We start from the raw sequence: 55,517 nt of genomic DNA, 5'->3' as shown, positions 1-55,517 counted from the left end.
GCGCCACTCGCACCTTCGGCCGCGCTCTGCAACATGACCACCTGTCTGCAGCAGCAAGTCGACTGGATCACCGACTGCATCGGCTACGCGCGGACGCAAGGCAAGCGAACGATCGAGGCCACGCGGGAGTTCGAGGATACCTGGGTGAAGCACCATGACGACACCGCTGCGGCGACGCTCGTGGTCAAAACCGACTCTTGGTACATGGGCTCCAACGTCGACGGCAAGCCGCGCCGGCTGTTGTCCTATATCGGCGGCGTCGGCAACTACAACAGACAATGCGACGAACTCGCCGCCAGCGGCTATCCCGGTCTCGCGATGAACTGACTCTGGTCCGAAGGAAAATTCAGATGAGCAACAATCCCTATTACGGGCCTGAAGGTCACGGCCCCTACGAGATGATCGACATCGGCGACCTGGCGCTCGAGGATGGCGGCACCATTCCCGGCTGCAAGCTGGCCGTCGCCACACACGGCGCGCTCAACGCGGCGAAGGACAACGCCATTCTCGTCCCCACCTGGTATTCGGGCACGAGCAAGATCATGGAGCAGGTCTATATCGGCACGGGCCGGGCGCTCGATCCCACGAAATACTTCATCATCGTGGTCAACCAAATCGGCAGTGGATTGTCGACATCGCCGCACAACGCTAGTAGCGCGATGGCCGGACCGAATTTCCCAAAGGTCCGCATCGGCGACGACGTTCGCGCCCAGCATCGGCTGTTGACCGAACATTTCGGGCTCAGGAGCCTGGCGCTCGTGGTCGGGGGCTCGATGGGCGCGCAACAGACCTACGAATGGGCCGTGCGCTATCCGGATTTCGTCAAACGCGCGGCGCCGATCGCCGGAACGGCGAGGAATACCGAGCACGACTTCCTCTTCGCGGAGACGCTGAATGAGGCAATCACGACCGATCCGGGCTTCCGCGAAGGACGCTACGGCTCGCCGGCCGATGTCGCCGCGGGCCTCAAGCGACAGGCCAAGCTCTGGACCGTGATGGGTTGGAGCACCGACTTCTTCCGCGCCAACAGGCACAAGGCGCTGGGTTTCGAAACCGTGCAGGCCTTTGTCGACACCTTCATGACCGGTTACTTCGCGCCGATGGACCCGAATAACCTTCTGTCCATGGCGTGGAAGTGGCAGCGCGGCGACGTCAGCCGCAACGCCGATGGCGACCTTGCTGCCGCTCTCGGGCGTATCAAGGCGAAGACATTCGTGATGCCGATCAGTCACGACATGTTCTTCCCGCCGGCCGATTGCGAGGTCGAGCAACGGCTCATTCCGGGGAGCGAGTTTCGCCCGCTGGCCAGCATCGACGGGCACCTGGGTCTGTTCGGCACCGATCCGCAGATGCTCGCACAGCTCGACGCTAATCTTTCCGAGTTGCTCGCCACACGGGTCAACTGAACCAGCTAAGGCGCGACGATGGCTCAATCGGAATTCGTCGCGCCTCAATCAGGTTTCTGACCGCCGATGCTCGATCGATGTCTATCCGGCGTTCTAGCCGTCGAGACGAAAGCGTCTACCGCCGCGGCTGCGGCGGCGGAGCTGGCAAGCGTTCTCCCGGCCAGCGGGCTTGCGGCGGTGCTCGTGTTTGTTTCACCTTGTTACGATCCGCAACCGTTTGCGGCCGAAATGACGGCGCGCTTCACGGGCACGCCCGTCTTCGGCTGCACGACCGCCGGCGAGATTGCGCTCAACGGATGGGATGAAAACAGCGTCGTCGCACTGGCCTTTAGCGCTGCCGACTTCGAGGTGACGGCTCACTCCATCTCCGGGCTCTCGAATTTTCGCATCGAAGACCATCGCACGATTGGCGCAGAGATTCGCCAAGGCTTCTTCCGACACGGCGGCAATGCCGATGGCGAGCGCTGTTTCGGGTTGTTGCTCATAGATGGCATGTGCCAGCGGGAAGAGGTCGTTTTGGCCGCGATTCATGCCGCGCTTGGTCCCATGCCGCTGGTCGGCGGCTCGGCCGCAGATGGTTTGCGATTTGAGCGCAGCTGGGTCTATTTCGGGGGCCGCGCCCATACCGATGCAGCGGTGCTCCTTGTGTTCAAGACGTCGTTGCCGTTCCTCATCTTTTCTTGCGACACTTGCGAACCCTGCACGGAAAAAATGGTCGTGACGGAGGCCGATCCGGATCGGCGTACTGTCAGCGAGTTGAATGCCGAGCCCGCAGCAGCCGAGTATTCACGCATGGCGGGCATCGCCGGCGGTGAACTCGACGTGACGGCGTTTGCATCCCATCCTGTGCTCGTGCGGATCGGCGATACGTATTACACACGCTCGATACGCCGCGTCGATGCGGACGGCACGTTGCATTTTGCCTCTGCCATTGACAAGGGCCTCGTGTTCACGGTGGCCACATTGCGTGACCCGGTCCATCCAACCAGCGATCTTTTCGCGCAGATCCAGGAAGAGATCGGGGAGGTCTCCCTCTATATCGGGTTCGAGTCCGTTCAGAGGCGTATGGGTGTCGAGCACCAATGCGACCGCGACATGTCGGAACTATACAGGGCCCATCGTGTGTTTGGGTGCAATACCTATGGTGAGCTGTATGGTCCGATGCACATCAACGGAACGCTCACCGGTGTGGCGATCGGCTCGACCCGTGCGACGTAGGTGCGCTACTGCACATCCATCTGCAAGCCTTCCTTCTCGATGATGCCGGCGAATTTCTTCGTCTCGGCCTCGACGAACTCGGCGAATTGCTGCGGCGTGCCGTAGTCGGCGCGGGCGCCCATGGCGGCAATCTGCTTCTTGATGACGTCGCGCTCCAGCATCGCCTTGACCTGGAGGTTGAGTGCCTCGAGCACGGGGGCGGGGACGCCCTTCGGCAGAAACACCGAGAACCAGGACGACACGTCGAAATTCGCAAGCTCCGACGCGCTCTCGCGCATCGTCGGCAGGTTCGGTGCGAGCTCGCTGCGCTCGGTGGTGGTGACGCAAAGGCCGTTGAGCGTGCCGTTCTGCACCTGCGGCAGGCTCGGATAGAGATTGTCGAACAGGATCTGGATGTCGCCGGCGAGCGCGGCCTGGAGCGCGGGGCCGGCGCCGCGGAACGGGATATGCGTCATCTTCAGCCCCGTGAGCTGGAGGAACCAGGCGCCGGTGAGGTGCGGGCTCTGGCCGACGCCTGATGAGGCGTAGCTCAACTTGTCCGGATTGGCTTTCAGATAGGCGATCAGCTCGGCGACCGACTTGATGCCGGTCTTCGGATGCGCGGACACAATGTTCGGGATCCGGATCATGTTGGTCACAGGCTGGAGCTGGTCCGGCTTGTAGGTGAGGTTCTTGAAGATGCTGTAGGCGATCGCGTTCGGCCCGGGATTGCCGATCAGGATGGTGTGGCCATCGGCCTTGGAGCGAACAACTTCGGCGGTGCCGATCGTGCCGCCGCCGCCCGAACGATTCTCCACGACCGCTGTCTGGCCCCAGGCGGACTGGAGATGGGCGGCGAGCAGCCGGCCCATCACGTCGGTTGAGCCGCCAGCCGCGGCCGGCACGATGATGCGAATGTTCTCGGTCGGCTTCCAGTCCGCAAGGCTCGATCGTGGCAGGATGGCTGCAGCCGACAGACCAGCGGCCCCGGCGAGCAGGCGACGGCGGGACAGCAGCTTGCTCTGAAGTCTCTTGGACACGAATCCACTCCCTGCTTTATTTTGCAGAGAGCGTAGGGAACCGAGCGTGCAACGGCAAGTCGCACACGCCCGCAAGTGTTGCGCGAAGAGCGGCACGACGCCGCAGGCTGAAGACTCAGTTAAAGCTGAGCAGCTTGAACAGCGGCGTGAGGTAGCTCATCTCCTGACCCGACGTCGGCGTGGTGCGGCTGATCGAGTCGAAGATCTTGCCGTCCTGGAGGCCGTAATTCGCAAGCCGGCGCACGCGCCGGTTCTTGTCGAAATAGACCGCGATCACGCGCTGGTCGACCACCTTCTGGTTCATGAAGGCGACGGGGCGCTCCGAGCGCTGCGAGATGTAGTAGAACACCTCGCCGTCCAGCGTCGCGACGGTGGAGGGCGTGCCCATCACGATCAGCACCTGATCCTGGCTTGCGCCGATCGGAATCTGCTCGAGCGCGCCGGGCGGCAGGATATAGCCCTTCTGGAATTGCTCGCCGGTGCAGCCGGCAAGCGCAGCCCCGACCAGGGTCACGGCTGCGAGCATGCGCAAGCCGCGCCAGCGTGCATGAAGGCCGCGCCGCCGAGTTGCGCGGGGGCTGGTCTGGTTCGTTATCGTCATAGCGGAACTGATTCCGTCCCCTTGCGTCGCGCGAGGCGCTGAAGTACCGGGCGGAAGCTCTGAATGCAACTCGCGCGCGCCCGCTTGCGGAAACCACAATGCTTTGGCCGTTCAATCACTTCAGGAAACCCCGGCTAGCCCCGGCCGGCACCATTGAAGCCATCTATGGCATGATCGTGACGCAGGCGCGAGAACCCATATTTTACCGGGACTTGGGCGTGCCGGATACGGTTAATGGCCGTTTCGACCTGTTGCTCCTTCACCTCTGGCTGTTGTTGCGGCGTCTGCGGACGGTCGCCCAAGACGGGGTGGGGCTGTCGCAAGCCCTGTTCGACCGCTTTTGCGAGGACATGGACGATAATCTCCGCGAGATGGGCGTGGGCGACCAGAGCGTCCCGAAGCGGATGCGGGCGTTCGGCGAGGCCTTTTACGGCCGCGTCCAGGCCTACGACCAGGCCATTGATAAGGGCGGCGAGGCGCTGGCACAGGCGATCTGCAAGAATATCTTGAGTGGCGCCGGGCCGGATCACGCACAACGGCTGGCTGCCTATGCAGAAGCCGCGAATGCGCATCTCGGCCAGACCGGAGATCCGGCGCTGCTGGCCGGATCTTTCAAATTTCCTGCACCGCTCCGGGAGGCTGAGACGCCATGAATCGACCGATGACCGGCTCCCAATCCGATCCCTGGCGCTCGCCCGTCACGGTGGCGCAGATTCCCGATACCGGCCTGCATCGCGCGCTCGAAGCATCAGCGGCCGAGCGTCAGGCCATGGCCGATGTCGCGGGCTTGCGCGACATCCTGTCGGCCCGTGCCGACTTCGACATCGTGCCGAAGAGCGGCGGCCGGATCCAGGTCACCGGCCGGGTTCGGGCCCGGATCGGCCAAACCTGTGTGGTCACGCTCGATCCGATCGAGAGCGAGATCGACGAGGAGGTTGACCTGACATTTGCGCCCGAGGCCGAAACGAGGCGGCTGGAGGACCTCATCGAGGAAGGGCGCGATGACCAGGAGCCGCCGGAGGTCGCCGATCCGCCGGAGGCCATCGTCAACGGGACCATCGACCTTGGACGGATCGCGACCGATGCGCTGTTCCTGGCGATCGATCCATATCCTCGCAAGCCGGGGGCCGTGTTCGAGGCCGAGGTCGTCGCGCCCGACCCCGAGGACCATCCATTTGCGGTGCTGAAGGCGCTTCAGGACAACAAGCAGGGTAAGAAGAAGGGCAAATAGCTGGGCATTCCCCGCAAGACCGCTTTGCCAAGGCAGGCGAAGTGTTTGCGGGACCGGTTTCAGAAATTGGTTGATCTAATTGATTTTTCTATATTATTATGAATTTCTACGCTCTGCTGGCGGGTCGCCCTTAGTCCAAAAGGCTGGGGGCAAGAGGTTGTTTCGGGATAACAAAACGCTATTGTCCGCCCCGGTCCGGGTGCGGCGTGGCGCTTGGCCGGTCGCCATGTCCATGGCGAACCCATTTTGCGGCCCCGCTCTTTGACGACCGCACCAGACCAGGTTTCCGGGACTTCTATGCCAAGCAAGGTTCGCATCGCGCTGGACGCCATGGGGGGCGATGACGGCGCTGCCGTGGTCATTCCAGGCGCGGCCATCTCGCTTCGAAAGCATCGCGACACCGAATTCCTGCTGGTCGGGGACCGCGCCAAGATCGAGCCCGAGCTCGACCGGCACCCCGAGCTCAAAGCCGCTTCGAAGATCGTTCATACCGAGGTCGCCGTCAGCGGCTCGGACAAGCCGAGCCAGGCGCTCCGGCGTGGCCGCAAGACTTCCTCGATGTGGCTTGCCATCGATGCGGTGAAGAAGGGCGAGGCCGATGTCGCAGTCTCCGCCGGCAATACCGGCGCGCTGATGGCGATGGCCCGGTTCCATCTGCGCACGCTGCCGGGCATTGACCGCCCAGCCATCAGCGCGATCTGGCCCACCCGGCGCGGCGAGTCTGTCGTGCTCGATCTCGGCGCCACGATCGGTGGCGATGCACGCCACCTGGTGGCGCTTGCGATCATGGGCGCAGCCATGGTGAGCGTGGTGTTCGACAAGAAGCGCCCCACGGTCGGCCTGCTCAATATCGGGACCGAGGAAATCAAGGGACATGAGGAGATCCGCGAGGCCGGCGAAATGCTGCGCGCGATGAACCTGCCGGAACTCGAATATATCGGCTTCGTCGAAGGCGACGGCATCGGCAAGGGGATGGCCGATGTGATCGTGACCGAAGGGTACAGCGGCAACATCGCGCTCAAGGCTGCCGAGGGAACCGCGCGCCAGATGGCGGACTTACTCCGCAACGAGATTCAGCGGAGCTGGTTCTCCAAAATCGGTTATGTTTTTGCCCGCAAGGCCTTCCAGGCCCTGCGCGACAAGATGGACCCCAACAAATCCAATGGCGGCGTGTTGCTGGGGCTCAACGGACTGGTGGTCAAGAGCCATGGCGGGATCAACGCCGAAGGCTTTGCCTATGCGATCGATGTTGGCTATGAGATGGCTCACTACGATCTCCTGAACAAGATCAATCAGATGCTCAACCGCGAGGGTGGTGCACTTAGTTCCGTGCAGACCGCGCCGGAGGATGTTTCGTGACTCAAATTCGTTCGGTCGTGCTCGGCTGCGGCTCTTACTTGCCGGAGCAGGTGGTGACCAACGCCCAATTGGCGGCGCGTATCGACACGTCCGACGAGTGGATCGTGCAGCGAACCGGAATTCGCGAACGGCACATTGCGGCCGAGGGCGAATTCACCTCGCATCTCGCGATCAAGGCGGCGCAGGCCGCGCTCTCGGACGCCGGCGTGGACGCGCAGTCCATCGAACTGATCGTGCTTGCGACCTCGACGCCCGACAACACGTTTCCGGCGACCGCGGTTGCCGTGCAGCACGCGCTCGGCATCAACCACGGCGCGGCATTCGATCTCCAGGCGGTGTGCTCGGGCTTCGTGTTCGCGCTCGCGACCGCTGACAATTTCCTGCGCACCGGCGCCTACAAGCGCGCGCTGGTGATCGGCGCCGAGACCTTCTCGCGCATCCTCGACTGGAACGACCGCGGCACCTGCGTGCTGTTCGGTGACGGCGCGGGCGCGGTGGTGCTGGAGGCGCAGGCGCAGCCGGGGAATGCCGCGACCGACCGCGGCGTCGTGACCACGCATCTGCGCTCCGACGGTCGCCACAAGGCGAAACTGTTCGTCGACGGCGGGCCGTCCTCGACGCAAACCGTCGGCCATCTGCGCATGGAGGGCCGCGAGGTCTTCAAGCATGCGGTCGGCATGATCACCGACGTCATTGTCGACGCCTTCCAGGCGACCGGGCTCAATGCCGACAGCATCGACTGGTTCGTGCCGCACCAGGCCAACAAGCGAATCATCGACGCATCCGCCCACAAGCTGCACATCGCGCCGGAGAAGGTTGTGCTGACGGTCGACCGTCACGGCAACACCTCGGCGGCCTCGATCCCGCTGGCGCTGGCAGTGGCGCGCAAGGACGGCCGGATCAAGCGCGGCGACATGGTTTTGCTGGAAGCCATGGGCGGCGGCTTCACCTGGGGCTCCGCGCTGGTGCGCTGGTAAAGCCACATCCGATAAAATTTTGCCGGATTCAGCCGCTGATATCGATGCGTCTGCATTGATGAGCGCTGTTGACCGCCGTATCGTAACCTCATAATTTCAGACAACAATTGTTCGCCGTGATGTGGGGCAGGGCGATGACCGAGACCAGCAAAACCGTAACGCGAGTTGATCTGTGCGAAGCCGTCTACCAAAAGGTGGGCCTGTCGCGCACGGAATCGTCCGCCTTCGTGGAACTCGTGCTCAAGGAGATCACCGACTGCCTGGAGAAGGGCGAGACGGTGAAGCTGTCCTCGTTCGGGTCCTTCATGGTCCGGAAGAAGGGCCAGCGCATCGGCCGCAATCCGAAGACCGGCACCGAAGTGCCGATTTCGCCGCGTCGGGTGATGGTTTTCAAGCCGTCGGCGATCCTGAAGCAGCGGATCAACGCCCAGCACCGCACCAACGGCGACGCCACCAAGGCTCCACAAGAGGCGTAAGTCGCGCCTACGCGAAGGATTTGGCATTTGGACAAGGCGCCGGATGCGTTCCGAACCATCAGCGAAGTAGCGCAGGAGCTCGACATCCCGCAGCACGTGCTGCGGTTCTGGGAGACCCGTTTCTCCCAGATCAAGCCGATGAAGCGCAGCGGCGGCCGCCGCTATTACCGGCCCGACGACGTTGACCTGCTCAAGGGCATCCGCAGGCTGCTCTACGGGGAGGGCTACACGATCCGCGGGGTGCAGCGGATCCTGAAGGAGCACGGCGTCAAATCGGTTCAGGGCCTGGCCGACAGCGCGGCCGCGGTCTCGTTCGGTGCGATCGAGGACGCCATCGGGGCGAGCCTGATGGAGCCCGACGACGAAGCCCCGATCAAGGGTATCGCCGATACCGACGATGACGACTACCAGGGCGATGAAGAAGAGGGCATCGACTTCCGCTTCACGGAGGTCGACGACGAGGAGATCCTCACCACGTTCCGCAAGGGCGGCGCTGCCGCCGCACCGGCCGGACCCAGCGCGCTGGACCGGGAACGGCTCGGGCGGGCGCTCGCCGACCTCGTCGCCTGCCGGGAGATGCTGGATCAGGCGCTGAAGGACGGCTAGGGCCGGATTCGGGCCCGGCCTTGCCGATAGTTCCGAAGGCGATCGGCTCCAAGTCCGTCGACGAGGGCCACCAAAATGGTGCGGCTCGCCTTGCGCATCGCGCCGATCCTAGCTAATGGAACGACGTTCGGAGCGTGGCGCAGCCCGGTTAGCGCACTAGTCTGGGAGACTAGGGGTCGGAGGTTCAAATCCTCTCGCTCCGACCATTTTTTAGAACAAAATCAATGGGATGGACTTGGAGGCTGGGGTGGCGCGCAGACAGTCTCGGGTCATGTAGGCACCATGTCGGCACCGCATGAACCAGCTCCAATTCTTCCACCGCCGAGCAGTCATCCAGTACCCACCCGCCGACCAGAGCGCGGACAGTCTCGGTAGCGTCGAAGCCGATGACGGGTTTCGGTACTATGTGAAGGGCGATGCGCACGGCCGGCCGGTGCGCGCGAGCGAGTGGATTTCGACGCACATCGCGGAGGCTGTCGGTGTCACTTCGCCGGGCGCGGTGACAATGGAAATGCTCTCCGGAGAAGTGGTGTTCGGATCGCGGCGCGTTCCTGGTGTCGCCAGCCGGATCGAAACGCAGGCGTTTCTGACCTCGCCCAGCATAGGAAATATCGGACAGACCCTGCCGGGGCTCGGCTCACTGCTTTCGAAGATCTATGCCCTTGACTTGGTGCTGTTCAACGACGACCGACACCTCGACAACTACCTTTCCGTCAACGACAACGGCGTTCGGCGGCTCTACACCTTCGATTTCAGCCGCGCGCTCTTCTGGCACTGGCCCTGGAACGGCTACCCTCCACCGGCTTGCAACACGCGATTGTGTGGTGGGCTGCTCAGACAACTTCATGGTTTCGACTTTGTAGCTGCGAATTCCGTGCTCGATGCTCTGGCAGCGCTCGGATCTGTGTCGGTGGAAGGGATAATCAACCAGATGCCGGCAGACTGGCTGTCGGCGACGCTTAGAGCGGAATTTATGGACGTTTGGACGACCGGTGTGCGACGTTCGCGGATAGATGGTGTTCGGAAGGGATTGAGTGATGGCTCCCTCCTATAAATTCTCGGTAGTTCAACTAGCGACCGAAGAGGATCGCGGTGAGCGGCTGAACGTAGGTCTGGTCGTTTTCAATGACGATCGTCTTGACGTTCGGGTGGGCAAGCGACTTGAGAAGGTGCGGGCCATCTCGGGGGCGGTGGAGCCGGATGACGTGCGCCGCGCGTTGGATGGTATGTCCACCCTGGACGGGAAGCTCAGAGACACCGGAGCGGAATTAAGCGAGCGGCTCAAATTTTTGTCGAAGCTTGGACCGCTGACCTTATCGAGGTTGGGCGTGTTCGAGGCTGAAGGCGCTTCGACCTATGAAGCTCGGGTCGCTTCAATATTGAAGACCCTGGTCGACGCGGAGCCGGCGCCGTTGCGGTCGAAGGAAAAGCGCTCGAAGCTGCTCACTCAAATGAAGCGCATCTTCCGCGACGAGAGAGTTCTGGCGAAGAGAGACGAGGATCTTTCTTCGCACCGGATCGTCCCTCGATATGAAGTCGCCGAGGGATTGACCGCGGATCTGGTCCTTAAAAATGGCGCGTATCACGTTGTAGAGACGGTGGACGCCTCAGGAGACGAGAGCACGTTCCGCAAGGCCGTCTCTGAGATCGGCGTTGCTGCGCTCGTTCTTGAGCGTGCTCGCATGAAATTTGGCGACGAGACCAGCGCTCGTTTGGTGTACGAAGCTTCGGCTGACCTTGAGCGACTAGCTATGCCCTCCTTAGAGGCGGCCGCCCATCAGGGTGCAACCCTCGTAAACTGGGCGAGCGCACAGGACCGAAGCAAATTTGTGCAGCATCTCTCCTCCCTTGCAACACCAGTCGAGCAAAAGAGTAAGCGAGCAGAGAGATCACGCCGGACCGGGCCGACCTTCATCTAGGTCACGGACATTTCAAAACACGCTCGCGAGCTGGTCGAGCAGCTCTTCCCACTCGCCGGGCTCATACGTCAAGAGCTGGAAGTCGCCGGCCTTTGACCAACGGATGTTGAGCACCTTGTGACCGAGGTGCCGAATTTGGATGCGCGAGAACTCATCGAGCCGCATCGGTCTAAATGGCGTCAGGAGCGAACCGGATAACCCTCGCTCCGCGAATTCGCGAAACTGCTTCTGCTCGCCTTCGACGGTCATGTTGCCGACGAGCTCCTCGAACCTCAGCACATCGAACGCCAGCCGTCCGAGCTCTTTGGCTCGCTTCAATCTTGCTTGGCGGTCGCTCGCTCTCATGGGCTGCTCTCTCGGCAGGGAGGCGGCGGCTCAGCGCCGCCGCCTCGGGCCTGATCTCCTTTTGGCCTCTCGCTCAGTTCGAGCCGTACTTGCGCTTGAGCTGTCCGTCGCCCGCTGGAATGACAAACTTCCAAGCGGACGGCAGATCCGCGCTGCATTCCTCGAGGAAGATGAGCGCATTGCGGAGCAGCCGCAACACCCGCCGTTCAGCGGCCAAACGGATGTGCGGAGCATCGCCCCCGCGAGCAATTACATCCAGCTCAGATACCGCGCACGCAATCTGGAAGGTCGCGCCGGTGATGCTCTGCGGGGTTAGATGATCGGCCGCGAGGACCATATGGCCGAGCTTCTGGTAATTGGCATCGCTCTCGCTTTCGAGCCACTGCTTCGCGACGAGATCGTATTTTTGAGCAAGGGTCAGAACGGGGCAGGTCTGCTGCTGCATGTCGTTTCTCCTCTCGCGCTGATGCGCTGTTTGATCACGAGAGAAGCGTGACGGCGTTGCCTGTAGTTGCCAAGCGTAGAGTTGTGGGCGGAGCAATCCTACAATCTGTAGTCAAATCGTAGCGAAAATCGAAAATCGCCTTTGATATCACTCGCGAGCGAGCAATCTACGAAACGTAGTCGAGTAACTACGCTTTGTGTTCAGCGGAGATTAACGGTTGAGAGCCGCTGACGCGGAGCGGCGATCACGCTGCTCGCTTGGTCTGCTCGTCAATGAGCGCGAGCAGCTCGGCCGGCGCGGTGCGCAGCGACAGCGCGCCCTTCCATCGAACGAACGGGAGCGGTCTCGGATTGGCGAGCACGAACGCGAAGTGATCCCGCGCGTACCAGCGGCTCGCGTGCGGCCGGACGCAATCAACAATGTCAACCATGCCTATGACGCCGCCGAGCTGCTGCTCGCCCTCCAGCCGCACGCCGAAGCGTCGCTCGATCTCGTCTGGCCGGATCGCATCCGGGCGCTGGCTCGCGTGGACCAGGAGCGGACCGCGGTAGGCGGTCGCCCAGGAGCGGTTCTCGACGTCTTTGAGCAGCGTGCCGCCGGTCTGGACGTCGGTCCCGCCGGTGATGATTAGGCATGCCCAAGGCTGGCGTATTGAGATTATCTTCATGCCCCGATCAGACTATCGGCTGACCTCGCAAAGCCAACGGAAAAGCCACCGTTCCAACAGCTAAACCAACAACTTTGGAGCGCACCAGCCATCCGGAACTCGCTCTGCTGAGGATATCATCGGGCGAGCTACTACTCCGGCCGTCAGCGTTAGACAGGTGTGGGGCACCTGGAAACGGAGCAGCTCGCGGGATCGCTCGATGCACTCCCGAGAGATTGCCAAGCGCTCTATTAGATCGGACGCTTTCTGCAGGGAGCAGCTTGGCGTATTCGCCCTTTCACAGAGCGCCAGGGCGAGTTCCAGATGCACGCTGTACGACATGGTGCTTCCCTCGGAGATTTTAACGTAAGTTGAGCTTTTTGGTTCCATCCTATCGCGAGATGGCGTTCGCTCGCGCCAGCGCTTCAAGCAGCGCGGCCTTCTTCGCCTCCAAGAACTCAGCATAACGAAGCGACGGATCGACCGCCCGCGCGGATTTGAAAGAATGGTTCAGCTCCCGCAGTTCACCCTTTGCCTTCATCGCCGCCAGCCGAGCATTCACCTCCGCGACCGCTGCACGGCCTCGGCCGATCGCAATGGAGTGCGGCGTAATGCCAACGCCGCCCTCGTCGGCGAGCTCCTCAAGGCGCGCAGCGATCGCAGCCTGCCTCGGCGCGCTGACGTGCTCATTATCCTCTTTCCAGAGTTGCAAACGGTAGGCGAGGACAAAATTCGCACCGCGCGGGCAGCAGTACGCCACGCGGCCTTCCTCGAGGTGGAGGCGCGCCGCATCCTGCGAGCCGATCAGGCCGTCGCGGTCGATCCAGACCGCGGCGACGCCGGCCGCCTTGAGGTAGTATTCCGCGAGGAGATCGTCCCGATTTGCGCCCATGCCCGTGAGCACAGGCAAGCCATGATTTGGAGGCGTATTGTCAAGCCACTCGCGGCGTTGCGCATCAGTTCAGCTTGCGCCGGAGCTTCCTGATGATCTCGCGAAGATCATCGGCGTACTCCTGGACGATGCGGCGCGCCTTATCCAAGCGGGAGGGCTCGGGCGAGGGCGGCTCATTTAACCGATCTGATTTGTCCGGCTGGTTCATGGTCCGACGATCCGCTCAGAGCGACAGGGGACTATTGACCTGGATCAAACGTCACTCATCGGAGGCGCCGATGGCTGTTCGCAAGCCGCTCGACGTTGTCGAGCAGCCCGGCGAAGATCTCCTCCGCCACGAGGTCGGGCAGCTCGCCGGGCGCGCTGCCCGTCAGGCCGTCGAGGATAGACGTGGTGCCCTCCCGCAGGAGCGCCAATATTCGCCGCTGGCTCTCCAACGGCACCGTGCCTAGGACCAGTCCACACAGTGCGACGAGCACGGCGTGGGCGACCGGGTTGAGCCGCTCTAGTGCGGCTACGCGGTGCTCCAGCTCGCTCGGGGGCAGGGCGGTCATGGTAGCGGCATCCCCGTGTTGAGACCCGTCGCCGGCGCATTCGCGTCGGGACTGCTTTTGCCCGTAGAGCCGGGACCGTTGGAGCTGAGCGAGCCCACGACGGAGATCGCCTTCTTCATCTGCTCATAGATCGAGATCAGTTGATCGCCGGCCTTGACGATGAACGTGCCATCCACCGTTCCCTCGACCCTGCCGTCCACCGACACGCGCTGCTCGGCGCCTTCGAGCGGCTGTACCGGCGGCATCGCTCCGGTCTCGTTGCGAGCGCGCGGAAGCGGGACTTCTGGCTCGCCTGGCTTGCCAATGCGGGAGTAGGCCTCGCCGCGCGAGCGCTCGCGGGCGATCTCCTGCCACCGATCCATCTCCTCCTGGGAGTAGAGCGGCGGCATCGTCCGGAGGTTCTCGGATTGGTCGAGCGCGATCTGCCTGTCGAACCGCTTGAGGCGCAGCACGCGAGCGGAGGCTTCGTCCAGCCCGTATCCGGGGCTGAGCTCCTGATCCAGCTCGGTGAGCTGCGCCTTGAGAAGATCGCGGCGGTTTTGCTCGCCGATCGCTTCGTGTGGCGCAAGGAAGCCGCTCTCGCGCTGGGCGGCCATCCAGCGCCCGTATGGGCTGTCTGTCGGTAGGACCCCAGTTTCCGCGAATTTGGTGAAGCGACCGAGAATAGACGACGCTTCGTTGAGGCCATCCACCACCGGACCGAGTTTCGCCATGGCGACCCCGGCATCCTTGAGCTGGTTCATCATGCCTTCCCACACCAGCGAAGGATCCTTCTTCTGGAGCCGGTCCATGTCCTCCAGGCCGCGGGTCTGCCGGTGGCGCATCTTCTCGACCAGAGGTTCGTCGAGGAGGTTCGTCGCGATCAGGTCCGCGGCGTTGCGGGCCGAGAACGCCTTGGCTAGGAACGAGACGACCTTGCCTTTGTCGTCCTCGCTCATGTCCTCGCCGAAGTGCACGCCACGCTTTTCGAGCAGCGGCTTGATGTGCTTCTGCGTCCACTCGAAGTTGTTGGCGATGTAGCCCTCTTCATCGAGCAGCTTGCCATCATCGCCGAGAAGGCCGGCTTCCTTGAGCCGCGCCTTCGATTGCTTCGTCATGCGACCGCCCACCAATGCCGAGAGGCCGGTGGAGAGCTTGTTGCCGAAGCCGGTGGTGTGCGACGCCAGCACCGGAAAGACGTTCTCCAGATAATCTTTGGAGAGGCCATATTTCGAGCTGCTCGCCGCAGCCATGTCGGCTCGGAACTGCTCGCCGGTGTAGTCGGGGTTCGCGGCTTTGGCGCGCGCGAAGGCGTTGAGACCCGAGACGAGCTGGCCGCTGGTGTTCGCCTTGCCCATGCCTTCGAGGGCACGGACAACGCCCTCCATCTCGTGCTCGTCGCCGCCGGAGAGCTTGTTGGCGATCAGCGCGCGAGCATAGGGCTCAGCAACCTCCTTCGAGCGCTCCCAACTGCCGAGACGCGCGGCGTTGCTGCGCAGGTAGTCGAGCACTTCGGTGCGCGAGATCGACGGAAACCTGGAGCTGATCGCGTCGGCGATCGCGCCGCCCTCCGAGACCTCCTGATCGCTCATGCCCATCAGGTCATAGCGGGTGAGCGCTCGACCGCGCTTGCCGTAGGCCTCCGCAGTCGAGTGGATGGCACGGCCTGCCGCATAGGTCGCGGTGCCGATGCCTGCGGCATGTAGCGCGAAGTGACCAGCACGCTTGAAGAACTTCGAGTGCGCCTTGTCGGCGTCCTCCGCCGCGGCCTTGACTTCGCGCCAATGGCCGACGGTCTTACCCTTCCACTCGTCGATGGCGCGGAAGTAGTGCGCCGCACGAACCGGGCTGGAGCGGAGCTGCTTGTCGAACGCCGCAAACTCCTTGCGGACGCCCTGCAACTCCTTCTCGCTGAGCTTGAGGCGCTCCAGCTCCTTGTAGAGATCGCCGGTGAATTTCGGGGCCTTGATGCTGTCGAGCGCCTTCGCGTTCTTCTCGATGCCCTTAAACTTCGCAGCGATCTTGTCAAAGACGTTGCCGGTGTTGTCCTTGGCCGAGATTACGGCCTTTGCCTCGATGATCTTCGACATTGAGCCATCTCCTCAGTGAGGCTTAGAGGTTTTGTTGATCTCGGAGACGACGCCGCTCCAACCATGATCGTCGGTCGCGTGATCGGTCCCCGGCGGCGCGAACAGTGGTCCGTCACGGACAGACAGTTTCGGATCCAGATACAGCCCGCAGTCGTGGCGCTGCTCGGCGTCGTCGTTCTTGGCGATAACCGCTTTGTTGATCCTGATGGCTTCAAGCGCCGACGACTGCGACATCTCTTCGTAGGGCTTTTCGGAGATGAGCTTCACGAACTTTGCCGATCGAGGGTCGCTGCCGGCAGCACGCTCAATCGCCGCTCGGTCCTCCGCCGAGCGCGGTCCTGACACTTTCTGTACCGAAGGTGCCGACGGCTGGACTGCAGCAGCCACCGGCACCCGCCCGTCGGACGCGAGCGACAGCTCACGGTGCGGACCTTGGATGGCGCTCGGTTGCTGCGACTGCAGCTCAAGAAGAGCGCTCTCAAATGTACCGATGGCATCGACTAGGCCGGCGTCGACGGCCGCCTGTCCGATGAAGGTTCGCGCCTCCGTGCCGCGGACAGCCTGTTCGGTCATGCGACCATTGCGACCCTTCACAACGCCAGAGACGAACAGGCCGTAGAAGTTGTCCACCTCTGCCTGGAGATCCGACTTAACGCTAGCCTTAAGCGGCTCGTAGGGATTGCCGTCCACCTTGTGAGCGCCCGCATGGATCAGCGTCGGCTTGATGCCCTTCTGGTCGAGCGCGGCGGAATAATCCACATGCATCAGAACCACGCCGATCGAGCCGGCGATGCCGCTCGGCGCGATCACGATCTTGGAGGCGGACGCCGCGATCGCATAGGCCGCGCTCGCCGCCATGCCGTTGACCACGGCAGTCACCGGCTTGGACTTGGCGATGCTGCGCACCTTGTCGGCCATCTCGAAAGCCCCGACGGCTTCGCCGCCCGGGCTATCGATGTCGAGGATGATCGACTTCACCTCGGGATCAGCTGCCGCTTGGGCGAGCTGGAAGGCGAGGCCTTCGTAGCTGGTCATGCCCGATCGGGCTCCGATCCACGCGCCCCGGTTCACCAGGCTGCCGAGCACCGGGATCATCCCCACCCCTTGCTGGACCTGATAGGCCTTCGACCGGCCATCACGGCCGAGCGTGGTTCCAACGAAGCGCGATGCGTCGGGCGCGGCTTGAGCGATCTCCTGCAACTCGGTGGCATCAACTCCGATCCGGCCTTCGAGAACGGACGCGATCAGCGCCAGCTTCTCTGGAAGGATCATCAGCGGCCGGTTTACGATACGGTCGGCGATGTGAAAAAGGCTGGACATGACCCGCTCCTCAATCCCGCATCGGCGCCGGCATCGTGTCGGCGAGCCCGAGTGCGGCTCGCGGATCGATGTCAGGTCGCGGAAGCACACCGGCTAGTTCGGCGAAAGCGGCTTCCTCGCGCTCGGAGGCGAGGATGTCGGCGTCGATCTGAGCGAGGCGTTTAACGCGCTCCTCGACGGACAGCGCATTTTCGTCCTCGGCCATCGCGTCGATCTCTCTGTCGATCGCGGCCGCCATGTCAACGAGGAAGAGCCAGCTTAACAAACCGATGGCGTCGACGGCATAGAGGTCTGCCGAGCCGCCGTGCTGTTCAATCGCGGTGCCGCTCATGGGAAACCGGATCGCTCCGCCATGATCGATCAGATTGGTGACGTCGGGCTTTGCCGCCGCGATGCGCGCCTCGAGTTGCTCGCGCGCAAGCTGCTTTGCGACGGACGCTGGGAGCGGCGCCGCTTTGACTTCTCGACGGTCTGCCAGGAGCTCTCGCACGCGGCGTGCTGCGCGCTGCATCCCATCTAGCGCCGTCTCGCCGTTTCGGAGCTGCGGCACGGCGCCCTGGTAAATCTGGAAGCCGCCGGCGGCGTTCGAGCGGACGTAGCTTCTCAGGTTGTCCCCGAGGGCTAATGCTGTTTTCCAAGGTGAGCCCAATGCCTCGACCCTCTCTACGAGCTTTGTGAGGATCTCGCGGGAGCGCTCAACCTTGGCCCGGACATGCTCGATCTGGGGATGGTTGCTCAGTTCCATCTCCCGCAAGCGAGCTTTGTCGTTCTCGAGCGCGCTGCGCGCTTCCCGCATCTCGCCCGATATGCTGAGCAGCGCCGCGTGCCGGGCCTTGTGGATCTCCATGACGCTGTCCAGCCGATTTCGGACGGCGTACGGAACGCTAGCGGGCCATTCGATCAGATTTTCGGTAATCACGGTGTCGCTTCCCTCTGTAGTGTTGAGGAGAGCGACGATGATCTGTTGAGTTGGTCACTTCAAATGGCCAACTATTCGTCTGATCTGCCTGACACTTAAGACGCGCGGCAAGATCCGCATGATTTCCCAGAGAGCGCCCCGCAACGTCCCGACGCTTCGCGGGGGACACGTTTCGGCAGCTCGCTCGCGCAGCCATCCGGTGGCCGCGTATCGCCGCCACGTCACAGCGATCTCCTGGGCGGCATCGTGGTCGGTGCGGCTCGGAAAGAACCGGCGCCGACATTCGACGATCAGCGCGTCCCGCTCGGCGAAGGTGGTCGGCGGCAGCGTCAGAGCCTGGCGCAGCGCCGCCGCGGTAACGCGGCGCTGCTCGGCTGACAACTCGTCCCCGGCTTCAAGGGCCTCGGCGATGCGCCGCATCAACTCGACGTCGTCCGCTTGATCAGCCATCGAGCGACCCGAGGTCGAGCGGCGGGAACGGATCACGGCCGGTCAGCGAAAAGAGCTGGCGTCGGCGGTGATGGCCGGCCACGACTACGCGCCCCTTGTCGATCAGGCGGCACAGCGCCTTGCGCGTCGAAGCGAGCTGCGAGCGCGAGCACGCCTGCGGGCGGCATAGGCACACACGACCGGAGTAAACGCTCGCGGCAAGCTCCCGAGCCGTGAGCTTGTCGGCCCGATCGAGGACGGCGAGCAGCTCGCGCCGAAGGGCGAGCGGCCGCCCCGCAAAGTTACCTGTTCGGCGGCGCGGCCCCTTAGGCATCGGCGCCTCGGAGGGAAACTAAACCGGATTTTCCGGCCTCCCAAATACGCTGATTTACCGGGCGCGTCGCACTCGCGACCACCTCCCGGGCTGAAAGATACTTGCCGAAAAGCGGCGGCATTCGCGGGCGCGGTCGCGCTGCCGAGTTCGCTGGCGGCTCCCCGCTGGTCGACGCACGAAAAGAGCGGCTGAGGAATTGGACGCACCAGCGCGCGGCGCAGGACGGGCGCTGCCGCTGAGCAGGCGGGCGCTGGTGGCGGTGCCGGCGGACTGCTGTCTCGCAGCGCCAAGCCCCAGCCAGCCCGCCAGCGCCGCTTGCACGCTCGCGCGCGCGTATACTCTCTCTCGTCTTGGCGTGCTGTTGATGATGGTGGGCGGTGTTGTGGCGCAGATGCCGGTTCAGCGACTGCGGACAGGTCCGCAGTTGAGACGCCCACCCGGTGTCCGGCGGGCGGAGCGCCAGCGACCGTCCCGCCGTTGTGGATAACGGTGCATAAGCTCCAGCAGTGCTGGAAAGCGGCCGGACGCGCTGGAGCGCGCCGGCCTCTGAGCCGAGAGGAGGCGTTTTTGGACTTCTATGGTCCAATTGGTCCAATGAGGTCCAAAAATGCTCCAAAATCGGTGTCATTGGTCCAAATCCATTGGTCCAAAATCTCCCTCCTTTAAGGAGGAGATTGGGACATTGGACCTGGGAGTGGTTTGAAGTGACCAGATGTCCTGATGAGAGTAGTCGAGGCGTCCCTGTCGTTTCAGCTCCTTCAAAGTAACGCGCAATTGTTCGGAACCCGACTTTCCCTCGGACACGATCTGCTGGTCGCGGGCGGCGCTTAAAAGCGCCGCCCGACCGAACCGACCAGATTTGTTCAGCCGATCGAAGAGCTGGAGCAGCTCGGCAGCTCGACTCAAAATGGCCTGCGAAGCCACGGGGTCACCGTTTCGAACACTACCGATTGCTTCCATCACCACCGTGCTTTCGGCGTCGGCAGCTGCGGTTCGAGGGGTGAGCTCGACCTGTCGCAATCGAAAGCGAAACGACTGCCCCTCCGGGATGTCGTTAGCCGCCGTGATTTTCGCTTCGCGAATGTCATCTGACCGCTTCTCCAGAGACATCAAGATGTCTGCACTTGCTGGCACGGCCGAGCTGCCGCGCATCTTCGTCTTCCCTTGGGTGTTGTGATGCAGAACGATGACGCCGGCTCCCACCTCCTCAGCGATGCGACTGAGCTGATTGAAGATGAGCCCCATCGGACCCGCGGCATTCTCGTCGACGCCTCCCGATGCCCGGTTCAGGGTGTCGACAACAATCAGTTTCACGGGGAGGGTCGAGGACATTTCCTTTGCGGTGTCGATGATCTTCTTCGCATCCTCAGCGCTCGCGAGGTTGACCGGGCCGCTGCATACCGCGATCGGCGGCTCAACGTTCTCGTGTATGCGCTGGAGGGCCCGGAAGCGTTTCTTGGTCACAGGAGCCTTCTCAAAGGCTCCATAGAGCACTGCAGCCTTGGTGACAGAGCGACCAAATATCTCGCCACCGGTGGCTACGGCGAAGCTGATGTGCGTGGCCAGTTGTGTCTTTCCCACCTTTGTGTCGGCATGAATTACCATCACTTCGCCGACGCCGAGGACCCCGCGAATAACCCATTCCTTTCGCTTAGCCGAGCTGGGATCACCCAGCCATTCGACCGACAGGGTGGGTGCAGGTCGGTCTGAATTGCGTGTCACGCTGCGCGCTGCTCCACGGATCTGCGTCTGCACTGACATCAAAGGCTCCCGTCGACTTGCAAGCGAAAGTCGGGACCGTGCAGCTCTTTGCCGATCGCGTCGGATAGCTCGATGACTGCGAGGCTCTCACAATCCTCACAGTCGATGCCTATGGACCGTAGCTCGTTACACAGCCTTTGGAGTTCGCGCTCGAGATAATCCTCCGCCTCCTGCTGCGTCATCGCGCGCATTGCGCGCGCGATGCGCTCGACAATGTGCCGCCGTCGACCAAACGGGAACGGAATGATTTCTCCCTCTGCTGATGGCGTCCGCTCCGATGACCGCAGAACGAGCCGAAACTTGATGACGTTGGCCATGTTCAGAACACCTCTTCGTCAACGGTGGTGGTCTGCTCGGCCGCGCGCGCGTTCGGCGCGCGGCTCGGCCCAAGCTGCTGGACCCAGCTAAGCGCTTCTGTGAGCTGGTGCTCGATCTGGAAGAGCTCGTCGTAAGTCATGCCGCCGGCCATCTCGCCGTGCTGGTGCTGTCTGCAAAAGCTGTGAAGGTCGTGCACGAGGCGGATCAGCGTGCCGGCGCGTGCATAAGGGGAGGGAGAGCGTTGGCTCATCTCGGGTCCTCGATCTGGTGAAGGGATGCGCCCGCAGGCACCGGGGCTTGGGCCTGCGGGCGCTGTGCCGCCGGCGTCCATCCCGCCGGCAGCGGCTGCGCCGGCGCCCGGAAACTGTGACGGGCGCGGCTGCAACTTGTGATCGTCTAGGACGACCCTCCAGGAATGACGCGGCAAGCGTCGCGGAAGGCGTCGAGATCAGCTTCTTTGTAGAGAATGCGACCACCGATCCGGATGTAAGCCGGTCCGGTACCGGCGCATCGCCATTTCGCCAAGGTGCCTGGGGTTAGACCGATGCGCGCCGCGGCCGCCTCGGGTTTGTGGTAGCCGGATGGAGCCGGCGTGCTCGCTTCCGGTGCGCTCTCGCGCCTCTTGCTCGTCGAGCCTTTTGGACGCCCGCGCGTTCGTCGCGCGTCGTTCTGGCCCGGACCTTGGTCAATCTGATGCATGATGGGCTTCCTTCCGCCAACTCAACGAACCGTTGTTGATGCGGAAGAAAGTGCAGCAAACTTGTAGGATTAAAACCCGGTCACGATTTCACTAAATCGATGCACCAATTAATCATCGCCTGCCCGGCTTGCTCCAAGCTGCTGCACCGCTTAGAGAAACCGCCGGTTTCCACAGATCAAAAAATTTTCGCTCGGACAAATCAGCGCAGAGATTTCGAGCTTCTATCAGCATGCTCGACTTTGAGCGTGGCTTGTCGGGATTGCTGCGCATCTGATCGATCAGCCAAGACAATATCGGGTCGACGCCGCTGTGTGGTGATGCCATCGCAACGGAAGTGGGCTCGCTCGGAATAACCATTGGCGAGAAGATCTGGACATCTCCATTCGCTGCTCGAGCAATTGGGGAGGAGGAAGGGTCGAACAAGAATTGCCGCCACTGATCCGGGTGGATGGGTCGAAACGGCTCTGTGAGATCGTGCCACCGTCCCACGAGCATGGCGTGGCCTTGTTCAAGCGCCTGCGCGAAGTTCTGCTTTTGAGACAAGCCGAACTTCACCGCGAACGATGCGAGTTCAACAACGGCGCTGCGGAGACCGGGCTCCACGGCTTCGAGCCCGGGCGCGTCCGGCTCGCATACGAATAAATATTCCACGTCGCTGTAGCCGTCGGCCATCAAGGATTGATGACGCTCAACGTGTTCGAGGTGCATTTTTCCGGTCGAACCGTCCACCACAAGCTGAACCTGGTCTCGCCGGACGGAAACGGCACGATCGGATAACTGAGCAACAGACCGGCTCTCGGCTTCGGCAGACATTTCGCGATATCGTCGCTCAACAAAGGCGTGAAACTCCGCTCCGGGCTTCACGTGCTCTGGAGAGAAGAAGAACATTGCTTGCGGTATCGTAAGCCAGTCCGGATTGGCGCGCGTCCATTCGTGGGGCGAGGGGAGCTGTTCGTGCACCATCATCGCCCCTCGCTAATTTTGTGGATCGACGCGCCACCACTTGGCTGCTCGCCCAGTGCGGTAGAGAGATGGCTTGCGATCCGCTCCGAAGCGCGACGCAGCGGATCGTTGTCCAGATGCGCGTACTTTGCCGTGGTGTCCGGGTGGCGATGGCCCAGCAACCGGCCGATGATCGGAAGCCCGAGATTGGCGCCAGCGCCAACGCTGGCGTGAGTGTGGCGGAGATCATGGATGCGCAGGCCGTCTAGCCCGGCGCGCTTCACAAGCGCGCCCCACGGCCGCTGGAGATCGGCACGAGGCTGCTCATCCTTTTCGCCCGCCGATTGTCCAGCGATCACGTATTTCCCGATGCGAGGAAGATCGGTCAGGATTTGCAGCGCCGGCGCGTTCAGAATGATCGGCTTCCGGCCGGTCTTGCTGTCATCGAGGAAGAGCAGTCCGCGCTCGAGGTCGACGTTTCGCCATTCGAGGTGCAGTATCTCTCGCAGTCGAGCGCCGGTGAAGATGAGAAGGCGAATTGCCGCCGCCGCGAACTGGTCGATCTTCGTGAACCTGTTCTCCGGCTTCCGTGCGTGCTTCGCCTTCTTGGTGTCGTCCACCAGGTGGGGCAGGCCGATCGTTTCGGCCTCGCGGAGCGCATCCCCTAACCGAGACAGCTCCTCCGAGGTGAGGTATCGCTCGCGGCCTTGCTCGCGGAACAGATCGATCCCCTTGGTGGGGTTTTCCATGCGAATTTTTTGGTCAGCGATCGCCCACGAGAAGAAGCCGGAGAGGACCTTGACGAGCCGGTTCGCAGTGACGGGCTTCTCCGTCCCGACATCGCGGTGAAGCTTGACCACGTCGGCGTCGGTGACGTCCTGAACGCGCTTTGAGCCAAGAGCGGGAAGGATGTGCACCCGGAAATAGAGATCGTACAGTGCGAGGGTCGATGCCTTGCGGTCCACCTTCGTCTCGGGCTTGAGAAAGACGGTCGACAGCTCCTCCATCGTCGGAGCTGCGCGCGCAGTCTGCCGGTCCCTCGCCGGGTCAGCGCCCAATCGTGCGGCAGCCAGAAGGTCTTTAGCAGCGCCGCGGGCCTTCTCCGCGCTCAGGGTGGCGGTTGATCCAAGCGTCATCCGGCGCGACGGAGCGCGCCGGCCGCCGCCTCCGGCGCGGTACTCGATGATCCAGGCTTTGGCCCCGTTGGGGGTGACCCGGAGCCCGAAGCCGGGGAGGTCAGCGTCCCATTCAATGAACGTTTTCTCTCGCGCCGCGAGCTCGGCCACGACCGTCTTGGTCAGTCTCGAAGTCCCCACGAAAGCTGCCTCCGTCAGAGCCCGTGTCGGCACCATGTAGGCACGGCGCGGGGAAAGTCCGGGAAAAGTCAGCTACCGCGATACATGTTTTTGCGATGAAAAACAACGAAATATCAGGGATTTGAGGTATATTCTGGAATTTCTGTGCAAAGTCCAGAAAAGCCGGAAAATGCGAAAATTCAATCTGGGAGACTAGGGGTCGGAGGTTCAAATCCTCTCGCTCCGACCATTTTACCAACTCATCTGCCGGACGTTGACCGTTGGCGCGGCGTCCATGCCGCCGGTGTCACATGCGCGATCCGTCAGGCTAGGGCGCGCTCTCCATAGGATTTGGCTATCCGCCTACCTCAAATACCCCACCACCATCCTCGTCGTCTCATCCACCAGCGTCCGGACCGTCTTCTCCGGTAACGCCTCCGCCTGGTTCAAGACCGTGTTGTGCGCCACTGCTTCGATCGTGCTGACGCAGAGGAAGGTTGCGATGTCGAGATCGATTTTGCGCATTTCCTTGCGGTGGTTCTCGAAATAGGCGCGCACCAAGGTGTGGACTTCGCGGATGAAGGCTTCGGTGTCGAGCTTTCCCGCGCGGGGGATCTGCTCGGCGAGGACGCGGTGCAGTTTCGGGTTGATGCGGTGGGCATCGATCGCGACCGTGACGAGGCGGCGCACGGCTTTCTCGATCGGCATGTCCGCGATTTCGCAGAGCGTGGTGCGGACGATCGCCATGGTCTCCTCCTGGTGACGGTGGATCACGGCGGCGACGAGCGCCTCCTTGCTCGGGAAATATTGATAGAGCGAACCGACGCTGACGCCGGCGACCTCGGCGATCCGGTTGGTGCTCGTCTTCTCAAAACCCTCCCGGACCAGAATGCGAGCGGTTGCCTCGATCAGCGCGTCGACCGTGGCGCGGGATCGCTCCTGCGAGGCATTTTTCCGAGGTGTTGTGGGCGGTTTGCGGGCCACGGTCTTGTGATCTGAATGCGAGTAGGAAAAGCGAGTGAATGCTCGCATTATATCGGCGAGTGGCGACGGGTCGGCAAGCCTCTTTGTCGCCGTGTCCAAAGAGCCAGATGGGGATGTGGCCATGAGCGTTGCCAGGATCGTGTCGGCCTTGCAGTTTTGCCCGGGCGGCTGCGTCTTCGGTCCGCCGGCCCGGCGCGATCCTGCGCCGAGCTTGCAGAGCCAAGTCTTCAACCTGCTGCTCCGGCTGCTTCCCTACAAGCAGCAGCTTGCCTCGGCCGAGGCCGTGCAGGCGCATGTGCAGAAGCTGGCCCTGCAGCCGGCCTCGTTCGAGCCGGCGGGGCTGGGCCGCAATGTCGAGGCGGTGCTGACGAAGATGGGCGGCTGGCCGGTCTATTACACCGCGCCATCGTCGGGCCATGAGGGCTGCAATCACGTCATGTTCATGCATGGCGGCGGCTATATCAACGAGATCGCGCCGGCGCATTGGCGCTTTGTCGGCCAGATGACGCGCGAGGCCGGCGTCGTCTGCGTGGTGCCGATCTATCCGCTGGCGCCGCGCGCGACCGCGAAGGACGTCGTGCCGGCGACAGGCGAGCTGTTGCGAATGCTGCTGGAGGACGCAGGGTCTGCCAAGGTCACCGTGGTGGGCAACTCGGCCGGCGCGGGTCTTGCGCTCGCCGCATGTCAATGGCTGCGCGATCGCGGCCATCGGCAGCCGGACCGGATGGTGTTGATCTCGCCGGGGGCGGATGGGTCTGTCAGCCGTCCTGAGCAGGCGGAAATCGCCGCGCGCGATCCGATCCAGGACCTACCGGGCATCGTCGAAGCGGCGCGGCTCTATGCCGGCGGGCTCGATGTCGGTCATCCCTTCGTCAGCCCGCTCAACGGCGCCTTCCGATCGCTAGCACCGATGACGATCTTCTCCGGCACGCGCGATCTGCTCTACCCTGACAGCGTCGATCTCGCCGCGCGGGCGCGGGCGGCGGGCGTGCCGGTTGAACTGCATCTGTGGCGGGACCAGCCGCACAATTATGCGCTGATGCCGACGCCGGAGGGCCGGCGCGCGCGTGCGATCATTTTGCGGGCGGTAGCTTAAGGAGAGAGGTGATCGTCTCACAAAGGGCGCCATCTCGCGCGAGACTTTGGCGCTCGCGGGCTTGGCCTGGCAGGTTTGGCGCTGACCGTGCCGCGCGGAGGGACAAGAGCGGCCCTCGGGCGTCTCCTCGATATCAGTAGTTTTGCGGGGCCTTAGGCATGGCCCTTGATCTCGTAATGACCCGGCACGCATTTGTAGCGCTCGAGGCGCCAGTTGGCATGATAGATCGGATGCTCGTCCATCCATTTTGCAAGCGGGGCCTGGGCACCGACTGCGCACGCCATCATCGACATATCGGGCGTCATATTGCTGTCGGTTATGATTTCCTCGACACAGCTGCCCGAGGCAGCAGCGCCAAGCCGGCAGAGCACGGCAACGACGGTTATGAACATTCCAGTCACCTCATTGGTAGTTTCGACCACGAGGAGGATGCAAGCCGAGTGCCACAGGCTGTGTCGAAAACGACACGCCGGCTGGACCTGCTTGCCCCAGCGTTCCCCATTTGACGATTCGGATTGTAAAAAGATTGCCCATAAACCGAAGCCGGGGAACTACGGGGAACCCACAGGTAATAGAGCAGCGATGAGCGATTGTGGGGGCAGTGCCGCGCCAGCAGCCCTTCACAGCAACGACTGCGCCGATACGCTTCGAGGCATGGCGCAATACTCGGCAAGAGAGCGGGACCGCCATCAGGCTTATGGAAACGCGAGGGCAAACCATGAAGGCACGACCATCAGGCGTAATTCCGCCGATGACGACGCCATTCCGGAAAGATGGCGAGATCGACTATCGACTCATAGCGCCGCAAGTCGAATGGATGATCGGCGCAGGCGCGCATGGCATTGCCGCCGGCGGCTCGACCGGCGAGGGCCATACGCTCGACCATGAGGAATATCGCGACCTGATGGCGGCGACGGTTGAGGCGGTGAAGGGGCGCATCCCCGTCATCGCCGGCATCATCGTCGACTCCACGCGCGATGCGATCCGCCGCGGCAAGCTCGTGCGCGACATGGATGTCGCAGCCCTCCAGGTCACGCCGGTGCATTATCTGTTCAAGCCTGATGACGAGGCAATGGTCGCGCATTTCCGCGCCATGGCGGATGAGACCGGTATGCCCATCATCATCTACAACGTGGTGCCGTGGTCATATCTGTCGCCGGCGCTGCTGACGCGGATCATGACCGAGGTGCCGCTGGTCGTCGGAGTCAAGCAGAGTGCGGGCGATCTGAAGCTGTTCGCTGACCTCATGATGATGGCCCCGGACAAGCTGATCTACAGCGCAGTCGATGCCCTGATGTATCCCTCCTACACGCTCGGGGCGCACGGCTCGATTGCCGCGATCCTGACCGCCGCGCCGCATGCCTCTGTGACGCTGTGGGATGCGGTTAAGGCGGGCGATCATCCGCGCGCGCTCGATCTGCACAAGAAGCTGCTGACGCTGTGGAACGCGATCATTGCCGATAATCTGCCGGCCTGTACGCGCTATGCGCAGACGCTTCAGGGCCTGCCCATGACCTATCCGCGTGCGCCGATGCCGGAGGCATCGAGCGCGCAGCAGGCTGGGATCCGCAAGGCGCTGGAGGCGCTTGGCGCCGTGAAGGGGGGGCGGGTGGAAGCGGCCGAATAGTCCGCGCGCCGAAATAACCAATGTCGAGACGCCGCGCCGATCCGCTTTTACCTGCGGATGCGGCGCCGGTACATTTCGCGCACGTCGCGGCGCATCAACGATGAAGAAACAGACCGACAAGGGGAGGGGCCGAAAATCCCATGAAGGAATTTGCTGGAAAGATCGCCGTCATCACCGGTGGTGGCACGGGCATGGGTCGGGAACTCGCCCGACAGCTCGTTGCCGAGGGCTGCAATGTGGCGATGTGCGACGTCTCGGAAGCCGCCATGGCCGAGACCAAGCGGCTCTGCGAGGTCGAGAAGCTGCCGCAGGGCCTGCGCGTCACGACGCATGTTGCCGACGTCGCGATCGAGGATCATCTCAAGCGTTTTCGCGACGAGCTTGCCGACCAGCAGAAGACGGACAAGGTCCATCTGCTGTTCAACAACGCCGGCATCGGTGGTGGCGGCAGCCTGTTCACCAACACGCGCGAGCAGTGGGAGCGCACCTTCAACATCTGCTGGGGCGGTGTCTATCTCGGCGTCCGCACCTTCCTGCCGATGCTGGTCAAGGCGGACGAAGCCCACATCATCAATACATCCAGCGTCAACGGCTTTTGGGCCTCGATCGGCATGAACCAGGCGCACACCGCCTACAGCTCGGCGAAGTTCGCCGTGAAAGGGTTTACCGAAGCGCTGATCAACGACCTCCGTCTGCACGCGCCGCATGTCAAATGCTCGGTGGTGATGCCGGGCCATATCGGCACCTCGATCGTCTCCAATTCACGCAAGGTGCAGAGCACCGACGGATCAGCGCGCCTCAACGCCGACGAGGTCGTGCTGACGCGCAAGCGGATGGTCTCGGCAGGCGTGCCAGATGCTGACAAGATGTCCGACGAGGACATTCAGGCGGCCTTCGCCGAGCGGGCCCGCAGCTTTCTCGAGGACGCGCCGACCAGCGCTGCACAAGCCGCCAAGATCATCCTTGATGGCGTGAAAGCCGAGCGATGGCGCATTCTGGTGGGCGAAGACGCAAAGCGCCTCGACGAGCGCGTACGCGCGACGCCGGAGCAGGCCTACGACCGCGCCTTCTATGAAAGTTTTACCCAGGAGGTCGGCTGGCGGCTTGGCTGAGACCGTCGGCGATCGCGCGCGGATATAGGGATGACGGCCGTCATCGCAAGAGGCGCCCGGTCCATTTTCCTTCGCGTCGTGCAGATCTTTACCATCTTATGACGAAACGGAAGGTCACGCATAAGGCAATATTCCCGCGTTCAAGCGATGGTGATCTCAAACATGTTTCATTTGAAGCAAGCCAACTTGGTTGGCGAACTAAAATAGTTTAGTGAATCAGGGGTAACGCCACGATTGAGCGTAGCTCCGATGATACCCGCATGCCTCTCCGATGATTTTACCCTCTGCCCGGAGAGAGAGGATATCTCCGCTGAATTCACACGGCTGCTCACCGCGGCCCAGGAGGGCGGCGCGACCATCGCCGAATGCCTGATGATCGCGCGGCAGTTGAAGCGCGGCGATGAGCAGTCCTGGCATCGAGAGTGGAAGAAGCTGGCGCAGGCTAACCGGCATCGTGCCGAGGCGGCATTCGCGGAAGGGCACCTGGTGACCGCGCAGCGCAACTGGCTGCGCGCGATGAACTACTACGGCGCGGCCGCAATGCCGCTCGATCCGGTCGACGAGCGCCGCTGGGTTGCGGTGCTTGCGATGCAGGAATGCGCCCGCCGTTACCTCTCGTCGCGCGGGCCGACCGGCGAGGTCGTGACGATCCCGTGGGTCGAAGGACATGCGTTACAAGGCTATTTTCTTCCTGCGCCGTGGGCGAACGGGCGCTCTCCGACCGTGATCTGCGTCGGCGAGCCCGGACATCGCAAAGAGGAGTTTTTGGTGAAGCTCGCTCCGCATGCGCGTGAGCGCGGCTTTGCGATGCTGGCGATCGATCTGCTCGGCGAGGAGCGCGACGATTACATCGACATTTTGTTGCAGCGTCGCGATCTCGAGAGCTCGATCGGCAGCGTGATGAATTATCTGGAGCTGCGCAGCGACGTCGATTTCGATCGGGTCGCGATCGTGGCCGACGGGTGGGGCTCTTCCTTCGTGGCGCGTGCCGTGTTGCAGGAGCCGCGTCTGGCCGCAGCGGTCTGCGACGGCGGCCTGTGGGATCTGCACGAGCGGTCGTTCTTTGCCAGCCGGTTTGCGATGAGCGATCTCAGCATCGTCCCGGTGCCGCATGCACCGCTGATGGCCTCCAGTGCCGAATGTCCGGTGCTGATCACGATCGGCGAGGACGGTTGGCTCAAGGCCGACCGGGCGCAGCAGATCGTGCAGAAATCCCGGCTCGGCAGTTCGGACATCGTGCTGAAAGTGTTCACCGCCGAGGAGACCGGCGCGGCGCAAGCCCACGCCGACAATCCGAGCCTTGCCAACGAATACATCTTCGACTGGCTCGAATCGCGACTCGGCGCCGCAGGCCGTCGGATTTGAGCGCGATCTCTCCGGGCCGAGAGACGCATCCGCGCCTTAGAAATCGAGGGAGATCCGGACGCACGCCTTCTCGAGACGGGTCTTCAGCGTCGCGAGCTTGGCGGTGAACTCGGTCAGCTCGTTCTCGTCGAACTCCTGGAAGACGAATTCGCGAATCGTCTTGTACTGCTCGTTGAGGCTGGCGATGTGCTTTTGCGTTTTCTCAACCAGCGACAGCCGCACCACGCGTGCGTCGGTCGGCGAGGGACGGCGGCGCAGCAGGCCCTTCTTCTCCAGCAGCTTGGATTGGGTGGTGACGAACGACGGATCGACGTGGAGGAGCTTCGAGACCACGTTGACGGGGACGCCATCATCCTTGTCGAGGTCCGAAATCGCCATCAGGATCAGCCATTGCGGTCCACTGATGCCCAGCGTTCTCGCCCAGAACTGACGCAACTCCTCCAGATACATGTTGATCGACGATATCTCCCAGGTGAAACGCCTGATGATATCGAGATTGCCGACGGAGCGGAGGCGCGCCCCTTCTTTCCTCGTCGCTGACACAGCGTCACTCCCGCAAGTGATCTCTTTCCGATCATTGTTTGTGCCGGGGCATAGTCCACGCAACTCTGCTCTGACGCAAGTGCAGAGCAGGGTAATTGTGTCACAGAAACTACAAATATGATTCGGTCAGGCTTGGGCTACGTCGAGTGTTGCTCTGCCGACACAGCGTTAGCGAAACCACAAAGCTTATCTAATAAACTATTTTGATTAACGGAACGGCGCAGGCATATTGATCCGCGACGGTGGGGGGTTCTCGATCGTCCCGTTGCAGGTGGTTCGCTCACGTCCCTCGCGTCGAATGCGGGTACGTCCGAAAGCGCGAAGCGGCCGAGCGGATTTGAAGAGACGGGGATCTGGGGGGCCTTACGGTCCGGTCTCCGTAAAATGAGCAACTTGGAGGTTTTAAATGAAAGTGGTGAAGAGCCTTTTGCTCGGCACTGCGGCGGGTCTGATCGCCGTCGGTGGAGCGCAGGCAGCTGATCTTCCGCTCAAGGCCAAGGCGGTCGAATACGTGAAGATCTGCTCCCTGTATGGTGCGGGTTTCTACTACATGCCGGGCACCGACACCTGCATCAAGCTGGGTGGTTACGTCCGCGCCGACGCGATTTTCGGCGGCGCTGGCGACTATGGTTTCAACCAGAATGCGCCCACTTCGAGCAACAACGGCGGTTCGAACAACCGCCTGACCAACTACTTCTACACCCGCGCTCGTATGGACCTGAACGTCGATACGCGTACGGCGACCGAGTACGGCGTCGTCCGTACCTACGCTGACATGATCTTCAGCTATGACACCGTCACCGGGACGCAAAACACCTCGGCGCCCACTGGTGGTACGTCGTTCGGTGGTGGCGGTGCTACGCTCGGCCTCTACCATGCGTTCATCCAGTTCGCGGGCTTCACCTTCGGCCGCACGGTCTCGATCTTCGACGCACCTTGGCAGAGCTATCCGGCTGGCGGTCCCGATACCATTCCGGGCGGCAGCAATCACGTCAACGGTATCAATCAGCTGGCTTACACCGCTGACTTCGGCCAGGGCATCACCGGTTCGATCGCGTTGGAGGAGGAGACGTCGGCGAACAACGGCCAGTCGAACCTGTGGAACGTCAACGGCTTCTCGGCTTCTGGTTCGGTCAGCGGTTCGACCGGTCTCCCGACCGTGACTTCGGCTAGTGCCGCCGCTGCTGCTGCTCTCATCCAGGGCCAGTACGGCGTCAACGATTGGGGTGGAACGCGCGTTCCCGATATCACCGGTGCGGTCCGTGTCGACCAGGCTTGGGGTCTCGCCCAGCTGTCGGTCGCTGCGCATGACCTTCACGCCGGTTACTACGGCTCGACGGAGCCCTCGGGTCATCCGTCGGACAAGTGGGGCTGGGCTGTGCAGGGTTCGTTGTCGATCAAGAACATCCCGACCGGTGCGGGCGACAACATCAACCTGCAGGCCGTCTACACGGACGGTGCGACGCGTTACAACTTCCAGAGCCTGTTTCCGCAGAGCTTCTTCATGTTCAGCGGCAGCGGCTCGGCGTATCAGAGCGTCGGCTTCGCCGGTCTTGCTGATGGCGTCTTCGGAACTGGCACCGGCATCGATACCGTCAAGACCTGGGGCGTCCGCGGTTCGTACACCCACAACTGGAGCCCCTACTGGGCGAGCGCCATCTATGGCGGTTATGCTTCGGCGAGCTACGGCTCGACTGGCAAGAGCCTGATCTGCGCCAACTTCGCTGCTATCGCGAACCCCGGTGCGACCTGTAACCCGGACTTCAACTTCGGCGTCCTCGGTGTCAACACCGTCTGGACCCCGGTGAAGAACCTGGCGTTCACGGCCGACGTGAGCTGGTCGCGTCTGGATCAGAAGTACTCGGGCACGATCACTACGCCGAGCACTCCGAACGGTTTCGCCTCTGCTGCAAAGCCGGCCGCCGTGTACGAGCTGAAGGACCAGAACTCGGTCACCATGATGCTGCGCGCCCAGCGCAACTTCTGATCACCGATCGTAGAAATCGATCAGAGAACCCCGGCGGGCGACCGCCGGGGTTTTTTTGATGGGCCCCTGATTTTCAAAATCAGGCCTCTCCTGCGCGAACGACGAAGACGAGCTATGCGATTCGATCGTCACCAATCTTATTTACTTACCTGAGTTGCTCAGCTATATAGTGCTCAGCCGATTTCGAAAGTCACGGCTCTTAGCTTCACGCTAAGCCTCCAAGAACCTCCGGTAGTGCCCTGCCGGAGGTTTTTCGTTGTGGGCGTACGTTGCGGTTCAGCTGCGTACGACACGCGCGCGCGAGTTCGGCCGATAGGCGAGGCGGCTGTGCCCGGTACAATAGGGCTGGCCGTCATGCGCAGCATTGCCGCAGAAGCAGAAATCCTCGGCCCCCGGCGTCGAAATGGGCCAGCGACAACTGTATTCGCCGAGCTCCATCAGCGAGCAGCGATTGGCTTCGTCGATCGGCCCGGTCGCTACGGGTGCGTTCGTTTCGGCGTAGATCGTGGCGAGCATTTCGAATTGCAGTCGGGGCACGGCTTTCGGAGCGCGCGGCGCGCTCGTCCTGTCCGGACTTCTGTCTTGGACTCTGCGTTCGTCGACCGCGCGGCCGCGCGTGAGATTCAATCGCGACAGCTTACCGATCACGGCATTGCGGCTGACGCCGATGTCCGCGGCGATCTCGCGGCAGGACAGGCCATCCTCGAAGTGCCGCTTCAACAGCTCAATTCGTTCAACGGTCCATGTTGGTGAGAGCACAGGCATTTGTAACGGTCCCAGGTTGCGACATCTGGCCATCAGGCGCCGAGATCCGTCCGCTTCACGTTCAATGCGCGTTCACGTCCTGCCATTGTCGCGAATCGACAAAAGCCCGTCCTTGATGGCGAGACGAATGCCTTCTTCGATCAATGTCCGTGCGACGCCGGGAACGCTGGTGCCGTGGGTGCCCTGTCTCACCAACTTCTCCAGGTAGGTGATGGTCGAGAGCGCCAAGGTTACGGGAATGCGGTCAGTCTCGGCTTTTTCGGTGGCCATGGCCCGAACGCTAGCCTCTTACTCGGGTACATAAAAGTAACGATTAAGACTCTATTTAGGTTCGGGGGTGGAAGTCAAATCCGGGCTGGACGGTGGTTCAGCGCTTTGGAATCGCTGGGGAAATGCCCGCGCTCGCGCGTGCCGCGCGGAATCCCGGGCGGCTGTGAGGCTTCGGCAGGTCAGGAGGTGCGGGCGGGGTTCAGCCGTGCACGATCGCTTTCTCGATCATGCAATGGATGCCCTTGGACCCATTGACGGTCTGGGTGACCCGCAAATCGGCCGCGAGACTGCACAGCGTGTAGGCGTCCTCACGCGACAGACCCCTGATCTCGCCGAGCAGAACGATCATGTCGCGCAGCGCCCGCACCGCGCATTGGTCGAGGTCCGGGTCCATCGCCATCGTCATGTAGTGGGTCGGCGTTTCCGCTCGCGGATAATCGAACCGCAAATCCTTGCGCAGCGTCAGGCGGAAGCGGCCCTGCAACGCCGTCTCGATCGCGGTGACGCAGACCTCACCGTCGCCCTGAACGCCATGGCCGTCGCCGCAGGAGAACATCGCGCCGGGGACGAACACCGGCAGATACAACGTGGCGCCGGCGCCGAGCTCCTTGTTGTCGAGATTGCCGCCCATGGCGCGTGGCACGAGCGAGGAAATGCGGCCCCAGGCGGGCGGCGGCGACACGCCCATCACCCCGAAGAACGGTTTGAGGGGCAGGTCGAGGCCCCAGGGCATCCGGCCGACCATCCGGGTCTGGTCCAGCGGGATATTGAGAATGCGCGTCTCGTGGAAGTCGTCGGGCAGGGTGCCCGACAACGGCTTGATCAGATTCCAGCCCCAGTCCTGGCGCAGCCGGACGTCGAGGATCTCGACTGCGAGGACATCGCCGGGCTCGGCGCCTTCGACCGCGATCGGGCCGGTCAGGATATGGCCGGGGAGCATGCGTTCGTTCTTGGCATGAACCTCGAACATCTCCGGCGGAATGTGAAACTTGCTGCGGTCGGGCAAAATGTCCGGGCCGCCGCTGATGGTATCGACGGTCACCTCGTCGCCGCTGGCGATGGTGAGGACGGGTTTGAGCGCGGCTTCAAAGAAGCCCCAATGGCAGGTTTCGGGACTTGAATGCAAGTGGTGCTGGGTCATTTGCCGCGTCCAATCGGTTTCACGAGATCTCGCTGTTGCCGGGCTTGACCCCGCGATCGATCCTCTTCCAAGAAGATTTCTGAAGACAGGCGGGCGGGTCAAGCCCGCGTGTCACCAGCACGATCATTCAAGCGAGGTTTCTCCTGTTCTTCGTTCTTTCCAAGACGCTCGGGGCGGCCGTGTTGCCGATCAATCTTCTGGTCGAGCTCGGGATCATCGCGATCGTGCTGATGGCGACGCGCTTTGCCGGGCTCGGCCGGAAACTGGCCGCGATCACGCTGGTCATGCTCGCACTCGCCGCCTTTTCGCCGCTGGGCAATCTCTTGCTCTTTCCGCTGGAGTCGCGCTTTCCCCCGTGGAATCCGTCGCGCGGTGCGCCCGACGGCATCATCGTGCTGGGCGGCTCCGTCGATACCGATCTGTCGGCGGCGCATCACGCGCCGGTGGTCCCACACGCGGCTGATCGCCTGTTCGCGCCGGCCGAGCTTACGCGCCGATATCCGAATGCGCGGATCGTTTTCACGGGGGGTTCTGCGAACCTGATTTCGACCGGCCCCAGGGAGGCCGATTATTCGGTCCCGATCCTGGAAAGCATCGGCATCCCGAAGGAGCGTCTGATCGTCGAACGGGACTCGCGCAACACCTACGAGAATGCGATCTTCACCAAGCGCCTGGTCGCGCCGAAGCCGGGCGAGCGCTGGCTGCTGATCACCTCGGCCTATCACATGCCGCGTTCGATGGGCATTTTTCGCAAGGCCGGATTCGACGTCGAGGCCTATCCCGTCGACTGGCGGATGGGCGGTCGCGATGATCTGCTCTCTTTCACAAACACCGCCCGGGATGGTTTTGACCGCACCGACGTGGCCATGCGCGAATGGATCGGCCTTGTGGCCTACCGCCTCATGGGCAGAACCAGCGAGTTGCTTCCCGGGCCGGCCAAGGACTAGAACGGGGCTCAGAAGCAAAACGTCCGCGTCGGGAGGATGCCATGCAGCAGGAAGCCGCTGATACGATCGAGCTTAGCGGCCTCGTCGCCGATCTCAACAGCCTGTTGCGGCTGAAGACGACGGTAATAGGCATGAAGCTGTTCGCGCACGTTGCGGACATGGAGGCGATCCCGAAAATCCGGCGGCCGAACGCGATCCATACCACCGATCAGATCGTCAGCATGGCCTCGCGGCTCGGATGGACCGTCGGCATTACTGGAGAGGATCTTGTCGGCAGCCAGTGCCGCGCGGTGATTGGCCTGGCGCCACAGGACGAGAAATGGCTCGCGGGAGAAAACTATGTCGGCGTCTGGCACGGCACGGCAGAGGATGCGCGCAAGCGCCAGGAAGCTTTGGACGTGGTGCCGTTCGGTCGGTATCAGGCGCTCGCGGTCAGTCCGCTCGCAAGTGGCCGGCTCAATCCGCCCGACATTTGTCTCGTCTACGCGACGCCCGGCCAGATGATCATCCTGATCAACGGGCTGCAATATACCGGCTACAGGAAGTTCGAATGGGGCGTGGTCGGCGAGACCGCCTGTGCGGATTCCTGGGGGCGGGCGCTCAAATCAGGCGAGCCCAGCCTGTCCTTGCCATGCTATGCCGAACGGCGCTATGGCGGCGTGCCGGACGAGGAGATGCTGATGGCCTTGAAGCCTGCGCATCTCGCCAAGGCGATTGAGGGCATGAAGGCGCTGGCCAAGAACGGCCTGCGCTATCCGATCCCGCCCTATGGAATTCAAAGCGACGTCCGTGCCGGCATGGGCGTGAGTTACGCAAAGAAGTAAAGGCCGACCATGAGCTCTGCGAAGTTCGACATCATTGTCTATGGCGCGACCGGTTTCACCGGGCAGCTCGTCGCCGAATATCTGGCGGCGCATTACAAGGGCGATACCTCGCTGAAATGGGCGATGGCGGGCCGCAGCCTCGATAAGCTGAAATCCGTGCGCGACGCCATCGGCGCGCCTGCCGCTACACCGCTGATTGTCGCCGATGCCTCCGATCCGGCTTCGCTGAAGGCGATGGTGGAACACACGAAGTCGGTGATCACGACGGTCGGTCCGTATCAGCTCTATGGCGAAGAGCTGCTCGCCGCCTGCGTCGCCACAGGCACGGATTATTTCGATCTCTGCGGCGAGCCGATCTGGATGCGGCAGATGATCGACAAATACGAGGCTGCCGCGAAGCAAAGCGGCGCACGCATCGTGTTCTCCTGCGGCTTTGACTCTGTGCCGTTCGAGCTCGGTACGTTCTTCGTGCAGGAAGAGGCCAAGCGCGTGTTCGGCGCGCCTGCCGCGCGCGTGAAAGGTCGCGTGCGCGACATGCGCGGCACGCTGTCAGGCGGCACCGCGGCGAGTGCAAAGGCCACCTTTGACGCTGTTGCCAAGGACATGAGCCTCGTTGCCATCCTGAACGATCCGTTCGCGCTGACGCCGGGCTTTGCCGGCCCGAAGCAGCCGAAGGGTAACAAGCCGCTCGTCGAGGATGACCTGCAATCCTGGGCGGCGCCCTTCATGATGGCACTGATCAACACCCGCAACGTGCATCGCTCCAACATGCTGATGGGCTTTCCCTACGGCCAGGAGTTCGTCTACGACGAGATGGTTTTGACCGGACCCGGCGATAAGGGCGAGGCCAACGCCAAGCGCGTGATGGCGGCCAATGCCGAAAAGACCGGTCCGAGCGCGCCGAAGCCGGGCGAGGGACCCTCGAAGGAAGAGCGCGAGAACGGGCTGTTCAATCTGCTCTATGTCGCGATCGCGCCCGACGGCCGCGCGGTTCGCGCCGGCGTCGCCGGCGACCGCGACCCCGGCTACGGATCGACCTCGAAGATGATCTCGGAGTGCGCGATCTGCATGCTGCGTGATGCACCGGACGTTGCCGGCGGCTTCTGGACCCCGGGCGCGGCGATGCAGCATAAGCTGATCAAGCGGCTGCGGGATAATGCAGGCCTGACATTCGAGGTGGAAGCGTAAGGGCTACGATCCCGGGGAAGCGTAATCCGTGTCCGCAAAGTTCGACATCGTCGTCTATGGTGCGACCGGGTACACCGGCCAGCTCGTGGCCGAATATCTCGCTGAGAACTATGTGGGTGACGGGGCGCCGACATGGGCGATGGCGGGGCGCAGCAGCGACAAGCTCGCCTCGGTTCGTGATGCGATCGGCGCGCCTGCGGATACGCCGCTCATCGTGGCGGACGCAGCCGATCCTGCCTCGTTGCAAGCGATGGTCGAACAGGCGAAGCTGATCGTCACCACGGTCGGTCCATACCAGCTTTACGGCTCCGATCTGCTTGCCGCCTGCGTTGCGGCTGGTACCGACTACATGGATCTCTGTGGCGAGCCGATCTGGCTGAAGCAGATGATCGACAGGCATGAGGCGGCGGCCAAGGCGAGCGGCGCGCGCATCATGTTCTCCTGCGGCTTCGATTCCATGCCGTTCGAGCTCGGCGCGTTCTTCGTGCAGGAGGAAGCAAGGCGCGTGTTCGGCGCACCGGCGTCGCGCGTGAAAGGGCGCGTGCGCGACCTCAGCTGGAAGTTCTCCGGCGGCACGTCGGCGAGCGCGAGGGTCACGTTCGAAGCGGTTGCGCAGGATCTCAGCCTGGTGTCGATCCTCAAGGACCCTTCGCCCTCACGCCTGGATTTCAAGGGCCCAAGCAGCCGCGCGGCAACAAGCCGGTTTTCGAGGAGGACCTGCAATCCTGGTCCGCCCCGTTCGCGATGGCGACGTTGAACACGCGCAACGTCCATCGCTCCAACATGCTGATGGGATTCCCTTACGGCAAGGACTTTGTCTATGACGAGATGGTGCTGACGGGACCGGGCGACGAAGGGCTGGCCAACGCTAAACGCGTGATGGCCGCCAACAGCGAAAAGACCGGCCCCGAAGCGCTCAAGCCAGGCGAGGGACCGTCGAAGCAAGAGCGCGACGCTGGTCACTATGACCTGCTCTATATCGCGATCGCGCCCGATGGCCGTCAGGTTCGCACGGCGGTGAAGGGCGATCTCGATCCCGGATATGCGTCAACCGCGAAGATGATTTCCGAATGCGCGATCTGTCTGTTGCGTGACGCGCCTGATGTTCCAGCCGGTCTGTGGACGCCCGGCGCAGCGATGCAGCACAAGTTGATCAGCCGGTTGGTCGATCATGCCGGGTTGAGGTTTGAGGTGGAGACGAGCGGCAGCCTCGCAGACGCAGTCATGCCCCGCGAAGGCGGGGCATCCAATACTCCGCGGCTTCTCGGTTGATCTCAGGCGTCACGGAGTACTGGATCGCCCGGTCAAGCCCGGCGATGACACCGAGGTCGCCGGCTACGCCGCCCGCGCGTCATAGGCGTACATGAAATCCATGCCCTTCGATCCCAGCGGCAACAGCAGCTTGATCATCTGATTGCGCATCCACGCGCCGGTGGTGCTGAATTCGCGCTTGTTGTTGCCGTTACGACGGGCGATGGCGACGATCTTTTCCGCCCGTGGTCGCCGCTCGGCCTCGAAGGCCTGGAACGTGGCGGTCAGCTCCTGGCCCTCCTGCATCAGTCGGGCGAGCCGCATTGCATCCTCCAGCGCCAGCGAAGCGCCCTGGCCGGCGTGGGGGCTGGTCGCATGCGCGGCATCGCCGATCAGCAGCGAGCGCTTGCGCGACCAGGTCGGCAAGGTCGCGACGTCGAGCGTGTCGGTGACCACGATGTTCTCGGCTGCCTCGATGATGGCAGGGATCGGATCATGCCAGCCGTGATGGAAACCGCGCAGATGCTGCTTCAGCGTGCGCTCATCAAGGGCGCGGAACATCGCGGCGTCCATGCCATGCGCGGGCTGCGTGCTCCACCACATCACGCCGTCCTTTGGATCTGGACTGCAATAGCCGTAGCCGAAGAAGCCACTCTGCCCGAACGTGGTCTCGACGTGGCGGCCGACCGCCCTTCCGTCGAGCACGGCGTGCGGCACGAAGCCGCCAAAACCGATCAGGCCGGTGTTGAAGGGTTTTGGGCCATCCGGCACCACCTGGCGCCGCGTGACCGAATGCACGCCGTCGGCGCCGATCAGGAAGTCGCCCTCGGCGGTGGTGCCGTCGGCGAAATAGGCGATCACAGGCTGGTCGCCGCGATCCTCGATCTTGATCAGGCGCTTGTCGAAATAGAGCGAGACACAGGCGCACCAGGCCTTGTCGATCAGCATCTCGTTCAGCGTCGCGCGGCAGATATTGACGACCGGCTGGCCAAACCGCCGTTCCATGTCGCGGTTGATCGAGCCGAGCTTCTCGCCGCCTTGCGAGTAGAAATCGAAGGACTCCGCGATCGAGCCGCGGCTGATCAACTCGTCCGCGAGCCCGATCTCGTCCATGACATGCATGCCGTTCGGCGCGATCTGGAGCCCGCCGCCGATCCCTTTCGAGTAGGGCCAGGCTTCGTAGATCGCCGATTCGATGCCTGCGCGTCGCAGCAGGATCGCGGCAACCGGCCCGGCGATGCCGGCGCCGATGATCAGGGCTTTGCGGTGACGATGAGGCATTGGCTTGCTCCCGGCGTTTCCGTGGTGCTAGAGAAATTACGGTCGCTAATTCTCTTAGTGACTAAGATATATATCGACTAAGATAAGAGGTCGGCCTTGTCAAGGACGAAAGCGCGCGCGGCGTTGCTGGGGGAATTGGAAGAGGCGATGCGGCGCTCGTCCGCGCAGGGCGTGCTCTATGGGCAAACCGTTGCGAATGTGGCCGGAATTGCCAATTCCGATCTCGAATGCATGGACATCCTGTATTTGGAAGGGCGCGTGACCGCGGGCCGGCTCGCTGAGGTGACGGGCCTCACGACCGGGGCCATCACCGGCGTGGTCGACCGGCTCGAGAAGGCGGGGCTGGTGCGGCGGGAGCGGGACGAGGGCGATCGCCGCAAGGTCTACATCGCCGTCGTGCCGGAGACTGCCATGAAGATCGGCCAGCTCTACGTGCCGATGCAGCAGGCGATGGAGAAGGTGTTCAGTGCCTATTCCGAGGAGGAGCTGCGGCTGCTGCTGCGTTTCGCCAATGAAGGTTACAAGGGTGTGGTCGCGGCGACCGCGGCACTGAAGAGCCTGCTCGACACGCCGCCGGAGAAGCGCCCCGATCTCAAGCTGAAGAAGCGTCGTCCGAAGCCGTGATCTTGTAGGCCTGCGCGGCCGCGATCATGCCCCACATCGCGCCCAGCATCATCCAGAAGTGCCGCCAGTGGTCGGTGTCGATCACGAAGCTTTCGCCGACGGTGCCGACGAAGGCCGAGAACACCGCCAGATAAGCGCGCTGCCAGGGCACGCGGACGAAGATGTGCCGAAAGCCCGTGATCACGGTGGTGAAGACCAGCGCGGGGTAGCAGACGCCGGAGAGCCAGCCGCCGGACATGAAGGCATTCAGATAGGAATTGTGGGTGTCTTCGGGAAAGAAGCGGTGAAACTGTAATGGGCCAATGCCGAACGGCAGGTCGAGCGCCATCTCCGCACCCAGAATGTGCCGGCCGAACCGGCCGAAGCGGCCTTCGTCATAGCTCTGGTCGAAGCTCGCGCGTTGCTTGAACATCTCTGCAATGGAGTCGAATGACAGCAGGACCGCGATCAGCGCGAGGCCCAGCACTAGGGCGACGATGGCCATGATGATGATGCGCGAGCGCTGCGCATTGGTGCGGCTGGTCAAGACCATCAGCGCCAGCATGAAGGCGGCGGTCAGGATTAGCCCGCCCCAGGCGGCGCGGGAGAAAGCGAGCAGGATCGCCAGCGACATGACGCCGAAGGCGATAACGTTACGGAAGGCTTTGGGCAGCTTGTCCGAGACGACGCTTTGGAGCGCAAACAGCGCCGGCAGGATCAGGAAGGCGCCGAGCACGTTCGGGTCCTTGAACGTGCCGCGCGCGCGTCCGTAGAGCGTGAGGAGGTCGTCGCCGCCGGGAACCAGGTGGAAGTAGCCGGCGATGGCCGAGAGCGAGGCCACCATCGCACCGGCCACGAGGCCGCGGCGGAGCATGTCGAGCCGCGCCGCCGTATCCTCGGCGGTGACCATGGCGAAGAACACCACGGTCACCGCCATGTACCAGGAGGTCGCGATCCAGCTTGCGACCTCGGACCGGTCAAGCAGCGGGATCGCGCTGATGGTGTAGCCGACATTGAGCAGGACCAGGGCAAGCACCAGCGGCATCAGCACCAGCCGCAAGCGCAGGCCGGTGGCGAAGAAGGCCACCGTGGCGAGCAGCGTCGCAATCTCGTAAGGGCTCGGCTCGATGAAGACGATCGCGCCTGAAGCCCCGACCAGCCACATCAGCGCGCGCTGGAGCGCGAGCACGCCGGGCGCAGCCGGAGCGGTTATTTTTATTCCACCGGCTGTCGCCGCATAGGCCATTACACGCTCACGCTACTCGTACGCCATACGGCACGCTCCCGGCTTGACCGGGCGATCCAGTACTCCGCGGCGCGCATTGGAGAAGGCGGTGGCGCTGCAGAGTACTGGATGCCCCGCCTTCGCGGGGCATGACGGAGAAACTCAACTCAATACGCGTTCTCGCTCTTGGTCAGCAACGAGAGCGGCGTCTTCAAGAGAATGACGAGGTCGAACAGCACCGACCAGTTCTCGATGTAATAGAGGTCGAACTCGACGCGCTTCTGGATCTTCTCTTCGTTATCGATCTCACCGCGCCAGCCGTTGATCTGGGCCCAGCCGGTAATTCCGGGCTTGACGCGGTGGCGGGCGAAATAGCCGTCGACGGCTTCGTCGAACAGGCGGCTCTGGAGCTTGCCTTGGACCGCGTGCGGACGCGGCCCGACCAGCGAGAGATTGCCCAACACTACCACGTTGAAGAGTTGCGGCAGCTCGTCGAGGCTGGTCTTGCGGATGAAGCGGCCGACGCGGGTAACGCGCGGATCGTTCTTGGTTACGACTTTCGAGGCCGTTGGGTCCGCCTGGTGATGATACATCGAGCGGAACTTGTAGACGTCGATGCGCTCATTGTTGAAACCGAAGCGCTTCTGCCGGAACAGTACCGGGCCGGGGCTGTCGAGCTTCACCGCCACCGCAACCAGCGCCATGACCGGCAATGCGGCGAGCAGCGCGAGGCCCCCGACGATGCGGTCGAACAGCCATTTCATCACCAAATCCCAGTCGGTGATCGGTGCCTCGAATACGTCGAGCGTCGGCACCTTGCCAAGGTAGGAGTAGGAGCGGGGCCGGAAGCGCAGCTTGTTGGTGTGGGCGGACAGACGGATATCGACCGGCAGCACCCAGAGCTTCTTCAGCATCTCCAGGATGCGTGTTTCCGCCGAGATCGGCAGCGCGAACAATACCAGATCGACCCGGGTGCGCCGGGCGAACTCGACGATGTCGTCGACCTTGCCGAGCTTGCGTGCGCCGGCGCAGGTGTCGAGCGCGCGGCTGTCGTTGCGGTCGTCGAACACGCCGAGCACGTGGATGTCGGAATCCTCCTGCGACTTCAGCGCCTCGACCAGCTGCTCGCCATTGTGGTCGGAGCCGACGATGATGGTACGGCGGTCGAGCCGGCCCTGGCGCGCCCAGCTGCGCACCAGCGAACGAAGCGCGAGGCGCTCCGTGACCAGCGCAGCGAGGCCGAGGAAGTAGAAAGCGGCCAGCCACAGCCGCGAGATTTCGCTGCTGAACTTGGCGAAGAAGGAGATGCCGATGAACATCAGAAACACGAACGACCAGGACGAGATCATCCGCGTCATTTGCCGGAGCTGTCCACGGAACAGCTGCACCTGATAGATGTCCGCGGCCTGGAAGCAGACCAGGGCGGCGATCGCGACGGCGACGATCTCTGCGGGATAAACCCAGCTGAAGCCGGCCAGCGGCATCACGTAACTGAGATACACCGCAATGCCGACCACGCTCAGCAGGACAAAATCGACGGCGCGCGCGATGCCGGCGATGACGATCGGCGAATAGGCGCGGGCGACCTTCTGGTTGACGACTTCGAGTGCCGCGGGCGTCAGGCGGCGGCGGCGCTCGACAAAAGATTGGTCAGCCGGCTTGGCCGCCGCGCTGGCCGCGGCATCGAGCATCGATCGTGCGTTGAGCGGTTCCACGGGCGTCTACGTCCATTCCAAACACCTGTGGGCGTGGCCTTGCGCCCCAGGCATGCATCCCCTGGCACGTCGATTATCGGACAAATCGGAAGATTCTCTAAAGCCGGCTTAAGGGTGGTTAATGATTTGCAAACGCGTCGCGGTAACCCGCGAGGACGCCGTCGACCATCGCCTGCTGGGAAAAATGCGCCGAGATGCGTTCGCGCAAGGCGCACGCGCGTTGCGCCGTCGCCTGCGCATCCGCGAGCGCGGCGGCGATCGCCTCGGCCATGGCCTCGACATTGCTGGCCGCAAACAGGCCCGGGCTCTCCGGCCCGAAGATCTCGGGGATGCCGCCAACGCGTGCCGCAATCATGGGGATGCCGGCCGCCCCTGCCTCGATCACGACATAAGGCATGGAGTCCCCGCGCGAGGGCACGACCAGCAGCCGGCCTTTGGAGAAGCCATAGCGGGCCTTGACGTGGCCGATGAAGCGGATCGCGTCCACCAGCCCGAGCCTCTCGACCTGCGCCTTCAGCGCGGCCGTTTCCTCGCCATCGCCGCCGAGCGTCAAGGTGACCTTCTTGCCGTTCTGATGCAGCCGCGCGACCGCATCGATCAGGAGATCGGCGCCCTTGATGTGCCTGAACTCGCCGACATAGGCGAGGTCGGTGGCGTCATCGGCGATGACGACCGACTCGAACTCCTCGGGCGTCACGCCGTTGAAGACGCAATGCACTACGCCTTTGGGCGTGCCGACGATGCGCTGATAGGTGTCGCGGGCGAAGGCGCTCTCGAACAGGAACAGATCCGTCGAATCCATCAGCGTGCGCTCGAGGCGCGAATAGAACTCACCCTTCAAGGTGTTGAGGGGGTAGTGCAACGAGCCGCCGTGCGGGGTGTAGATGCGGATGGTGTCGTCGGACCGTCGCCGCATGCGGACGAAGGCGCCGGCCTTGGCGCCGTGGCCGTGCATGACGTCGGGCTTGAGCTGGCCGATCAAGCGCCGCATGCGAAGCCAAACGAGAAAATCGTCCGGCGAGGGTTCACGGCGGATCGCGAGCCGATGCACGCCAAGCGTCAGCCGCGGCGCAATTTTGGCGAAGGCTTTTTCGGCCCGCTCGCCGCCGGTGAGGCTGTCGGCGAGAATCCCGACATGATGGCCGCGATCGACCTGGCCATTGGCGAGGTCGAGGATATGGCGGATGATCCCGCCCACCGGAGCGCGCACGGCGTGCAGAATGCGAAGCGGCTGGTCGGGAGAGGGGGGCATGATCACCAGCGCTGGACGGCGAGTGCCGAACAACGTTCTCGAAATATCGAGACGGATTAAGGACCCTCATGGTTAACAAAGCGTGACGAACAGGCTGGCGTTGCCCGCCCGACGGCATGATTAACCCAGCGGCAACCTTAATGGAGTGTAGTCGGCCGCATTGAGGTGGACGAGTGGCGTTGCCCTGCGGGAGTGTTCGATGCGTTTAGCGTTCTGGCGTGCCGGCAAGGACAAAGCCGTCATCGAGCGGGCCGTTTCGAAGGCCAAGCCCCGCGTTGAAGCCAAGCCCGCGCCGCTTGCCACAAAGCCGCCAGCCGAATCCGGAGACATCGATCTGCACGCGCTCGGCGGGGCGCTCGCCCGCAAGCGCGGCTGGATCATCGTGCCGACGGTGCTGGCCCTCGTCGTGTCCGTTGCTGTCGTCAATCTTATCACGCCACGCTACAAATCCGAGGCACGTATCCTGATCGACGGTCGAGAGAACGTCTTCCTGCGGCCGAGCAGTGACCGCAGCACCGAGGAGCGGCAGGCGCTCGACCCCGAGGCGGTCACCAGCCAGGTCCAGCTGGTGCTGTCGCGCGACCTCGCGCGCGAGATCATCAAGAAGAACAAGCTCGCAGAGCGCCCCGAATTCGATCCGGTGCTGCAAGGCATCTCGCCGCTGAAGTCGCTTGTGGCGTTGGTCGGCATCGGCCGTGATCCGTTCTCGATGACCCCGGAAGAACGCGTGCTCGACGCCTACTACGATCGGCTTCAGGCTTACGCCGTCGACAAGTCGCGTGTGATCGTGGTCGAATTCCAGTCGCAGGACCCCGAGCTCGCCTCGCGCGTCGCCAATTCGATCGCCGACGGCTATCTCGTGCTCCAGCAGGCCGCGCGCCAGGACCAGGCCCGCAACGCCAGCCAGTGGCTTGCCGGCGAAATCGAAAATCTGCGCAAGAAGGTCTCCGAGGCCGAAGCCAAGGTCGAGGACTTCCGCTCCAAATCGTCGCTGTTCGTCGGCACCAACAACACCACGCTCTCGAATCAGCAGATGGGCGAGGTCAACACCCAGCTCAACAATGCGCGCGCGCTGAAGGCCGACGCCGAGTCCAAGGCCCGGCTGATCCGCGAGATGCTCCAGACCGGCAAGCCGATCGAGGCGTCCGAGGTCGTGAATTCCGAGCTGATGCGGCGGCTGTCGGAGCAGCGGGTGACGCTGCGCGCTCAGCTCGCCGAACAGTCCTCCACGCTGCTCGGCAATCATCCGCGCATCAAGGAACTGAAGGCGCAGCTCAGCGACCTCGACAATCAGATCCGCGACGAAGCGGCCAAGATATCGCGTTCGCTCGAAAACGACGCGCGGATCGCCGGCGGGCGGGTCGACGGCCTGACCGCGAGCCTCGAGCAGCTGAAGAAGCAGGCGACTTCGACCAATGGGCAGGATGTCCAGCTGCGGGCGCTCGAGCGCGAGGCCAAGGCGCAGCGCGATTTGCTCGAGACCTATCTCGCCAAGTACCGCGAGGCCAACACCCGCGAGACCATCGATACCGCTCCGACTGAAGGGCGGATCATTTCGCGTGGCATTGTTTCCAACACGCCGGCCTATCCGAAGAAGCTGCCGATCGTGTTGATCGCGACGCTGGCGACGCTGCTGCTCTCGTCCGGTCTCGTGGTTACCGGCGAACTGCTGCGCCAGACCGCGCCGCGCGCCGCTGCCACCCTCGCGCCGAGGGTTGATCGCCAAGAGCCGGTCGTCGAGGCGGTGGAGATCGAATCGGCGCCGCTCCAGCCGGAGATAACGGCCGATGCCGATGTCAGCGAATTCGCCGAAATCGGGCAGCTGGCGGAAAGCCTGATTGCGGCAGGAGCGGGTGCGAAGAAGGTTACGGTGCTCGGCACCGCGCCGGGCGATGCCATCACGCTGTCGACGCTGACGCTGGCGCGGCATCTCGCGCGCGCCGCGCGCGTCGTCGTGGTGGATCTGGCCGCGTCCTCGCCGACAATCGCCGCGGTATCCGTCGATCCGACGGCTCCCGGTCTTGCTGAGTTGATGCAGGGGCAGGCCTCATTTACGCAAGTCATCACGCGGGACAAGCTCTCGCGGCTGCATCTGGTCATGGCCGGCCGTCCCGGCTTCGACCGCAGCCTGCTGCAGTCGCCGCGCGTGACGCTGGCGATCGACGCCTTGCTGCGCGCCTACGATCATGTGCTCCTGGACGCCGGCAGCGCCTCCGATCTGCCGGCCGAACTGCTGACGGCGAACGCCCGCGCCGTCGTAGTACCCGACACGTCGATGGCGACGGACGCGCGCGCACTGATGTGCGAGCAGCTGAAGGCGGTCGGGTTCAGCGAGGTGACGATGCTGAGCAAGCCGGTGCAGCCGTCGGATGCCGGCGAGACGTCCCCGCGCGTGGTGGCCGCCTAGTTGGTTTCCCTTTTCCCCTTGTAGGAAAGGGCGGGCCTGCTACCCGAACGCCCGCCGCAGCTTGCGGGCCAGGTCGAACAGCATCTGGTTCTGCTTCACCAGTCGCTTGCCATGATTGAGCGAAGACATCGCCATCGCGGCGAATTTGCCGCGTGATGTCAGCGGCACAAAGCTGTCGAAGATCTCCTCGTCGTCCTTGCAGAACATGCGCTTGTAGTCATCCGAGCCGATACCGAGGTCGAGTGACCGGTAGCCGCGCTCGCCGTAACGGTCGATGATGTAGCGCATCAGGATCAGGCCGGGGCTATAGCGGGCGTGCTCCGACATCGTGTAGGTGTTGAACATCATCGAGAAGCGCTCACCGTCGCCGACGCCGGCGAAGATTGCGATCACTTCCTCGTCGCATTCAAGCGCATGGATATCGATGACGCGGCCTTCGCCACGCGGTGCGAGGCAGGCGCTGCGGATGAAATGCTCGACGCCAGGTTCTGCAAAGACATCAGGCAGCTTCTGCTCCGCCATCCGCGCCGGCTTGACGCGGAAGAACCAGTCGAGCAGGCGCGTGACGTCGGCGTCCGTCGTGGCAAGGTGGTAGCGATAGCCGGCGAGCGCCTGGAGCTTCTTCTCCTTGCTCTTGAGGCGGCGGCGCAAGGAGTTGCTGATCCGCGATGCGGGTGGACCACCGGGCTCTATCATCAGCAGCGGGCAGCGATTGACGGCGGTTTGCTGCGGCAGCAGCGCGAATGGGTTTTGCTGGTCGTGCCAACGTTTGGGCTGTTGCGTCAGGGCGAGAACGTCGACCTGGTCGCGCAGCGGAGCGAAGAGCATGTCGAGATCGGCGACGACGGCCTGTGCCGCGAACTCAGCGCTCCATAGCCCCATGTTGAAGGTCGGGTGCTTGCCTCCCATGAAGCAGGCCGTGCGCACGCCGTGGCCCAGGCGCAGTGCGAGCGGCAGCAACGCGAGCGGCCTGCGTTCGGCATCGCGCGCGATCACGACGAAGGGGCGAGCGCCTTCGCGCTCCCCGACCGATCGTTGCCAGGAGCCCAGCAGATCGAACCGCTGATAAGGTGTGAACAGGTGTCCGGGCTCTTCAAATGCGCGCCACACCGGCTCGGCCTCGGCGATGGCGCCGACGATGTCGACATGCGCGATACGGCTCGCTTTGGACCGCGCTGGCGATTCTGCCGTCCGGCTTTGCATCGCCGCAGCCATGGTCATCTGCGAAACCCGTCGAGAAAGCAAAAAATACGTATTTCGGCCTGTGGCCGACCTTTGCAAACAAATGTCAACAAAGGGTAATGACAATGGCTGAGGGAACGAGCCGCCGGCGAACGCGAGGGTGGGGATATTGGCACCTGATGACGGATGGCTGGAACGGTTGTGGCTCGAATTGGCCTGGTTCACCGGCCAGCCCCTGCTGCGCAGCCGTGGGGCCGGGGCGATCCTGCGCTTCGAGCGCGTGCGGCCACGGCGGGGCGATGCGTTCCAGCCGCTGCGCCATAACGAAATCACGCCGCAATTTCTGGATCGTGCCATTCGCGCGCTGAAGCGCTGGAATTATGATTTCGTCGGTATGGACGAGGTCTGCCGGCGCGCGGTGACGCTACCCGGGAGGCGGCGCTTCGTGGCACTCACCTTCGATGGCGCGAGCAAGGACCTGATTAGGTTTGCATATCCGGTGCTGGCGCGCCACTCCGTGCCGTTTACGATCTACGTTCCCACAGCCTTTCCCGACGGTGTCGGCGAGGCCTGGTGGCTCGGGCTTGAGCAGGTGATCGCGCGCGAGAGCCGCATCAGTCTGATGATGGGTGACAGGGAGCAGCGCTTCACCGTGACCGATAGTGCCGAGAAGCAGGCGCTATTTTCGTTTGTCGAAAGCTGGTTGCGCTCGCTGCCGCCGGCGGATCTGTCCGTCGCGATCGCCGATCTCTGTACGCGCTACCGAATCGATGTCGCGGCGCTCTCGCGCGAGGCGTCGATGGATTGGGAGGATCTGACGAAGCTTGCCGCCGATCCGCTGGTCACGATCGGCAGCGCGACCGTGAACTACCCCAACCTCGCCAACATGAAGGACGCGGCTGCGCTGCGCGAGATGACGATGGGAAAGGCGGTCGCAGAAGCATCCTTCCGCCGCGAGATCCGGCATCTGGCGTTTCCGTTCGGCGACCGCTCTTCGTTTCGGCGGAGCCACGTCGTGATGGCGGAAGAGGCTGGTTTTGTCAGTGCGGTGTCGACCATCCCTGGGATCGTCGATGCGGAAGGGCGAACCAATCTGCACGCGCTGCCGCGGATTGCCTGGGACGGGCGGGTTCGCTCGCTGCGCATGCTGCGGGTGCTGGTATCAGGTGTTGCCTTTGCGCCCGTGAAACCGACGAGCAGCGTTACGAGCTAGATTTGGCGCGATCGGGCCGTTGCATCCAGCTCACGATCGGCATCGCCGGCAGCACCCAGCCCATGCCGACCACTACGTAATAGATCGCCTGCCGCCAACCGGACTCGGCGATCCACGGCATCTGTGCGAGCGCCATGCCGAGCAGGGCCCAGACGGTGGCCAGCACCAGCAGCAGGATGGCGCCGAGGAACTTGCGGGTGCGGATCGTCATAGCGGGGACTTTACGGCTTTCGCGTAACTTGCGCTGCGGAAGCGGGGGACTATAAGGGGCACGCAATCCGGTTCAAGTCTCTTAGTCACAAAGCTTGGTTTGTCCCTGAAATGACGACGAATTTTGCTCCGACCAACGCCCATCGCGCCGTGCGCTGGTGGCTGATCTCCGTGGCCGCCCTGATCGCGCTGATGGTGCTGGTCGGCGGCGCGACGCGGCTGACGGAATCCGGTCTTTCAATCGTCGAATGGAAGCCGGTGACGGGCAGTGTTCCGCCGCTGTCGGAAGCGGCGTGGACCGAGGCCTTCGAAGCCTACAAGAAAATACCGCAATATCGCGAGCTCAACGCCGGCATGTCGCTTTCCGAGTTCAAGCAGATCTTCTGGTGGGAGTGGAGCCATCGCCTGCTCGGCCGGTTCATCGGCGTCGCCTATCTGCTGCCATTCCTGTTTTTCCTATGGCGCGGCGGTCTGGCGAGCGAGTTGAAGCGGCGGCTGTGGCTGCTGTTCGCCCTCGGCGGTCTCCAGGGCGCGGTCGGGTGGTGGATGGTAGCCTCGGGCCTCTCCGAGCGGGTCGAAGTGTCGCAATATCGGCTGGCGACGCATCTGGTGCTGGCGTTGCTGATCTTCGCTGGCATCGTCTGGACGGTGCGGCGTCTTGCCGATCGCCCGCAGCTTGTGGTCCCGGCGCGCCTGCGGTTCACGAGCGCGGTGCTGGTGATCGTGACCTTCATCCAGATCTATTTCGGTGCGCTGGTTGCGGGCTTGCGTGCGGGGCGGGCCTACAACACCTGGCCCGAGATCGACGGCGCGTTCATTCCGTCCGCGGAGCGGCTGTGGTTCGAGACACCGTGGTGGCGCAACATGTTTGACAACGTGCTGACTGTGCAGTTCGAGCACCGCATGACGGCCTATGCGCTGCTCATGCTTGTGGCGCTGCATGCATTCGACGCGATGCGCTCGCGCGCCGGATCAGCGGCGCGTGGCGCGCTCTGGCTGCTCGCGGCGGTGAGCCTGCAAGCCATGCTCGGCATCCTCACGCTGCTCAACCAGGTGCCGATCGACCTCGCGCTCTCGCACCAGGCGGTCGCGATCGTGGTGTTGACGTTGGCGGTGATGCAGGCGGAACGGCTGGCGTCGCGGCAATCCGCGGAGACGCAGCCACGCGCGGTCCCGGCGGGGCAGCCCGGCTGATCAGCAGTAGCCGTAGATGCCGCACGCGTAGGGCAGGCGCCAGAAGTAGTCGACCTGCTTCCCGCCGTAATACGCGCCCTGATAGTCGTAGTCCCAAGGGCGGCCGTAATAGCCCGGCAGCGTATGCGACCCCGGCAACAGCGGCGTGCCCGGCAGGTTTTCGATGTAGCTGCCGATGCCATAGGCCGGCGAGATCAGCGCATCCGGATCGGTCTCGACATAGACCTTCGGCGGTTCCTGCGGGGGAGCGGCGGCCCGCCGCTTCGGGTGGGCCGGCAAGTCGGCGGCATGTGCGGCTGAAACCGTCAGCATCACCGCCAGGGCAGGCACTATCCAGCGCAGCATCGTCGGCTCCGAATCAAAGGCGATCCAAAGTCGATGTATGCGGCAGATGTGGTTAACGACTGTTAACTGCAGCCGGGCTGGCGCGGAGACTTCAGGCCAGCGCCAAATCCCGGTGCGGATGGATAGTGGCGCAGCTCGCTAAGCCAGTGCCTGCTCCAGGTCCGCGATCAGGTCTTCCTTGTCCTCGATCCCGATCGAGAGCCGCACCACGTCGGGGCCGGCGCCGGACTTGATCTTGGCGGCGTCGTCAAGCTGGCTGTGCGTGGTCGAGGCCGGGTGGATCACGAGCGAGCGGGTGTCGCCGACATTGGCGAGGTGCGAGAACAGCTGCAGTTTCGACACCAGGCTGACACCGGCGTCGTAGCCGCCCTTGAGGCTGAAAGTGAAGACGGCGCCTGCGCCCTTCGGCGCATATTTGCGCGCGAGCTGGTTGTACTTGTCGCTGGCAAGGCCGGCATAGTTCACCGTGGACACTGCGGGGTGGCCGGCGAGGAATTCGGCGACCGCCTTGGCATTGTCGCAGTGCTTCTGCATGCGCAGCGGCAGCGTTTCGATGCCGGTGAGGATCATGAAGGCGTTGAACGGCGACAGCGCCGGGCCGAGGTCGCGCAGGCCCAGAACGCGGCACGCGATGGCGAAGGCGAAATTGCCGAACGTCTCCTGGAGGCGAATGCCGTGATATTCGGGGCGCGGCTCCGACAGCATCGGATATTTGCCGCCGCTCGACCAGTCGAAGGTGCCGGCATCAACGATGATGCCGCCGAGCGAATTGCCATGGCCGCCCAGGAATTTCGTCAGCGAGTGCACGACGATGTCGGCGCCGTGGTCGATCGGGCGGATCAGGTAGGGCGAGGCCAGCGTGTTGTCGACGATCAAGGGGACGCCCGCCTTGCGCGCCACCGTCGAGATCGCCTCGATGTCGGTGATGCTGCCGGCGGGATTGGCGATGGATTCGATGAAGATCGCCTTCGTGCGCGGCGTCACCGCGCGCTCGAAGCTCGCGATATCGTCGGGATCGGCCCACACCACATTCCAGCCGAAGCTCTTGAACGCATGCGTGAACTGGTTGATCGAACCGCCATAGAGTTTTCGCGCGGCGATGAACTCGTCGCCGGGCTGCAGCAATTGCTGCAGCACTACGACTTGCGCGGCATGACCCGAGGCCACCGCGAGCGCGGCGGTGCCACCTTCGAGCGCGGCGACGCGCTCCTCAAGCACCGCATTGGTGGGATTGCCGATGCGGGTATAGATGTTGCCGAATGCCTGTAGGCCAAACAGCGAGGCGGCGTGGTCGGCATCGTTGAAGACGAATGAAGTCGTTTGATAAATCGGAGTCGCGCGCGCACCGGTGGTCGGGTCGGGTTGTGCACCGGCATGCACGGCGAGGGTGGAAAATCCCGGAAGGCGATCGCTCATTGATTGGGTCCTGTTCTTGTGGCCTGAAATCGCGCGGCATGCTGATGGCCGCCGTGCTTCCCGTCAAGGCGCCGCGTCACTTCGGAACGATCGTGCTGCGCATTGACGCGCTCACGAAACGAATCCTTCGCGATTGTGTCAACTTTGCTCGCTCTTGTTTTTGGCCGCGCGATCCGAGGCCGCGGTGTCGCCGCCGCCGACACTCATCCGATTGAGGGATAGACGCATGCCCTGCGTCGGCGCCGGCGCACGCTTGGAGCTCAGCGTGCGCGAGTTGACACCCATCCAGGAGATTTCGGACGATAACCGCCCGTATTCGATCTTGGGGCAGCGGTTCATCACGACCTTGATACCGGCGGCTTCGGCCTTTTCCGCCGCCGCGTCGTCACGCGCGCCGAGTTGCATCCAGATGACCTTCGGCAGCGGATCGAGTGTGAGAGCTTCCTCGACGACAGGCATGATGTGGCTGGAGTTGCGGAAGATGTCGATCATGTCGACCGGACGGCCGAGATCACGCAACGAGGCAACGAAGGGCTTGCCGAGCAGGTCCTTGCCGACATGGCCGGGATTGATCGGGATCATGTCGTAGCCGCGCTGTGCCAGATATTTAAAGGCAAAATAGCTCGGCCGCACATTGACCGGCGAGGCTCCGACCATCGCGATCGACTTCACGCTGTTGAGGATGGCGCGGATGTAATTGTCGGGATAGGCGTCGTGATTCATCTTTTCTTTCCGTCATTCCGGGGCGCGCGTGAGCGCGAAATCTCGAGGTTCCGGGTTCGCGCTCGCGCGCCCCGGAATGACGAGGCTAGAGTTTCACTCATCTCGCCATGTCGGCGTGCGCTTCTCGATGAAGGCGCCGATGCCTTCCTCCGCGTCCCGCGCCATCATGTTTTCGGTCATCACCTCAGCCGCATACCGATACGCGTCTGCAAGGCTCATCTCGGCCTGGCGGTAGAACGCCTCCTTGCCGAGCTTGACGGTGTAGGCGGATTTCAACGCGACCTGTTGCGCCAGCGCAATCGCCGCGTCGCGCTCGGTGCCGGCGGCGACGACGCGATTGACGAGACCGATCTCGCGGGCGCGCGAGGCCGGGACCGGCTCGCCCGTCAGCAGCATCTCCATCGCCTGCTTGCGCGGCACGTTGCGCGACAGCGCCACCATCGGGGTCGAGCAGAACAGGCCGATGTCGACGCCGGGTGTGGCGAATTGTGCGGCTTCCGATGCGATCGCAAGATCGCAGCTGGCCACGAGCTGGCAGCCCGCCGCGGTCGCGATGCCCTGGACGGCAGCGACCACGGGCTTGGGCAGATGCACGATCGCCTGCATCATCGCGCTACAGGCATTCATCGTCTCGGCGAAGAAGGCGCGACCACGATCGGGATCAGTGCGGCGCGCGGTCAGCTCCTTCATGTCGTGACCGGCCGAGAAGGCAGGTCCGTTGGCGGCGAGCACGACGCCGCGGACCGCCTTGTCGCCGCCGATATCGTTCAGGGCGGCATGCAGGCTTGCGATCATGGCCGTCGACAAGCTGTTCCGCGCGGCTGGCCGGTTGAGGGTCAACACCGCGATGGACCCGATCATTTCGCGCAGCAGAATTGGCTGAGACGAAGAGGGGGTGCGAGCGGCCTGGCCGGACATTGGAGCGTTTCCGATTGGATTATTACAGTGAGATGATGCAGATAACCTAATGCAGCAGGCGGCGCGACGCGAGGGTGGGGAACAGCATGGCATTAGCGAAAATGAGCGTGGCGGAGCTCGAGCAGTTTCTCCGCGACGAGTTTCCCCAGGCCTTCAGCGGCGACGACATCACGATCGAGAGCGCAGACGGCCAGACCTCCCTTCTGCGCCAGCGCTACAGCGAGCGGATGCTGCGGCCGGGCGGAACCGTGTCCGGTCCAACGCTGATGGCCCTGGCCGATTTCGCCATGTACGTGGTGCTGCTCTCTGCGATCGGACCGATCGGGCTCGCCGTCACCACCAATCTCAACATCAATTTCCTTCGCAAGGGCCAGCCCGGGCAAGATGTGCTGGCGGAAGCCCGGTTGCTCAAGCTCGGTAAGCGCCTGGCGGTGGGCGAGGTGAACCTGCTATCGGGGACGTCGCCTGATCCGATCGCCCATGTCACATCGACCTATTCCATTCCAAATATTTGACCTTTTTGCAGGTAACATCGCACCTTATTTATAAGTAGATGATTTTACAGGGATAAATTCCGATGTTGGGCATTGACCATGGCGCGTCTCTTCTCTAGAAACCCGCGCAGTCCGGTGCGGTGTTCGCGCCGATATCTCCCGTCCACGGAAATTCTGACATGAAAACCTTTTCGGCAAAGCCGGCCGAGGTGACGAAGAAGTGGGTGCTGATCGACGCCAAGGGTCTGGTCGTCGGCCGTCTCGCCACCATCGTTGCCATGCGTCTGCGCGGCAAGCACCTCCCGACCTACACCCCGCACGTCGACTGCGGCGACAACGTCATCATCATCAACGCCCAGCATGCGGTCCTCACCGGCCGCAAGCGCGAGCAGAAGACCTACTACAAGCACACTGGCTATGTCGGCCACGTCAAGGAGCGCACCGCGCGCCAGATCCTC

At 63.1% G+C, this 55,517-nt stretch carries 60 protein-coding genes, 1 tRNA gene and 1 pseudogene (2 of these 62 running past the window's edge); 27 read left to right on the top strand and 35 right to left on the bottom strand.

The window, feature by feature from the left end; genetic code table 11:
* The 3 genes from BM374_RS08890 to BM374_RS08880 all read left to right on the top strand — a co-directional run.
* Positions 1-327 carry the final stretch of a flavin-containing monooxygenase gene (locus tag BM374_RS08890; RefSeq protein WP_092291041.1) on the top strand. It extends 1,371 nt beyond the left edge of the window, so the window shows 327 of its 1,698 coding nt (coding positions 1,372-1,698); its start codon lies off the left edge, out of view; the stop codon is at positions 325-327.
* A gap of 23 nt (positions 328-350) precedes the next feature.
* Positions 351-1,406 (top strand): alpha/beta fold hydrolase, encoded by a 1,056-nt coding sequence (locus BM374_RS08885; RefSeq protein ID WP_092291039.1) that lies wholly within the window; start codon positions 351-353, stop codon positions 1,404-1,406.
* Positions 1,407-1,472: 66 nt separating this feature from the next.
* Complete coding sequence (locus BM374_RS08880) at positions 1,473-2,624, top strand: FIST N-terminal domain-containing protein (RefSeq protein WP_092291037.1); 1,152 nt, start codon at positions 1,473-1,475, stop codon at positions 2,622-2,624.
* A 5-nt stretch (positions 2,625-2,629) separates the two neighbouring features.
* Here the strand turns inward: BM374_RS08880 and BM374_RS08875 are convergent, their stop codons facing one another.
* Positions 2,630-3,643 (bottom strand): Bug family tripartite tricarboxylate transporter substrate binding protein, encoded by a 1,014-nt coding sequence (locus tag BM374_RS08875; protein WP_092291035.1) that lies wholly within the window; start codon positions 3,641-3,643, stop codon positions 2,630-2,632.
* 115 nt (positions 3,644-3,758) lie between these two features.
* Positions 3,759-4,244 (bottom strand): outer membrane protein assembly factor BamE, encoded by a 486-nt coding sequence (locus BM374_RS08870; RefSeq protein WP_177248187.1) that lies wholly within the window; start codon positions 4,242-4,244, stop codon positions 3,759-3,761.
* 98 nt (positions 4,245-4,342) lie between these two features.
* Between BM374_RS08870 and BM374_RS08865 the strand changes: the two genes are divergently transcribed.
* From BM374_RS08865 to BM374_RS08825, 9 genes are all read left to right on the top strand, one after another.
* Entirely contained in the window at positions 4,343-4,897 is a 555-nt protein-coding gene (locus tag BM374_RS08865) for a ubiquinol-cytochrome C chaperone family protein (protein WP_092291033.1), read from the top strand.
* A complete protein-coding gene (locus BM374_RS08860; protein WP_092291031.1) occupies positions 4,894-5,475 on the top strand; it encodes a YceD family protein in 582 nt (193 codons plus the stop codon). Before BM374_RS08865 ends, BM374_RS08860 begins: the two co-directional genes overlap by 4 nt.
* A 297-nt stretch (positions 5,476-5,772) precedes the next feature.
* Entirely contained in the window at positions 5,773-6,834 is a 1,062-nt protein-coding gene (gene plsX / locus BM374_RS08855) for a phosphate acyltransferase PlsX (protein WP_092291029.1), read from the top strand.
* A complete protein-coding gene (locus BM374_RS08850) occupies positions 6,831-7,811 on the top strand; it encodes a beta-ketoacyl-ACP synthase III (RefSeq protein WP_092291027.1) in 981 nt (326 codons plus the stop codon). The genes plsX and BM374_RS08850 overlap by 4 nt, the downstream gene beginning before the upstream one ends.
* Positions 7,812-7,945: 134 nt before the next feature.
* Entirely contained in the window at positions 7,946-8,287 is a 342-nt protein-coding gene (locus BM374_RS08845) for an integration host factor subunit alpha (RefSeq protein WP_177248186.1), read from the top strand.
* A gap of 27 nt (positions 8,288-8,314) precedes the next feature.
* On the top strand, positions 8,315-8,893 hold the full coding sequence (locus tag BM374_RS08840; protein WP_092291025.1) for a MerR family transcriptional regulator: 579 nt from the start codon (positions 8,315-8,317) through the stop codon (positions 8,891-8,893).
* Between the two features lie 128 nt (positions 8,894-9,021).
* Positions 9,022-9,099 (top strand) — tRNA-Pro (locus BM374_RS08835).
* A gap of 89 nt (positions 9,100-9,188) precedes the next feature.
* Entirely contained in the window at positions 9,189-9,947 is a 759-nt protein-coding gene (locus BM374_RS08830; RefSeq protein ID WP_092291023.1) for a hypothetical protein, read from the top strand.
* Positions 9,931-10,812: a DUF3037 domain-containing protein gene (locus BM374_RS08825; RefSeq protein WP_092291021.1), complete on the top strand. Its 882-nt coding sequence runs from the start codon at positions 9,931-9,933 to the stop codon at positions 10,810-10,812. The genes BM374_RS08830 and BM374_RS08825 overlap by 17 nt, the downstream gene beginning before the upstream one ends.
* Before the next feature lie 12 nt (positions 10,813-10,824).
* Here BM374_RS08825 and BM374_RS08820 read toward each other — a convergent pair whose 3' ends face one another.
* The 18 genes from BM374_RS08820 to BM374_RS08740 form a co-directional block, all read right to left on the bottom strand.
* Positions 10,825-11,157: a hypothetical protein gene (locus BM374_RS08820; RefSeq protein WP_143270168.1), complete on the bottom strand. Its 333-nt coding sequence runs from the start codon at positions 11,155-11,157 to the stop codon at positions 10,825-10,827.
* 73 nt (positions 11,158-11,230) lie between these two features.
* Positions 11,231-11,602, bottom strand: a complete 372-nt coding sequence (locus BM374_RS08815; RefSeq protein ID WP_092291017.1) for a hypothetical protein — start codon at positions 11,600-11,602, stop codon at positions 11,231-11,233.
* Positions 11,603-11,846: 244 nt separating this feature from the next.
* Complete coding sequence (locus BM374_RS08810; RefSeq protein WP_092291015.1) at positions 11,847-12,269, bottom strand: ASCH domain-containing protein; 423 nt, start codon at positions 12,267-12,269, stop codon at positions 11,847-11,849.
* A 370-nt stretch (positions 12,270-12,639) separates the two neighbouring features.
* Entirely contained in the window at positions 12,640-13,140 is a 501-nt protein-coding gene (locus BM374_RS08805) for a hypothetical protein (protein ID WP_092291013.1), read from the bottom strand.
* Positions 13,141-13,204: 64 nt separating this feature from the next.
* Positions 13,205-13,348 carry a hypothetical protein gene (locus BM374_RS38490; protein ID WP_177248185.1) on the bottom strand — a complete coding sequence of 48 codons (144 nt, stop codon included), beginning with the start codon at positions 13,346-13,348 and terminating at the stop codon, positions 13,205-13,207.
* 55 nt (positions 13,349-13,403) lie between these two features.
* A complete protein-coding gene (locus BM374_RS08800; protein ID WP_092291011.1) occupies positions 13,404-13,694 on the bottom strand; it encodes a hypothetical protein in 291 nt (96 codons plus the stop codon).
* Positions 13,691-15,763 (bottom strand): hypothetical protein, encoded by a 2,073-nt coding sequence (locus BM374_RS08795; RefSeq protein WP_092291009.1) that lies wholly within the window; start codon positions 15,761-15,763, stop codon positions 13,691-13,693. Before BM374_RS08795 ends, BM374_RS08800 begins: the two co-directional genes overlap by 4 nt.
* Positions 15,764-15,775: 12 nt before the next feature.
* Positions 15,776-17,173 carry a S49 family peptidase gene (locus BM374_RS08790; protein ID WP_244552557.1) on the bottom strand — a complete coding sequence of 466 codons (1,398 nt, stop codon included), beginning with the start codon at positions 17,171-17,173 and terminating at the stop codon, positions 15,776-15,778.
* Positions 17,094-17,930, bottom strand: coding sequence for a hypothetical protein (locus BM374_RS08785; RefSeq protein WP_143270167.1), 837 nt, complete (start codon positions 17,928-17,930; stop codon positions 17,094-17,096). Before BM374_RS08785 ends, BM374_RS08790 begins: the two co-directional genes overlap by 80 nt.
* A 126-nt stretch (positions 17,931-18,056) precedes the next feature.
* Positions 18,057-18,452, bottom strand: coding sequence for a hypothetical protein (locus tag BM374_RS08780; protein WP_092291003.1), 396 nt, complete (start codon positions 18,450-18,452; stop codon positions 18,057-18,059).
* On the bottom strand, positions 18,445-18,765 hold the full coding sequence (locus BM374_RS08775; RefSeq protein WP_092291001.1) for a hypothetical protein: 321 nt from the start codon (positions 18,763-18,765) through the stop codon (positions 18,445-18,447). Before BM374_RS08775 ends, BM374_RS08780 begins: the two co-directional genes overlap by 8 nt.
* 624 nt (positions 18,766-19,389) lie before the next feature.
* Entirely contained in the window at positions 19,390-20,526 is a 1,137-nt protein-coding gene (locus tag BM374_RS08770; RefSeq protein ID WP_092290999.1) for an AAA family ATPase, read from the bottom strand.
* Entirely contained in the window at positions 20,526-20,843 is a 318-nt protein-coding gene (locus tag BM374_RS08765) for a DUF6074 family protein (protein ID WP_092290997.1), read from the bottom strand. Before BM374_RS08765 ends, BM374_RS08770 begins: the two co-directional genes overlap by 1 nt.
* 2 nt (positions 20,844-20,845) lie before the next feature.
* Positions 20,846-21,094, bottom strand: coding sequence for a helix-turn-helix domain-containing protein (locus BM374_RS08760; RefSeq protein ID WP_092290995.1), 249 nt, complete (start codon positions 21,092-21,094; stop codon positions 20,846-20,848).
* Positions 21,095-21,240: 146 nt separating this feature from the next.
* Positions 21,241-21,543, bottom strand: coding sequence for a helix-turn-helix transcriptional regulator (locus BM374_RS08755; protein WP_092290993.1), 303 nt, complete (start codon positions 21,541-21,543; stop codon positions 21,241-21,243).
* A gap of 112 nt (positions 21,544-21,655) precedes the next feature.
* Entirely contained in the window at positions 21,656-22,510 is an 855-nt protein-coding gene (locus BM374_RS08750) for a hypothetical protein (RefSeq protein ID WP_092290991.1), read from the bottom strand.
* On the bottom strand, positions 22,507-23,838 hold the full coding sequence (locus BM374_RS08745; RefSeq protein WP_092290989.1) for a tyrosine-type recombinase/integrase: 1,332 nt from the start codon (positions 23,836-23,838) through the stop codon (positions 22,507-22,509). The genes BM374_RS08750 and BM374_RS08745 overlap by 4 nt, the downstream gene beginning before the upstream one ends.
* A gap of 306 nt (positions 23,839-24,144) precedes the next feature.
* Positions 24,145-24,765 (bottom strand): TetR/AcrR family transcriptional regulator, encoded by a 621-nt coding sequence (locus BM374_RS08740; RefSeq protein WP_177248184.1) that lies wholly within the window; start codon positions 24,763-24,765, stop codon positions 24,145-24,147.
* A 121-nt stretch (positions 24,766-24,886) separates the two neighbouring features.
* On the opposite strand from BM374_RS08740, the gene BM374_RS08735 reads away from it, so the two are divergent.
* Positions 24,887-25,861, top strand: coding sequence for an alpha/beta hydrolase fold domain-containing protein (locus BM374_RS08735; RefSeq protein WP_143270166.1), 975 nt, complete (start codon positions 24,887-24,889; stop codon positions 25,859-25,861).
* A gap of 152 nt (positions 25,862-26,013) precedes the next feature.
* Here BM374_RS08735 and BM374_RS08730 read toward each other — a convergent pair whose 3' ends face one another.
* On the bottom strand, positions 26,014-26,253 hold the full coding sequence (locus BM374_RS08730; protein ID WP_092290987.1) for a hypothetical protein: 240 nt from the start codon (positions 26,251-26,253) through the stop codon (positions 26,014-26,016).
* Positions 26,254-26,579: 326 nt separating this feature from the next.
* Between BM374_RS08730 and BM374_RS08725 the strand changes: the two genes are divergently transcribed.
* The 3 genes from BM374_RS08725 (at position 26,580) to BM374_RS08715 (ending at position 29,965) form a co-directional block, all read left to right on the top strand.
* Positions 26,580-27,488, top strand: coding sequence for a dihydrodipicolinate synthase family protein (locus BM374_RS08725; RefSeq protein ID WP_092290985.1), 909 nt, complete (start codon positions 26,580-26,582; stop codon positions 27,486-27,488).
* 140 nt (positions 27,489-27,628) lie between these two features.
* A complete protein-coding gene (locus BM374_RS08720; protein ID WP_092290983.1) occupies positions 27,629-28,600 on the top strand; it encodes an SDR family NAD(P)-dependent oxidoreductase in 972 nt (323 codons plus the stop codon).
* A 249-nt stretch (positions 28,601-28,849) separates the two neighbouring features.
* A complete protein-coding gene (locus BM374_RS08715; protein WP_092290981.1) occupies positions 28,850-29,965 on the top strand; it encodes an alpha/beta hydrolase family protein in 1,116 nt (371 codons plus the stop codon).
* A 36-nt stretch (positions 29,966-30,001) separates the two neighbouring features.
* On the opposite strand, the gene BM374_RS08710 is transcribed toward BM374_RS08715, so the two are convergent.
* Complete coding sequence (locus tag BM374_RS08710; protein ID WP_177248183.1) at positions 30,002-30,508, bottom strand: MarR family winged helix-turn-helix transcriptional regulator; 507 nt, start codon at positions 30,506-30,508, stop codon at positions 30,002-30,004.
* Positions 30,509-30,914: 406 nt separating this feature from the next.
* Between BM374_RS08710 and BM374_RS08705 the strand changes: the two genes are divergently transcribed.
* Positions 30,915-32,495 (top strand): porin, encoded by a 1,581-nt coding sequence (locus tag BM374_RS08705; protein ID WP_092290979.1) that lies wholly within the window; start codon positions 30,915-30,917, stop codon positions 32,493-32,495.
* Positions 32,496-32,771: 276 nt separating this feature from the next.
* Here BM374_RS08705 and BM374_RS08700 read toward each other — a convergent pair whose 3' ends face one another.
* The 3 genes from BM374_RS08700 to BM374_RS08690 all read right to left on the bottom strand — a co-directional run bounded on the left by BM374_RS08700 (position 32,772) and on the right by BM374_RS08690 (position 34,671).
* Positions 32,772-33,260, bottom strand: a complete 489-nt coding sequence (locus tag BM374_RS08700) for a GcrA family cell cycle regulator (RefSeq protein ID WP_177248182.1) — start codon at positions 33,258-33,260, stop codon at positions 32,772-32,774.
* Positions 33,261-33,332: 72 nt separating this feature from the next.
* Positions 33,333-33,530, bottom strand: a complete 198-nt coding sequence (locus tag BM374_RS08695) for a hypothetical protein (protein ID WP_007603456.1) — start codon at positions 33,528-33,530, stop codon at positions 33,333-33,335.
* Positions 33,531-33,729: 199 nt separating this feature from the next.
* Positions 33,730-34,671: an acetamidase/formamidase family protein gene (locus tag BM374_RS08690; RefSeq protein WP_092290975.1), complete on the bottom strand. Its 942-nt coding sequence runs from the start codon at positions 34,669-34,671 to the stop codon at positions 33,730-33,732.
* A 179-nt stretch (positions 34,672-34,850) separates the two neighbouring features.
* On the opposite strand from BM374_RS08690, the gene BM374_RS08685 reads away from it, so the two are divergent.
* The 4 genes and pseudogenes from BM374_RS08685 to BM374_RS08670 all read left to right on the top strand — a co-directional run.
* Positions 34,851-35,618: a YdcF family protein gene (locus tag BM374_RS08685; RefSeq protein ID WP_092290973.1), complete on the top strand. Its 768-nt coding sequence runs from the start codon at positions 34,851-34,853 to the stop codon at positions 35,616-35,618.
* A gap of 41 nt (positions 35,619-35,659) precedes the next feature.
* Positions 35,660-36,442 carry a DUF169 domain-containing protein gene (locus BM374_RS08680; RefSeq protein ID WP_092290971.1) on the top strand — a complete coding sequence of 261 codons (783 nt, stop codon included), beginning with the start codon at positions 35,660-35,662 and terminating at the stop codon, positions 36,440-36,442.
* A 9-nt stretch (positions 36,443-36,451) separates the two neighbouring features.
* Positions 36,452-37,630 (top strand): saccharopine dehydrogenase family protein, encoded by a 1,179-nt coding sequence (locus BM374_RS08675; RefSeq protein ID WP_092290969.1) that lies wholly within the window; start codon positions 36,452-36,454, stop codon positions 37,628-37,630.
* A 28-nt stretch (positions 37,631-37,658) separates the two neighbouring features.
* Positions 37,659-38,827 (top strand): annotated as a pseudogene (locus BM374_RS08670) (saccharopine dehydrogenase family protein); the annotation flags it as partial.
* Between the two features lie 138 nt (positions 38,828-38,965).
* Here the strand turns inward: BM374_RS08670 and BM374_RS08665 are convergent.
* Positions 38,966-40,162 carry an FAD-dependent oxidoreductase gene (locus BM374_RS08665; protein ID WP_092290967.1) on the bottom strand — a complete coding sequence of 399 codons (1,197 nt, stop codon included), beginning with the start codon at positions 40,160-40,162 and terminating at the stop codon, positions 38,966-38,968.
* Between the two features lie 147 nt (positions 40,163-40,309).
* Here BM374_RS08665 and BM374_RS08660 point away from each other — a divergent pair, with 147 nt between their 5' ends.
* Entirely contained in the window at positions 40,310-40,786 is a 477-nt protein-coding gene (locus BM374_RS08660; protein WP_177248226.1) for a MarR family winged helix-turn-helix transcriptional regulator, read from the top strand.
* Here the strand turns inward: BM374_RS08660 and BM374_RS08655 are convergent.
* The 3 genes from BM374_RS08655 to BM374_RS08645 all read right to left on the bottom strand — a co-directional run bounded on the left by BM374_RS08655 (position 40,755) and on the right by BM374_RS08645 (position 44,957).
* A complete protein-coding gene (locus BM374_RS08655; protein ID WP_092290964.1) occupies positions 40,755-42,011 on the bottom strand; it encodes an O-antigen ligase family protein in 1,257 nt (418 codons plus the stop codon). The genes BM374_RS08660 and BM374_RS08655 overlap by 32 nt on opposite strands.
* A gap of 146 nt (positions 42,012-42,157) precedes the next feature.
* The gene (locus tag BM374_RS08650) at positions 42,158-43,705 is read right to left on the bottom strand and encodes an undecaprenyl-phosphate glucose phosphotransferase (protein WP_092290962.1); all 1,548 of its coding nucleotides are present in this window, start codon (positions 43,703-43,705) and stop codon (positions 42,158-42,160) included.
* 118 nt (positions 43,706-43,823) lie between these two features.
* The gene (locus BM374_RS08645; protein ID WP_092291874.1) at positions 43,824-44,957 is read right to left on the bottom strand and encodes a glycosyltransferase family 4 protein; all 1,134 of its coding nucleotides are present in this window, start codon (positions 44,955-44,957) and stop codon (positions 43,824-43,826) included.
* Positions 44,958-45,156: 199 nt separating this feature from the next.
* On the opposite strand from BM374_RS08645, the gene BM374_RS08640 reads away from it, so the two are divergent.
* Complete coding sequence (locus BM374_RS08640; RefSeq protein WP_092290960.1) at positions 45,157-47,364, top strand: GumC family protein; 2,208 nt, start codon at positions 45,157-45,159, stop codon at positions 47,362-47,364.
* A gap of 39 nt (positions 47,365-47,403) precedes the next feature.
* Here the strand turns inward: BM374_RS08640 and BM374_RS08635 are convergent, their stop codons facing one another.
* Positions 47,404-48,585, bottom strand: a complete 1,182-nt coding sequence (locus BM374_RS08635) for a GNAT family N-acetyltransferase (protein WP_092290958.1) — start codon at positions 48,583-48,585, stop codon at positions 47,404-47,406.
* A 130-nt stretch (positions 48,586-48,715) separates the two neighbouring features.
* Here BM374_RS08635 and BM374_RS08630 point away from each other — a divergent pair, with 130 nt between their 5' ends.
* A complete protein-coding gene (locus BM374_RS08630) occupies positions 48,716-49,759 on the top strand; it encodes a polysaccharide deacetylase family protein (protein WP_092290956.1) in 1,044 nt (347 codons plus the stop codon).
* Here the strand turns inward: BM374_RS08630 and BM374_RS08625 are convergent.
* Positions 49,749-49,970, bottom strand: a complete 222-nt coding sequence (locus BM374_RS08625; RefSeq protein ID WP_027529931.1) for a DUF2842 domain-containing protein — start codon at positions 49,968-49,970, stop codon at positions 49,749-49,751. The genes BM374_RS08630 and BM374_RS08625 overlap by 11 nt on opposite strands.
* Before the next feature lie 110 nt (positions 49,971-50,080).
* Here BM374_RS08625 and BM374_RS08620 point away from each other — a divergent pair, with 110 nt between their 5' ends.
* Positions 50,081-51,163: a COX15/CtaA family protein gene (locus BM374_RS08620; RefSeq protein ID WP_092290954.1), complete on the top strand. Its 1,083-nt coding sequence runs from the start codon at positions 50,081-50,083 to the stop codon at positions 51,161-51,163.
* Here the strand turns inward: BM374_RS08620 and BM374_RS08615 are convergent, their stop codons facing one another.
* From BM374_RS08615 to BM374_RS08600, 4 genes are all read right to left on the bottom strand, one after another.
* Positions 51,164-51,508 carry a hypothetical protein gene (locus tag BM374_RS08615; RefSeq protein ID WP_092290952.1) on the bottom strand — a complete coding sequence of 115 codons (345 nt, stop codon included), beginning with the start codon at positions 51,506-51,508 and terminating at the stop codon, positions 51,164-51,166. It abuts the gene before it with no gap.
* Between the two features lie 138 nt (positions 51,509-51,646).
* Complete coding sequence (locus BM374_RS08610; RefSeq protein WP_092290951.1) at positions 51,647-52,924, bottom strand: O-acetylhomoserine aminocarboxypropyltransferase; 1,278 nt, start codon at positions 52,922-52,924, stop codon at positions 51,647-51,649.
* 138 nt (positions 52,925-53,062) lie between these two features.
* A complete protein-coding gene (locus tag BM374_RS08605) occupies positions 53,063-53,647 on the bottom strand; it encodes a CoA-binding protein (RefSeq protein ID WP_092290949.1) in 585 nt (194 codons plus the stop codon).
* A gap of 93 nt (positions 53,648-53,740) precedes the next feature.
* Positions 53,741-54,565, bottom strand: a complete 825-nt coding sequence (locus BM374_RS08600; protein ID WP_177248181.1) for an enoyl-CoA hydratase — start codon at positions 54,563-54,565, stop codon at positions 53,741-53,743.
* An 86-nt stretch (positions 54,566-54,651) separates the two neighbouring features.
* On the opposite strand from BM374_RS08600, the gene BM374_RS08595 reads away from it, so the two are divergent.
* Together BM374_RS08595 and rplM are read left to right on the top strand one after the other, a co-directional pair.
* Positions 54,652-55,080, top strand: a complete 429-nt coding sequence (locus tag BM374_RS08595) for a PaaI family thioesterase (protein WP_092291872.1) — start codon at positions 54,652-54,654, stop codon at positions 55,078-55,080.
* Between the two features lie 158 nt (positions 55,081-55,238).
* Positions 55,239-55,517, top strand: the 5' portion of a protein-coding gene (gene rplM / locus BM374_RS08590) for a 50S ribosomal protein L13 (protein ID WP_015685724.1). 186 nt of this gene lie beyond the right edge of the window; the window shows 279 of its 465 coding nt (coding positions 1-279); the start codon lies at positions 55,239-55,241; the stop codon falls past the right edge of the window.

It is taken from the genome of Bradyrhizobium sp. Ghvi (assembly GCF_900115265.1).
Lineage (GTDB): Bacteria > Pseudomonadota > Alphaproteobacteria > Rhizobiales > Xanthobacteraceae > Bradyrhizobium.
Note: the sequence above shows the minus strand (reverse complement) of the source record. Positions and strands in the feature narration are given on the sequence as shown.

Coding starts and splice junctions, on each gene's coding strand:
- BM374_RS08885 (WP_092291039.1), top strand. CDS start 351: ATGAGCAACAATCCCTATTACGGGCCTGAAGGTCACGGCCCCTACGAG.
- BM374_RS08880 (WP_092291037.1), top strand. CDS start 1,473: ATGCTCGATCGATGTCTATCCGGCGTTCTAGCCGTCGAGACGAAAGCG.
- BM374_RS08870 (WP_177248187.1), bottom strand. CDS start 4,244: ATGACGATAACGAACCAGACCAGCCCCCGCGCAACTCGGCGGCGCGGC.
- BM374_RS08865 (WP_092291033.1), top strand. CDS start 4,343: ATGCTTTGGCCGTTCAATCACTTCAGGAAACCCCGGCTAGCCCCGGCC.
- BM374_RS08860 (WP_092291031.1), top strand. CDS start 4,894: ATGAATCGACCGATGACCGGCTCCCAATCCGATCCCTGGCGCTCGCCC.
- plsX (WP_092291029.1), top strand. CDS start 5,773: ATGCCAAGCAAGGTTCGCATCGCGCTGGACGCCATGGGGGGCGATGAC.
- BM374_RS08845 (WP_177248186.1), top strand. CDS start 7,946: ATGACCGAGACCAGCAAAACCGTAACGCGAGTTGATCTGTGCGAAGCC.
- BM374_RS08830 (WP_092291023.1), top strand. CDS start 9,189: ATGAACCAGCTCCAATTCTTCCACCGCCGAGCAGTCATCCAGTACCCA.
- BM374_RS08825 (WP_092291021.1), top strand. CDS start 9,931: ATGGCTCCCTCCTATAAATTCTCGGTAGTTCAACTAGCGACCGAAGAG.
- BM374_RS08820 (WP_143270168.1), bottom strand. CDS start 11,157: ATGAGAGCGAGCGACCGCCAAGCAAGATTGAAGCGAGCCAAAGAGCTC.
- BM374_RS08815 (WP_092291017.1), bottom strand. CDS start 11,602: ATGCAGCAGCAGACCTGCCCCGTTCTGACCCTTGCTCAAAAATACGAT.
- BM374_RS08810 (WP_092291015.1), bottom strand. CDS start 12,269: ATGAAGATAATCTCAATACGCCAGCCTTGGGCATGCCTAATCATCACC.
- BM374_RS08805 (WP_092291013.1), bottom strand. CDS start 13,140: ATGGGCGCAAATCGGGACGATCTCCTCGCGGAATACTACCTCAAGGCG.
- BM374_RS38490 (WP_177248185.1), bottom strand. CDS start 13,348: ATGAACCAGCCGGACAAATCAGATCGGTTAAATGAGCCGCCCTCGCCC.
- BM374_RS08800 (WP_092291011.1), bottom strand. CDS start 13,694: ATGACCGCCCTGCCCCCGAGCGAGCTGGAGCACCGCGTAGCCGCACTA.
- BM374_RS08795 (WP_092291009.1), bottom strand. CDS start 15,763: ATGTCGAAGATCATCGAGGCAAAGGCCGTAATCTCGGCCAAGGACAAC.
- BM374_RS08785 (WP_143270167.1), bottom strand. CDS start 17,930: ATGGAGATCCACAAGGCCCGGCACGCGGCGCTGCTCAGCATATCGGGC.
- BM374_RS08780 (WP_092291003.1), bottom strand. CDS start 18,452: ATGGCTGATCAAGCGGACGACGTCGAGTTGATGCGGCGCATCGCCGAG.
- BM374_RS08775 (WP_092291001.1), bottom strand. CDS start 18,765: ATGCCTAAGGGGCCGCGCCGCCGAACAGGTAACTTTGCGGGGCGGCCG.
- BM374_RS08770 (WP_092290999.1), bottom strand. CDS start 20,526: ATGTCAGTGCAGACGCAGATCCGTGGAGCAGCGCGCAGCGTGACACGC.
- BM374_RS08765 (WP_092290997.1), bottom strand. CDS start 20,843: ATGGCCAACGTCATCAAGTTTCGGCTCGTTCTGCGGTCATCGGAGCGG.
- BM374_RS08760 (WP_092290995.1), bottom strand. CDS start 21,094: ATGAGCCAACGCTCTCCCTCCCCTTATGCACGCGCCGGCACGCTGATC.
- BM374_RS08755 (WP_092290993.1), bottom strand. CDS start 21,543: ATGCATCAGATTGACCAAGGTCCGGGCCAGAACGACGCGCGACGAACG.
- BM374_RS08750 (WP_092290991.1), bottom strand. CDS start 22,510: ATGATGGTGCACGAACAGCTCCCCTCGCCCCACGAATGGACGCGCGCC.
- BM374_RS08745 (WP_092290989.1), bottom strand. CDS start 23,838: ATGGTGCCGACACGGGCTCTGACGGAGGCAGCTTTCGTGGGGACTTCG.
- BM374_RS08735 (WP_143270166.1), top strand. CDS start 24,887: ATGAGCGTTGCCAGGATCGTGTCGGCCTTGCAGTTTTGCCCGGGCGGC.
- BM374_RS08730 (WP_092290987.1), bottom strand. CDS start 26,253: ATGTTCATAACCGTCGTTGCCGTGCTCTGCCGGCTTGGCGCTGCTGCC.
- BM374_RS08725 (WP_092290985.1), top strand. CDS start 26,580: ATGAAGGCACGACCATCAGGCGTAATTCCGCCGATGACGACGCCATTC.
- BM374_RS08720 (WP_092290983.1), top strand. CDS start 27,629: ATGAAGGAATTTGCTGGAAAGATCGCCGTCATCACCGGTGGTGGCACG.
- BM374_RS08715 (WP_092290981.1), top strand. CDS start 28,850: ATGATACCCGCATGCCTCTCCGATGATTTTACCCTCTGCCCGGAGAGA.
- BM374_RS08705 (WP_092290979.1), top strand. CDS start 30,915: ATGAAAGTGGTGAAGAGCCTTTTGCTCGGCACTGCGGCGGGTCTGATC.
- BM374_RS08700 (WP_177248182.1), bottom strand. CDS start 33,260: ATGCCTGTGCTCTCACCAACATGGACCGTTGAACGAATTGAGCTGTTG.
- BM374_RS08695 (WP_007603456.1), bottom strand. CDS start 33,530: ATGGCCACCGAAAAAGCCGAGACTGACCGCATTCCCGTAACCTTGGCG.
- BM374_RS08690 (WP_092290975.1), bottom strand. CDS start 34,671: ATGACCCAGCACCACTTGCATTCAAGTCCCGAAACCTGCCATTGGGGC.
- BM374_RS08680 (WP_092290971.1), top strand. CDS start 35,660: ATGCAGCAGGAAGCCGCTGATACGATCGAGCTTAGCGGCCTCGTCGCC.
- BM374_RS08675 (WP_092290969.1), top strand. CDS start 36,452: ATGAGCTCTGCGAAGTTCGACATCATTGTCTATGGCGCGACCGGTTTC.
- BM374_RS08665 (WP_092290967.1), bottom strand. CDS start 40,162: ATGCCTCATCGTCACCGCAAAGCCCTGATCATCGGCGCCGGCATCGCC.
- BM374_RS08660 (WP_177248226.1), top strand. CDS start 40,310: ATGCGGCGCTCGTCCGCGCAGGGCGTGCTCTATGGGCAAACCGTTGCG.
- BM374_RS08655 (WP_092290964.1), bottom strand. CDS start 42,011: ATGGCCTATGCGGCGACAGCCGGTGGAATAAAAATAACCGCTCCGGCT.
- BM374_RS08645 (WP_092291874.1), bottom strand. CDS start 44,957: ATGCCCCCCTCTCCCGACCAGCCGCTTCGCATTCTGCACGCCGTGCGC.
- BM374_RS08640 (WP_092290960.1), top strand. CDS start 45,157: ATGCGTTTAGCGTTCTGGCGTGCCGGCAAGGACAAAGCCGTCATCGAG.
- BM374_RS08635 (WP_092290958.1), bottom strand. CDS start 48,585: ATGACCATGGCTGCGGCGATGCAAAGCCGGACGGCAGAATCGCCAGCG.
- BM374_RS08625 (WP_027529931.1), bottom strand. CDS start 49,970: ATGACGATCCGCACCCGCAAGTTCCTCGGCGCCATCCTGCTGCTGGTG.
- BM374_RS08620 (WP_092290954.1), top strand. CDS start 50,081: ATGACGACGAATTTTGCTCCGACCAACGCCCATCGCGCCGTGCGCTGG.
- BM374_RS08615 (WP_092290952.1), bottom strand. CDS start 51,508: ATGCTGCGCTGGATAGTGCCTGCCCTGGCGGTGATGCTGACGGTTTCA.
- BM374_RS08610 (WP_092290951.1), bottom strand. CDS start 52,924: ATGAGCGATCGCCTTCCGGGATTTTCCACCCTCGCCGTGCATGCCGGT.
- BM374_RS08605 (WP_092290949.1), bottom strand. CDS start 53,647: ATGAATCACGACGCCTATCCCGACAATTACATCCGCGCCATCCTCAAC.
- BM374_RS08600 (WP_177248181.1), bottom strand. CDS start 54,565: ATGTCCGGCCAGGCCGCTCGCACCCCCTCTTCGTCTCAGCCAATTCTG.
- BM374_RS08595 (WP_092291872.1), top strand. CDS start 54,652: ATGGCATTAGCGAAAATGAGCGTGGCGGAGCTCGAGCAGTTTCTCCGC.